Origin of the sequence: Aquitalea aquatilis, from assembly GCF_005155025.1 — a bacterium.
Taxonomy (GTDB): Bacteria; Pseudomonadota; Gammaproteobacteria; order Burkholderiales; family Chromobacteriaceae; genus Aquitalea; species Aquitalea aquatilis.
On sequence record NZ_CP039731.1, the window covers coordinates 2690484 to 2745778 of the forward strand.

A 55295-nucleotide genomic window follows, 5' to 3' on the forward strand; every position below is an offset into this window, starting at 1 on the left:
TGCGGCTGGGGCAGGCAGCGCGGCAGGCCGTGCCACCACCGCAAGCCAGCAAGCCGGCTAGCGTGGCCAGGCTGGTCATCCAGCCGCCACCAGCGCCTCGCCATCGGGCCCAGCTCTTGCTGGCAGCCGCCGCCAAGACGCGGCTGGCGCATGCGGCCAGCGCTGCCGTGGCCAGTCCAGCCACGCCACCGTCTGCCACGCCATCGCAGCTTGCAACACCTCAGCCACCCCTGTCAGACGCTAGCCCGATGCTGGCAGCCAGCCCTGCCAGCGCGTCCCTGGACGATGCTGCCGAGGCGCAGCAGCTGGGACTGGATTTTTACTATGCCGCGCGCCAGCTGGATGTGCTGGCGCTGGAGCAGCTGCCTATCCAGCTGGTCGAGCCTTATGGCCTGGGCATGGACGATGTCGAGGTAAGCTTGCGGGTGTATATCAACGAGCAAGGCGGGGTGGATGCGGTACAGCTGGTGTCGGCGCGGCCGGCCGGGGTCGAGGGGCCGTTGCTGGAAGTGTTCCGTCAGGCGAAGTTTTATCCGGCGATCCGCGATGGTCATCCGGTCAAGAGTTTCAAGGTGATCCGCATCGGCCCGCAAAGCGATGGTGCGATGCCGGGCGACTGAGGGCCTGCGCAGCTCAAGCAGCAGGGCCTGTTTCGTGCTAAATTCAGCCATCCCGGCACAGCCGGGAAGCGGGCCGGCAGCGCAAGGCAGCCGCCCGTGCCATGACAGCGGAACATACCGCTCTTGTTATCTGATCACGAAGTAATCACGAAGGAAGAAGCATGTCTGATCTGAATGCACTGTTCACCCAGGCCCAGGCCGACGTTACCTCGCTGTCCGAGCGTCCGGACAACCAGACCCTGCTGCAGCTGTATGCGCTGTACAAGCAGGCCAGCGAAGGCGATGTCAGCGGCGAGCGCCCGGGCATGATGGACTTCATCAACCGCGCCAAGCACGATGCCTGGGACAAGCTCAAGGGCATGTCCAGCGATGAAGCCAAGCAAGGCTATATCGACGTGGTACAAAAGCTGCTGGCTGAATAACAGCCGCTGCTGTCCGCACCGCCAGCCAGGCTGGCGTGTGATAGAAAAACCGCTGTAACCCTTACCGGGCAGCGGTTTTTCATGCGCTGCGCAGCCAGATGCGCTGCCATGACGGGCCACAGCCATTCCACTTGTTGCAACTGCCAGCCGCCATCCTTGGCGGCTTCATCCAGCCTGCGCAGCAGCAGGATGTCGTGCAGGTCCGGCTGCCGGGCGAATGCCTCCACCTCGGCGGCGCTCATCGGGCCGCCCTGATAAGCCAGGGTGGCGCTGCTGGCGCTGGACAGCTGTTGCAGATAGGTCGGGTCGATGGCGCACAGATAGCGCTTGGCCGCCACATGCATGCCCACCAGCCGGGCGACTCTGGCGGAGAAGCCCAGCTCCAGCAGGTAGTCTGCCCCCAGCCGGTCGTGTGCCTGCACGCCGTACTCACCCATGGCGGTGGCTCCGTCGTGTTCCAGCAGATGGCCGACATCGTGCAGCAAGGCAGCCAGTTGCATCTCCTCGTCACAGCCCCAGTCGCGCGCCAGCGTGGCGGCCTGGATGGCATGGTCGGCCTGGGTAATGGCCTCGCCATAGTGCTGCTGGCCGTGTTCTTGCAGCAGGCGGCGCAGGGTGGCGATGGTATCCGGCATCAGAATACCCTCCGTCCAGCATTCCACACCTGCTGTACCAGCGGTACTTCGGGGTGGCGGCGTACCTGTAGCAGGTCGGCACGCAAGCCGACGGCGATCCGGCCCCGGTCGCTCAGCCCCACGGCCTGCGCCGGATTGTGGCTGACGGTGGCAATGGCCTGCGGCAAGCTCCAGCCGGCCTGTGCCACCAGCAAATACGCGGCGTGCAGCAGGCTGGCCGGCACGTAGTCGGAGGACAGGATGTCCAGCAGGCCGTGTTGCGCCAGCTCCAGCGCGGCGACATTGCCGGAGTGCGAGCCGCCACGCACCACATTGGGTGCGCCCATCACCGTGTGCAAGCCATGCTGGCGCGCGGCCTGGGCGGCTTCGCGCGTGGTGGGGAATTCGGAAATCGCCACGCCGTCCAGCACGGCCTCGCTGATGTGGGACAGGTCGGTATCGTCGTGGCTGGCCAGTGGAATGCCATGCTGGCGCGCCAGTTGCACTACGGCCTGCTTGTGCTGGCCGGCATAGCGCTGCTGCATGCGCTGGCGCTCGCTGACTGCTTCCAGGAAGGTCTGTTCATTCCAGCCAACCTTTTTCTTGCCGTAGTACTTCTTGTATTGCTCGATATCGCGATACTGGCGCTGGCCCGGGGTGTGGTCCATCACCGACACCAGGCGCACGGCGGGATGGCTGATCAGCGGCGTCAATTCTTCCAGCAGGCCGGGGTAGGCCAGTTCGCAGCGCAGGTGGAACAGGTGGCTGGCGCGGAATACGCCTTGCTCCATGCCCAGGTTGATGGCGGCAAAGGCGGTGTGCAGGGTATCGAGCCGTACACTTTCGCCTTCGAGATCGCCCACCGCCAACGCGTCGAATACCGTGGTGATGCCGGCAGCCGCACACTGGGCATCGTGGGTGACCACCGCCGGCAGCATAGGCCAGAGCACGCCGTTGCGCGGCATCAGGTGTTTTTCCAGATTGTCGGTATGGATTTCCACCAGGCCGGGTAGCAGATCGTCGCCGTGGAGGTCTTCACAAGCAGGTGTCGCTGGCGGCAGTGGCTGTTCATGCACGGCGCTGATCAGGCCGTTGTCGATTTCCAGCGCGCCACGCTCGATGATGCGGTCGGCCAGGATCAGGCGGGCATTGTTGAGTATGTGTTTCATCGGGCTTCTTTCGCAATCGGGGCTCAGGCGCACAGGGCGGGGGCCAGCGGTACATCGAAAATGCGGCTGGCGACGGCGGCGCGGGTGTCTTCATCGTGGAAAATGCCCACCAGTGCCGCACCGCGCTGGCGTGCTTCCCGCATCAGCTCGACCACGACGGCGCGATTGGCCGCATCCAGCGAGGCGGTTGGTTCATCCAGCAGCAGGATGGGGCGGGGAGCGATCATGCCGCGGGCGATATTCACCCGCTGCTGCTCGCCGCCGGAAAAGGTGGCCGGTGGCAGCTGCCACAGCCGTTCGCCGATATTCAGCCGCGCCAGCCATTCGCCTGCCTGCTGCTGGGCTTGCTGCACCGAGTAGCCCCATTCCAGCAGCGGTTCGGCCACGATATCCAGTGCCGACACCCGCGGAATCACCCGCAGGAACTGGCTGACATAGCCCAGGGTGTGGCGGCGCACCGCGGCAATTTCATGCGGCCGGGCGGTGGTCATGTCTACCCAGCTGCCCTGGTGCTGGATGCGGATGCTGCCAGCCTGTACCAGGTAGTTGGCATAGAGCGCCTTGAGCAGGGTGCTTTTGCCGGCACCGGATGGGCCGGTCAGCGCCACGCATTCGCCCGCCGCCACTTGCAGCGAGACAGCGGCCAGCACCGGTAAGGCCAGCCCATCCTGCTGGTGCAGGACAAAGGTTTTGCTCAGCTGTTGAGCATCAATCAGTAGCTTCATGATTTCAGGCCTGCAAAATGGAAGACACCAGCAACTGGCTGTAGGGGTGTTGCGGATCATCCAGAATCTGGTCGGTCAGCCCGGCTTCCACCACCCGGCCCTGTTGCATCACCAGCGTGCGTTGGGCCAGCAGCCGCGCCACGCCCAGATCGTGCGTCACCATGATGACGGCGATGCCGGTATCGTGAACCAGCCGGCGCAGCAGGTCGAGAAAGCGCGCTTGTACCGAGACATCCAGTCCGCCGGTGGGTTCATCCATGAACACCAGGCGCGGCTGGGTGACCAGATTGCGGGCGATCTGCAGCCTTTGTTGCATGCCGCCGGAAAAGGCCGTGGGGCGGTCGTCCAGCCGCTCGCGGCTGATTTCCACTTTTTCCAGCCACTGGGCGGCGGTTTCGCGCAGCTGGCCGTAATGGCGCTGGCCCAGCGCCATCAGCCGTTCGCTGACATTGGCCCCGGCCGATACATTCATGCGCAGGCCATCGCGGGCGTGCTGGGTAACAAAGCCCCACTCGCTGCGTGCCAGCCGGCGGCGCTCGGCCTCAGCCAGGGTGGTCAGTTCATGGCTGCTGCCAGCGCGATCGTGAAAGCGCACGCTGCCGGCGTCCGCACTCAGGCGGCCGGCCAGGGTGGACAGCAGGGTGGATTTGCCCGAGCCGGATTCACCGACAATGCACAGCACCTCGCCCTCGTACAGTTCGAAATCAATATCAAAGCAGCCTTGCCCGTTGCCATAGTCCTTGGCCAGGCCGCTCACGCTCAGTACTGGCTGGCTCATGCCTTGCCCTCCTGCTGTTGCTGGCAGTAATCGGTATCGGAGCAGACAAACATCCTGGCTCCAGCATCGTCGGTGATGATTTCATCCAGATAGCTGTCATGGCTGCCGCACAGGGCGCAGGCCTGCTCCCAGCGCTGCACGGTGAAGGGATGGTCATCAAACGCCAGGCTTTCCACCCGGGTATGGGGCGGAATGGCATACAGCCGCTTTTCCCGGCCGGCACCAAACAGCATCAGGGCCGGGCTCAGGTGCAGCTTGGGGTTGTCGAATTTCGGAATGGGCGAAGGCGATGTCAGGTAACGCTCATTGACCATGACCGGGTAGTCGTAGCTGGTGGAAATATGGCCGAAGCGGGCGATGTCTTCGTACAGCTTGACGTGCATCAGCCCGTACTCCTGGTGGGCATGCAGCTTGCGGGTTTCCACCTCGCTGGCTTCCAACGTGCGCAGCGCTTCCGGCTCCGGCACCTGGAACACCATGATCTGCCCCGGCCGCAGCGGGGTTTCCGGTATGCGGTGACGGCTCTGGATCAGGCTGGCTGCCGCCGTGCTGCTGGTGGTGGCCACGCCGGTGACGCGGGCGAAGAAGCGGCGGATGTTGACGGCATTGGTGGTGTCATCCGCGCCCTGGTCGATCACCTTGAGCACATCATCCTGGCCGATGATGCTGGCGGTCAGCTGGATGCCGCCGGTACCCCAGCCATAGGGCAGCGGCATTTCCCGGCTGCCGAACGGCACCTGGTAGCCGGGAATGGCCACCGCCTTGAGCAAGGCACGGCGCAGCATGCGCTTGGTGTTTTCATCGAGAAAAGCAAAATTGTATTGCCATTGGCTATGACAGGCTTCAGTCATGGGCGGCCTCTTGAGGAGAGGATGGGGTGGCCTGGGCGCGCAGGGTGCGGATCAGCGACAGCTCGGCCTGGAAGTCGACGTAATGCGGCAGCTTGAGATGCTGGACAAAGCCGGAGGCTTCCACATTGTCGCTGTGATACAGCACGAATTCCTGCTGCTGGGCCGGGGCATGGGCAGCTTCTCCCAGTTCTTCCGCGCGCAGGCTGCGGTCCACCAGCGCCATGGCCATGGCCTTGCGTTCGGCCTCGCCAAAACTCAGGCCATAGCCACGGGTGAATTGCGGCGGGGCGGTCTTGCTGCCGGCAAACTGGTTGATCATCTGGCATTCGGTCAGGGTGATTTCGCCGATGTCGATGTCGAAGCCCAGCTCTTCCGGGCAAACACTGACACTGACTTCACCCATGCGGATTTCACCGGCAAAGGGGTGGCTTTCGGCATAGCCACGCTGGGTGGAGTAAGCCAGGCCCAGCAGCCAGCCCTCATCTCCACGCGCCAGGTTTTGCAGGCGGGTGGCGCGGTCGGCCGGGAACATCAGCGGCTGGCGGGTGAGGTCGGCCGGTTCCGGGTCGCCGGGCAAGGGTTGCTCGGCTTCGATCAGCCCTTCGGCTGCCAGCACCTCCAGCACGCTGGGCAGTGGCTGCGGTACGCCGCTATCGGCCAGGGCGCAGGGCGGCACATCGCTGCCATGGCCCAGCGAGAAGTCCAGCAGGCGCTGGGTGTAATCGGCGGTGGGGCCAAGTATCTGGCCGCCCGGCACATCCTTGAAGGTGCCGGACACGCGGCGGCGTACCCGCATGGCGGCGGTATCCAGCGGCTTGCTGCTGGCAAAGCGTGGCAGGGTGGTACGGAAGGCGCGCAGCAGGAAGACCGCTTCCACGGTGTCGCCGGCGGCCTGCTTCAGGGCCAGTGCGGCCAGTTCTTCGTCGTAGAGCGAACCTTCCTGCATCACCCTGGCCACGGCCAGGCGCAGCTGCTGGCGGATTTGCCCGAGGCTCAGTTCTGCCAGTGCGCTGTCACCGCGCCGTGCGGCGGCCAGCAAGTCCCAGGAGCGGGCAATGGCGGTTTCGCCACCTTTTACGGCTACATACATGTCAACCCTCCTGTACCACGGTGCTGTGCGGCAGGCCGGCCAGCTGGGTGGCGGAAAGCAGCAGTACATCCACGCCCAGCGGGAAACGGGCATGGTTGGCCTGCCATTGCGTCCAGAACGCTGGCGGCAATCCTGTTGCGCCAAAACGGCGCGGGCTGGCGAAGCCGGGGCCGCTGGCTTCCACCTGTTGCGGGGCAAAGTCGTCCACTTCCAGCAGTACGGTGGCGGAGCGGTCCGGGTATTCCGGGCTGCCGGCGCGCAGGCTGGACAAGGGCGGCAGTGCGCTGCCGGCTGGCAGCAGGATGAAATCGGCCTGTTCCGGCGTGTCCGCCAAGCGCAGTGCGCAATGAAAGCGCAGGCTGGCCAGCGTGGCCTCAGGCAGGGTTGGTGCCCATAGCGTCACATCCTGATCGATCAGGGTGTAGAGCAGCGCGCTGGTGGACGGCTTGAGCCCCGGCAGTGCCGGTGGCAGGCAGGGCAGGGTGCGCGGCAGCAGTGGCTCGGCCAGCGCCGACAGGGCGCAGCGGAATACCTGCTGGCAGTCCTGCACCATATTGTCGAAAGCTTGTTGCAGCATCATTCCCCCCTGACCATGGTAAAGAACTCGACCTTGCTGGCCGCTGCGGCACGGGCGCTCTGTTCGCGCCGCGCTGCCAGTTCCTGTTGCAGCGGCTGCAGCAGCTGTGCCTGCAGTGACGGGTAGTGTTGCGGGTTTTGCAGCAGCGCATCGGCCTGGGCAATCAGCTCGGCATGCTCGCCATCGCTGCCGCGTACCCAGCCATGCCCCAGCCAGCCGGCGATCTGGCAGCTGGCGCGGGTGATGCTGATTTCACCCAGATTGAAGCGGCTGCCGCTGCCACCGCTGCGGCCTTGCAACATCACCAGGCCGGTCTGGGCGCGCCGTAGCCAGCTGATGTCGCCAGCTGGCGGCAGATGCTGGTGCAGCAGTTCGGCCAGCCGTGGTGCCGGGCTGTGCGCCAGCAGGCTGAGCCAGTGTTGTCTTGTCTTGGTTTCCATGTGGGTGGTGAACCTGTGCTGGTTTCAAGAAAAATTCATATAAACGTATAGACGACTGCATGATAATAGCGGCAGTCGATAAGTGAACAGCACGCCAGCGTGAAGTTTTTGTGAAGCTTGGATTGCGCCGCTAGACCTGTTGCGGTGCCGGAGAAAAAAGATGATTGAACGCGGTTCGGGGGTGGCGGTATGGCGTCAGATCGAAAACAGTCTGGCCGAGGAAATTGCCTGCGGCCAGCTGCAGGCCGGTGAGCAACTACCCACCGAGCTGCAGCTGGCGGAGCGCTTTCGCGTCAACCGCCATACCATACGGCGGGCTGTGGCCACGCTGGTGGAGCGCGGCCTGCTGCGGGTGGAGCAGGGGCGCGGCACTTTTGTGCAGGACAATGCCATCGACTACGCCATCAGCAAGCGCACGCGCTTTTCACAGAATATGGCCAGGCAGAATCGCAGTTCGGACATCGACGTGGTGGCCAGTGACAACCTGCCAGCCAATGCCGAGCTTGCCGAGCTGCTGGGGGTGAATGTGGGCGACACGCTGTTTCGCATCAAGACGCTGAGCCGGGTGGAAAGCCGGGTGGTGGACTGCTCCACCATGTTCTTCCCAGCTGCGCGTTTTCCCGATCTGCCGGCCATCTACCAGCAGCAGCGCTCGGTCACCCTTACCCTGCAGCACTTCGGCATCCAGGACTACACCCGGCGCTTTACCCGGGTGACGGCGCGGCTGCCGGACAGCGAGGTGGTGGACTATCTGGGCATTCCCAAGAATCGCCCGGTGCTGCATGTCAAATCGCTGAATGTCGATCCCGATGGCCAGCCGGTGCAGTACGGCATCACCTGTTTCAATGGTGATCTGGTGCAGCTGGTGATGGAGGATCAGTGATGCGCTACGCCGTTTACCTGGCACCTGCCACCGACAGCCGCTGGTGGCAGGCAGGCTGCAGCTGGCTGGGCCATGATGCCGCGCGCGATGTGGCGGTGATGCAGCCGGCGCTCGCCGGCATCAGTGCCGAACGTCTGGCGCTGCTTACCCGCACGCCAGCACGCTATGGCTGGCATGCCACCCTGAAAGCGCCGTTTATACCGGCAACCCATGTCAGCGAAGCCATGCTGTTGCAGCAGTTGCTGGCGCTGGCACAGCGTTTCCAGCCTTTCAGCCTGCCCTTGCAACCGGTCATGCTGGGCGATTTTCTGGCCCTGCGCCCGTCTGCCCCCTGCGCCATGCTGGATGAGCTGGCCAGCAGCTGCGTGGTGGCACTGGATGGACTGGCCGACCGGCAGCAAGCACTGCGACCACGGCCGGGCCTGAGCGAGCGTCAGCAGCAGTTACAGCAACGCTGGGGCTATCCCTATGTGTTCGAGCAATATCGCTGCCACTTCACCCTGAGCGATACGCTGGCCGATGCCGCCGAGGCACAGCAGTTGTTGCACGCTGCCGAGCGCCATTTTGCCGGCCTGCCACCGCTGCTGGTGGACCGGCTGGCCTTGTTTGTCGAGCCGCAGCCGGCAAGTCCCCTGCGCTATCTGGCGAGCTGCACCTTTGCGGGAGAGCTGCTACATGTCGGCTGAACCGGGGAGGCTGTGGTATGTGATGGGGCCGTCGGCGGCAGGCAAGGACAGTGTGCTGGCCTATGTGCGGCAGCAGTTGCCAGCGACGGCCGGTGTGGTGTTCGCCCACCGCTATATCACGCGCGCGGCGGATGCCGGCGGCGAGAACCATATCGCGCTGAGTGGTGAGGAATTCCGTCAACGCCAGGCCAGTGGCTGCTTTGCCCTGTGCTGGCAACGCCATGGCCTGGATTATGCACTGGGGCTGGAGGTGCAAAGCTGGCTGGCGAGCGGGCTGGATGTGGTAGTCAATGGTTCGCGTGCCACCTTGCCCCAGGCGCGGGCGGTGTTTCCCTCGCTGCAGCCGCTGTGGATTACCGCCAGCGCGGCGGTCAGGGCTGCCCGGCTGGCCGCGCGCGGACGGGAGACGCCGCAGCAGATTGCCGCCCGCCTGCGCGAGGCCGATGCCTATCAGCCGCCACAGGACTGTATCGTATTGCAGAATGACGGCGCGCTTGCGCAGGCCGGCGCACGGCTGCTGTCCTTGCTGCAGGCTTGAAGAAGATGCGACAAGGCCGGCCTGCGCCATGATTCTGGCGTGGGCCGGCCTTGTCAGCAGCGAGCAGTCTGACGGGAATCAGGCTGTCTTGATGGCTTCCACCGGATCGACATAGTGGTAGCCCAGATCATCGGCCACCGCCTTGTAGGTGATCTTGCCATGGCACACATTCAGGCCATTGCGCAGATGGGCATTGTCCAGCAGGGCCTGCCGCCAGCCCTTGTTGGCCAGTTCCAGCGTGAAGGGCAGGGTGGCGTTGTTCAGCGCCTGGGTGGAGGTACGGGCCACGCCGCCCGGCATATTGGCCACGCAGTAGTGCACGATGCCATCCACCACGTAGATCGGGTCCTGATGGGTGGTGGCGCGGCTGGTTTCGAAACAGCCGCCCTGGTCGATGGCCACATCCACCAGCACCGCGCCCGGTTTCATATTGCCCAGCATGGCGCGGGTAACCAGCTTGGGTGCGGCGGCCCCCGGAATCAGTACCGCACCGACTACCATATCGGCTTCGCGGATGGATTCGTCGATATTGGCGGTATTGGACACCAGGGTCTTGATGCGGCCGCCAAACACCATGTCGATTTCTTTCAGGCGGGGTAAGGACTTGTCCAGAATGGTGACATCCGCGCCCAACCCGGCGGCCATGCGCGCCGCATTCAGGCCAACCACACCCCCACCGATCACCACCACGCGGGCCGGTGCCACGCCCGGCACGCCGCCCAGCAGCACGCCACGGCCGCCCTGGGCTTTTTCCAGGGCATGCGCGCCGGCCTGAATGGCCATGCGGCCGGCCACTTCCGACATCGGTGCCAGCAAGGGCAGGCCGCCGCGCTCGTCGGTGACGGTTTCGTAGGCAATGGCCACCGCGCCGGATTCGGTCAGCAGCTTGGTCTGCTCCGGGTCCGGTGCCAGATGCAGATAGGTAAACAGGATCTGGCCGGGGCGCAGCATGCGGCACTCCACCGGCTGCGGTTCTTTCACTTTCACCACCATCTCGGCCTTTGAAAATACTTCTTCTGCCGAAGAAGCTATCGAGGCCCCGGACTGGATGTACTGCTCGTCGGTAAAACCGATGGCCAGCCCGGCCTGGGTCTGCACCAGCACCTTGTGGCCGTGCGCAACCAGTTCGCGCACGCCGGCAGGGGTGAGACCCACACGATACTCGTGGTTTTTGATTTCCTTTGGAACACCGATCAACATTACCGTCTCCTTCTGTTATTGGATGGAAGCAACAGCAAACGTCTTGGGCAGGTAGCCGGGCGACCTGTTGGCGACAGGCGGCCTGCTCGGTCAAGCAGCGATGACAAGACTTGTCATCCGGACGGCAGCGCGCTGGCATTCTGCACGTGCAATGGCGTGGCCAGTGGCTGGCCGGCGTCCGATCCCGTGGCGGGATGATTTGTAGTATATGGAGGCGGCGACAGGGATATTCACTGTAGTTTTTCGCTACAACAGCGTTATTGGTCGGATATTTCTGATTGCTGGTGAGAAAACATCGAGAATGCAGGGCGGCCGGATTGGTTTGATCATGGTCAAATATCGGTGTGCCGGCCGCGCTGGCCCTAGTTGCGCATGAAGCAGTTGCCACCGGCATGTTTGGCCAGATACATCGCCTGGTCCGCCTCCTGCAGCAGTGAATCCGGTGTGCTCTCGGCGGTGGCCAGGGTCAGGCCAATGGAAATGCCCAGCTGGAATTCCTCAGCGCCAATGCGCAGCGGCGGCTGCATGGCGGCGAGGCATTTCTCCGCTACGATGCGGGCAACCTCCCTGGCCTGTCCATCCAGATCACACAGCAGCAAGACAAACTCGTCGCCGCCGATGCGCGCCAGGGTATCGGTTTCGCGCAGCACCGCTTGCAGCCTGCTGGTGACCATGCGCAAGGCTTCATCGCCGGCATCATGCCCCTGGCTGTCGTTGATGTGCTTGAAACCGTCCAGATCCATGAACAGCAGCGCCACGTGCTTGCCGTGGCGGCGTGACTGCGCCAGTGCCAGCTTCAGCCGGTCGGCCAGCAGCAGGCGATTGGGCAGCCCGGTCAGGGTGTCGTGGTGGGCGATGCGTTCCAGCTGGGCTTGCTGTTCGTGCAGCTTGCGCAGCAGCCGGTTAAAGGCGGCGATGAAGTGGCCCACTTCGTCATTGCGGCGGATGGTCAGCGGCACCAGCGGCAATTCGCCGCGTGTCATGCGTTCGGCGTCGGCGGCTGCATGAAACAGCGGCCGTAACACGTAATACATGCAGGCCGATGCCAGCAGGGCAAACAGGATGGTGGCGATGATGGCCCCGTGGATGGCGAAGGTTTGTACATGGCCCACGGTGGCGAAGGCTTCGCTGCTGGGCAGCCGTGCCACCACAAACCAGCCGCTGCTGGGCACCGAAACAATGGCGGCCACTTCTTCCTGGCCTGCGGCATTGGTGGTGATGCCGCTGCCGCGATAACCCGCCATGGCTCGGTCATGCAGCGGGTTGATGCCGCTGGCGGGCAGCTTTTGCAAGCTCATGCCCTTTTGCGAGGAGGCCACGTAGATATTGTCGCGTGGCGAAACCAGCAGAAAACCACCGCTGTCATGGCCTATCTGGGCTTTTTGCAGCAGATCGAGAAAGCCGGCGGATGCCAGCGGGGTGATGCCGGCCAGTACGCCCACCACCTGCATGTCGCGATTGAAAACCGGCGCTGCCATCGGCAACACCGGAACACCCAGGGCATGACCCATCACCGGGCGGCCGATATAGCTGTTGCCCTGCAAGGCGGCCCTGATGTAGTCGCGCTCGATATAGCTGCGCTGCATGCGGCCGGGTGCCACCGGGTAATCGGCCACGGCCCGGCCGTGCAGATCGGCCACGAACAGGCCGCCGGAAAACAGGCTCTGGTACTGGTATTGCTGGCGCAGCCACTGGCGCAGCTGTTCTGGCTGCTGCAGCAGCTGTTGCGGCAGGTCGCTGGCGAGGTGGGTCAGCACGCTCTGGCGCTGGCTGATCTTGTCATCGATATCGTGTGCCACATAGCTGGCCAGTGCCAGCTGCTGGTCTTGCACCACCATGCTGAGGTCCTGGCGCAGGAAATGGCTTAGTGCGTAGTAGCGTGCCAGCGAGCCGATACACACCAGGCAGACGACCAGTATCAGCAAGCGGGTGATGATGCTGTCAAAGATGCGACGCAGGGTCATTGGAGCAGCTTCGAGGTCCGTTGATTTTATGCTTGCAGTGTATACCGTGGGCATTGGCTACGGCCAAGAAAATCGGCATCGCCATGCTGGACGGGCTTGCTGTGGGAAAGGTCTAGCAGCGCAAGACAAGTTTCATGTCGGCTTAACTGCCTTGTCATTCAGGCTGAGCATGATGGCAGCCATTGACTGGCCGACCAGCCTTCGAGTGCCGGTAAATTTGTCTATACGTCTAAATCAATGGAGCAATGTCGATGAAAAAGCAGATGGCTGCATGTATTGGCCTGGTGTGCACCGGCCTGATGGCACCGCTGGCACAGGCTGCAAGCACGCTGACGGTTTATTCCGCACTGGAGGCCGATCAGGTGAAGGATTACAAGGAGGCTTTTGAAAAGGCCAATCCGGATATCGAGCTGCGCTTTGTGCGCGAATCCACCGGGGTGATTACCGCCAAACTGCTGTCGGAAAAGAACAATCCGCAGGCTGACGTGGTGTGGGGCCTGGCCGCCACCAGCCTGATGATTCTGGATCAGCAGGGCATGCTGCAAGGCTATGCGCCCAAGGGCGTGGAAAAGCTCAATCGCGAATTCGTCGACAAGGCGCATCCGCCCAAGTGGACGGGCATGGACGTGTGGGCCGCCACCATCTGTTTCAATACCGTGGAAGCGGCCAAGAAAGGCCTGCCCAAGCCGGAGAGCTGGGCCGACCTGACCAAACCGGTGTACAAGGGCCAGATCGTGATGCCGCACCCGGCCTCGTCCGGCACCGGCTATCTGGATGTGTCCGCCTGGCTGCAGATGATGGGCGAGAAACAAGGCTGGGACTACATGGACAAGCTGCACGTCAACATGGCCCAGTATGTGCACTCCGGCAGCAAGCCCTGCAAGATGGCCGCCGCCGGCGAATACCCCATCGGCATTTCCTTTGAATACCGTGGTGCCGAGCTGAAAGCAAAGGGCGCGCCGATCGATCTGGTCTATCCCAAGGAAGGTCTGGGCTGGGATCTGGAGGCCACGGCCATCCTCAAGGGTAGCAAGAACCTGGCCGCTGCCAAGAAACTGGCGGATTTCTCGGTCAGCCTGCCGGCCATGCAGCTGTATGAAAAGAACTACGCCGTGGTCGCCATGCCGGGCGTGGCCAAGCAGAACCCCTACATCCCCACCGACTATGCCAAGCGTCTGAGCAAGAACAATTTTGCCTGGGCGGCCAAAAACCGCGAAGCCATCCTGCAGGAATGGTCGCGTCGCTATGAAAGCAAGGCTGCTGCGAAGAACTGAGGCGGCGTGCTGAACGGCTAATGGTCCAATACCCGCGACACCAGCAGTCAGTCGACTGTTGGTGTCATTTGTTTGGTGCCTTTCGCAGCCAGTCACGGAGTCCTGCGAGGCTTGGCCGGGCTGGCTTAACGCAGCTTGGGCCATTTTCTCAATCACTTGGCCAGCAGTTTGTCATGTGTCGATTTATACCACGCATGCCGGTAGCGCTTGCCCGGCGGCGGCAGGAGGAGTGTGTCATGAAACCGGCCGAAAACGGCTTGAGCGATCACCTGACCATGCACGGGCTTTCCCGGCGCTTTGGCAGTTTTACCGCGCTGGATGCGGTATCGCTATCCATTCGCAAGGGCGAATTCGTCTGCCTGCTGGGGCCTTCCGGCTGCGGCAAGACCACCTTGCTGCGGCTGATTGCCGGGCTTGATCTGCCAGACGCCGGCAGCATCGCGCTGCAAGCGCGCGACATTACCCGTGCCGCACCGGCCCAGCGTGATTACGGCATTGTCTTCCAGAGCTATGCGCTGTTTCCCAACCTGAGCGTGGCCGACAATATCGCCTACGGGCTCAAGCCACGGCATGAGCGGCAACGCCACCGCCTGCGGGTGCGCGAGCTGCTGGACATGGTTGGCCTGCCCGGTGCCGAGGAAAAATACCCGGCGCAACTGTCCGGTGGCCAGCAGCAGCGCGTGGCCCTGGCGCGCGCGCTGGCTACCTCGCCCGGCATGCTGTTGCTGGATGAGCCGCTGTCGGCGCTGGACGCACGGGTGCGCGACAAGCTGCGCGAAGAGCTGAAAGGCCTGCAGCAACGGCTCGGGGTGACCACGCTGATGGTGACGCATGATCAGGAAGAGGCGCTGGCCATTGCCGACCGGGTGGTGGTGATGAATGCCGGCCGTATCGAGCAGATCGGCACGCCGGCGGAAATCTACCGCCAGCCCTGCAGCCGCTTTGTGGCGGAATTCGTCGGCGAGGCCAACTGGCTGCCGGCCACGGCCTGCGGCGCGCAACAGGTGCGCGTGGGCAACCATCTGCTGCAGCTGGAAGCAGCCTTGCCGCCAGGTCCGGCCTTGCAGCTGTTTTTGCGGCCGGAGGACGTCATCATCAAGCCGCGCTGGGAAAATGCCGCGAATACCGTGCTGGCCAGAGTCGACAATATCAGCTTTGGTGGTGCGCTGACCCGCATCCGCCTGCTACCCGAAGGCATGCCCGGCCAGGTGCTGTATGCCGAAGTGTGCCCCGGCATGCTGGATCGCCAGCCGCTGGTGCCGGGCGAGATTGTGCCGGTGGAATTGCCGGCATCCCGCCTGTTGGCCTTTGCCGGAGACCTGCCATGCTGAGCGCGGTATGGCGCTGGCTGCCGCGTGGCGAGCAGGCCGGCATCGCTGGCGAGGCGCGCATGGCCAGCCTGCTGCTGTGGGCGCTGGTGGCTGTTTTGCTGCTGGGCTTGGGCCTGCCCTTGTTGTTCATCTTTGCCAAGGCCGTGCAGGATGGCGACGGCGGCTTTGTCGGCCTCGCCAATTTTGCCCAGGTGTTGCAATCGCCCGGCCTGCTGCGCGCCAGCAGCAACAGCCTGCAACTGGGGCTGACCGTGACGGCGCTGGTGCTGCCGCTGGCTTTTGCCTTTGCCTGGGCCTTGCTGCGCAGCCGGCTGTGGGGCAGGGGGCTGTGGCGGCAGGTCGGCCTGTCGCCGTTGCTGGCCCCTTCGCTGATGCCGGCCATTTCGCTGGTTTACCTGTTCGGCAACCAGGGCCTGCTCAAGGACTGGCTGCATGGCGGCAATATTTACGGTTTCTGGGGCGTGGTGCTGGGCGAGTTGTTCTACACCTTTCCCCATGCCTTGCTGATCATCATGACGGCGCTGTCCGCCGCCGATGCCCGGCTGTACGAAGCTGGCCGTGTGCTGGGGGCCGGCCCCTTGCGCCAGTTCTTGACCATTACCCTGCCCGGTGTGCGTTACGGGCTGGTCTCGGCGGCGCTGGTGGTGTTCACCCTGGTGCTGACCGATTTTGGCGTGCCCAAGGTGGTGGGCGGTGATTTCAATGTGTTGGCGGTGGAGGCCTTCAAGCAGGTGATCGGCCAGCAGAATTTCCCGCGTGGGGCGGTGGTGGGCTTGTTGCTGTTGCTGCCGGCCATCCTGTCCTGCCTGGTGGAGCGGCGCATGGCCGGGCGACAGCAGGCGGCGCTCACCGCGCGGGCGCAGCCGTTTACGCCGGCGCCATCATGGCTGCGCGATGGCTGTGCCCTGTTGCTGTTGCTGGCCATCGGCCTGCTTTTGCTCGCGCTGCTGGGGGTGGGGGTGGCGGCCTCCTTCATCAAATACTGGCCGTACAATCTGGACTTTACCCTGGCCCACTATCAATTCGATGCGGTGGATGGTGGCGGCTGGTCGGCCTATGGCAACAGCCTGCAGTTGGCCACGGCTACGGCGCTGCTGGGCAGCCTGCTGGTGTTTGTCGGGGCTTATGTCTGCGAAAAACTGCCGGGCATGGCGCTGGGGCGGGGCCTGCTGCGCTTTCTGGCCATGCTGCCGATGGCGGTACCGGGGCTGGTGCTGGGGCTGGGCTATGTGTTCTTTTTCAATCACCCGGCCAATCCGCTGCATGGCTGGTATGGCAGCCTGGGCCTGATGGTGCTGTGCTGCATTGCCCATTTCTATACCACGGCGCACCTGACTGCCGCCACGGCGCTCAAGCAACTGGATGGTGAATTCGAAGCGGTGGCTGCCTCACTCAAAGTACCGTTCTGGGTGACCTGGTGGCGGGTGAGCCTGCCGGTCTGCCTGCCGGCGCTGGTGGATGTGGCGCGTTTTCTGTTTGTGTCGGCCATGACCACGCTGTCCGCGCTGATCTTCATCATGACGCCGGAACACAGCCTGGCGGCGGTGTCCATCATCACCATGGACGATGCCGGTGATACCGCTGCGGCAGCGGCCATGGCCACGCTGGTGGTATTGAGCTCGGCCGGGGTATCCCTGCTGCTCAGCCTGCTGGAGCGGGTACTGGGCCGGCGCAATCAGCGCTGGCGCAAGCCCGGCTGAAACCGGGCCTGGCCGTAGCGTGAGGGCTGCTCAGGAGCCAGCCGGCTTGTCCCCGGCTGCCTCGTCGGCCGCCGGGCGCGGTGCGGCGGGCGGGATGAAGAACTGCAGCGGCTGGCGGATGAAGCGTTTGAGCAGCAGCGGCAGCAGCGGCAGCACCTGACGGCCGCTCAGTTTGCGCGAACGCAGCGCCACCCACAGCGCCATGCTGAAGCTGACGGCCAGATTGGTGAAGCCGATCAGCGCCACGCCGCCGCAGTACAGGGCCATCATCCCCAAGGGCAGCTGGAAGTCCAGCGCCACCAGGCCGAATGCCAGATTGGCGGCGGAGAAGGTGATGTGACGAATGTCCAGCGGCAGGCCGAGAATGATGCCGATGGTGCCGGTCAGCCCCAGGAACAGGCCGAAATAGAAGTTGCCGGCCAAGGCCCCCAGATTGTGCTCGACGTAATGCCCCAGCTGCCAGGCGCGATGTTTGCCCAACAGCTTGTTCAGCAGCGGGTGGGCAGCCAGCCGTTCCGGGATGCGGCGATAGATGGCCTTGTTGTCGTAATAGCCGGCAATCAGCCCGGACAGGAAGAGATACACCCCGGCGATGCCGGCATGCACCAGCGCCAGGCTGCCCAGCGGGTCCAGATCATGCAGCAGATGTTGTGCCTTGGCCGTGCCAACCACCGGCTGGCCGAACAGTGCCTGCCAGCCAAGGGCAATGATGGCGGCGGTGGGGATGGCCAGCAGTACATTGCCCAGAATGGCGACGAACTGCGTGCGCATCACCTTGACCACCAGCTCGGCCAGCTCATCCAGTGGCACTCGCGGGCCGCTTTTTTCCTGCTGGTGCAGGGCGGCGGCAATGCGGGCGGCGGTCATCGCCGGCTGTTTGGTGGCAATGGTGAAGTGCAGCAATTGCACGATGATGAAGCCGACGGCGTAGTTGAGACCATACGACAGCCCCTCCCACAGCAGCGGCAGGTGGGCCTGGGCCAGCAGCAGCTTGATCAGCGCCATCACCCCGACGATCAGCCCGGCACCCATGGCGGCCTTGGCCATGCTGCCCCATTCCCGGCGCGATTCGGCAATATAGTGTTCGCCATGGCGGCCGGCATGCTCGGTCACCTGCAGTGCCAGCAGTTCGGTATTGGACTTGAACACATCGCTGACGCTGTATTTGCGGTTTTCCGCGCGGGCAAAATCCAGAATCAGGTGAAACAGCGCCGGGTTGTGGCCCGGATCGTGACCCGGCTCCAGCAGCGACAACAGGGCGCGCAGGCGGTTCAGGCTTTGCAGCAGGCGCAGTGCCTGATAGGTGAGGTTGACCGAGATGCCGTTGCGCGAGGCATTCTTGCGGATTTTGCCCAGTATTTCCTCGCACTGATCCAGCAGCACCAGCACGTGCTTGTCGTCTTCTGCCAGGGCCGTGTCATCGGCCAGTGCCCGGCGATAGCTGTCGGCATAGCTCAGCACGGCAGCATTCAGGTGCAGGAAAGGCGACTCGAAGCGCTCGATGTCCGGATACACCCGCACCAGCTCCGGTTCCAGACCGATGGCGGTCACCCGTGCCGACAGGATCTGTACTGCCTCCACCATTTGCAGCCGGGTTTGTACCCAGCCCGCACGATTCTCCTCTTCCGGCCAGGCCATGGCCTGCCATAGCTGCTGCCAGGTTTCATCCGGTATGCCAGCCAGCCAGATGTGGTCCTGCTTCCAGCGGAAGAGGCGGCCGAAGCGGTCCTGCAAGGAGTCTTCGCGGATGGGCATGGGCAGCAGCCGTTCTCCCACGCGCTTGGACAGCGTGGAGAAGAAGCCGGTATTGGCCAGGATGCCTGATTCGGTATAGAGCGGTATCTGCCGGGTCTGGGTCAGCAGTTCCAGCAGGGCAGAGCGCAGTGCCTGGCGATAGGTGGGGTTGTGCTCCAGCAGCCAGGCCAGCGCGCGCAGGTTCATCACCGCCTGTTCATGATCGGTGGCACTGGATGGGCGCAGGCTGCGCACCAGCTCGGCCAGCGCGGCTCCGCTGCTGCATTCGCCTGCGCTCAGGCTTTGAAAGATGGAATCGAGAGTCGGATTGGGCAAATTGGTCATTCGGTCAGATAGTGTCAGGCCAGTGTATGCCGGCTGCTGGTAGCCGGCTTGTCATGCAGTATGGGTAATTTGCAAGCAGAACAACAGTATCGGCCAGCTGCTTTTGGCAGCAGCCTGTGTAAGTCAGTCAAATCAGACCATGCTGATTTACGGCTGGTTCAGTCGTGCCGGGAAAAATCGTACAGCGGAACTGAGCTTTTCCGTGTGGTGATTATTCCGACTCGGCATGCTGAATGATCGCCTGTACCGCCGTATGCTGCAATTTGCGGCGGTTGGCGATGGCGTAATACTGCTCTTCCACGCCCTCCACCAGACCCAGCAGGCAGAGCTTGCCGCTGCTGGCGATATCGCTGGCGGCAAAGGCCGGTGCCGGAAACAGGCCGGCGCCCTGTTCGCCAAAGGTATGCAGCAATGCGCCATCCTTGAATTCCCCCACGATGTCCGGGCGGATGCCGCGCTCGTCCAGCCAGTGTTCCAGCTGGCCGCGCAGCACATTGTCGCGGCTGGGCAGCAACAGCGGTGCCCGCTGCAGGCTGTGCGGAAAGCCCGGCTGGTAGCGCTCGGCCAGTGCTGGTGTGGCGAAAATCATCACCGGACAGCGGGCAAGCAAATAGGATTGCAGCGTCTGCTGTGCTGCCGCCGGTGCCGGGCGGTCGGCCAGCACCAGATCCAGGCTGTGGCTGCTCAGCTCGTGCAGTAGCTGGTCAAACGTCCCCTCGGTGCAATGCAGCCTGACACGTTGTGGCAAGGCCAGGGCTGGTTGCAGCAGGCGGTAGGCAATGCTCTTGGGCAGCACATCGCTGATGCCGCTGCTCAGCCGCAGGGTGTGGTCCAGTTGCTCGTCGGCCAGCATTTCCTGCAACTCTTCGCCCAGCTGGAAAATACGGTCGGCATAGCCCAGTGCCATGCGGCCGGCCTCGGTCAGCACCAGGCCACGACCTTGCTGGGTAAACAGTGCGCGGCCGATGTGCTGTTCCAGCCGGGAGATCTGGCCGCTGACGGTCTGGGCCGTCATGCCCAGCTGGCGTGCCGCTGCCGTGACGCTGCCGGCACGGGCGACCGCCCAGAAATAGTGCAGATGCTTGTAATTGAGATCGCTGAGCATGATTGTTCGAAAAATTCTGATGAATATTACCAGTTTATTTGATTTTTTCGTGGGCTGGAAACATCTATCATGCAGCGTCTGATTCATACGGGCCGGCGGTCAGCGCCGGTCTGTCATCAACCACCACTGAGAGGATTGATCATGAAACGTGTGATCTTGCTGATCGCCACCAATATCGCGGTGATGCTGGTGCTGAGCATCGCCGCCCAGTTGCTGGGCATCAACCGTTTTATCACCGCTGGCGGCCTGAATATGGGCAGCCTGCTGGCCTTTGCCGGCCTGATGGGTTTTGGCGGTGCCTTCATTTCGCTGTGGATGTCCAAGACCATGGCCAAGTGGAGTACCGGCGCACGGGTGATCGAGCAGCCGAGCAATGAAACCGAACGCTGGTTGCTGTTTACCGTGCGCAAGCTGGCGGACCGCGCCGGCCTGCCGATGCCGGAAGTTGCCGTGTACGAAGGTGAGCCGAATGCCTTTGCCACCGGTGCCAGCAAGTCCAATTCGCTGGTGGCGGTTTCTACTGGCCTGCTGTCCTCGATGACCGAGCAGGAAGTCGAAGCCGTGCTGGCCCATGAAATCGCCCACATCCAGAACGGCGACATGGTGACGCTGACGCTGATTCAGGGCGTGGTGAATACCTTTGTGTTTTTCCTGGCGCGCGTGGTGGGCTATCTGGTGGACAACTTCCTGCGCCGCAACGACGAGGAGTCGTCCAGCGGCACCGGTATCGGCTACTTCATTACCGTGATTGTGTGTGAAATCGTGTTCGGCATTCTGGCATCCTTTATCGTGATGTACTTCTCGCGTCAGCGGGAGTACCGCGCCGATGCCGGTGCGGCCAAGCTGCTGGGCAGCCCGCAGCCGATGATTGCCGCACTGCACCGTCTGGGTGGCGTGCATGCCGGTGAGCTGCCGCAGAACATGGCGGCCTCGGGCATCTCCGGTGGTGCTGGGCTGATGGGGCTGATGTCCAGTCACCCGTCGCTGGAGTCCCGTATCGCGGCCTTGCAGGCAGTACGCTGAGTTTCCGGTCTGATATTGCTGTTAACAATGAGCAGGCCTGTCCTGCTCATTGTTGTTTTATCCGGTCTGTTGCCATGTGGCAGTCAGACGCAGAGCGAAAGACAAGAAAATGGAATGGTTGAATGTGTTGTTTGCCGGCACCCCGCTGTGGATGTGGCTGATGTTCATGGCCATCGTGGCGGCCCTGCTGTTGTTTGATCTGGGTGTGCTCAACAAGGACGACCACGAGATTGGCGTCAAGGAAAGCCTGAAGCTGTCGGCGTTTTACATCGCCATGGGTCTGGCCTTTGGTGGCTGGGTATGGTGGTACCGGGGTGGCGATGCCGGCATGCAGTATCTCACCGGCTATCTGGTGGAAAAATCGCTGTCGATGGACAACATCTTTGTGATGTCGCTGATTTTCAGCGGCATGGCCGTGCCACGGCTGTACCAGCACCGGGTGCTGTTCTGGGGCATTCTGGGGGTGATCGTGCTGCGCGCGGTGATGATTGGTCTGGGTGCGGTGCTGGTGGCTGAATTCAAGTGGGTGCTGGTGCTGTTTGGCCTGTTCCTGCTGCTGACCGGTATCAAGATGCTGCTGGGCAAGGATGAGGGCCATCCCTCGCTGGATGACAACAAGCTCTACCAGTGGCTGCGCCGTCATCTGCGCCTCACGCCCACGCTGCATGGCCATCATTTCCTGGTGCGCGGCGAGCAGCATGGTTTGTCCCGTGGCTGGTGGGCCACGCCCTTGCTGTTGACGCTGATGCTGGTGGAAAGCGCCGACCTGGTGTTTGCGGTGGACAGCATTCCGGCGATTTTCGCCATCACCCAGGACCCTTTCCTGATCTACACCTCCAACATTTTCGCCATCCTGGGCCTGCGTGCGCTGTTCTTTGCGCTGTCGGCCATGGTGCACCGCTTCGAATACCTCAAGTATTCGCTGGCCATCGTGCTGGTATTCATCGGGGTGAAAGTGGGGCTGGTGTATCTCAACGACATTCAGCTGGTGAGTTTCCACATTCCCACCGGCGTGTCGCTGGTGGTGACGCTGGGTCTGCTGATCAGCGGCGTGCTGTATTCGCTGTACAAGACCCGCGACGACAAAGGCGACAGCCTGTCCTGAAGCTGATCTGCCGGTTTTGTCGCTGTCCTGCTGCTGGTCTGGCCGGGCTGTCCCTCTGGGGCGGCCCGGCTTTTTGCTTGTCGCGCCCAGGCTTTGCCGCTAGCATGGCTTTTCTTTGAGGGAGATGGCATTCCTCCCGCCTGTTTGCCGCAGCCAGCACGGATGCAGCAACTGCAAACCGCCCATCCGGGCTGATGATGCCTGCAGGCTTCCCCTTGCCGGGAGCTGCAGGTGCGTCTGTGTTTTCCGGCCGGGGGTGATTATGTGTTGTCATTCAGAAGAACCCCATGTCTGCCATTTCCCGTTCCGAAACCCTTGCCATGCTGCCGCGCATGAGCAAGCTGCTGTTACTGGCCTGCCTGGTTGCCTTGCTGGCCGGCTCTGCCTCGGCCTTTTTCCTGCACAGCCTGGTGTGGGCGACGGCCATGCGTGACAGCCACCGTTATCTGCTGTGTTTGTTGCCGCTGGCCGGCTTTGTGGTTGGCTGGGTCTATCTGCGCTATGGTAGCCGGGTGGAGGCAGGCAATAATCTGTTGATCGACGAGATTCACGATCCCACCCGCATCGTGCCCTTGCGCATGGTGCCGCTGGTGTTGTGGGGCACGGTGATGTCGCATCTGTTCGGTGCCTCGGTCGGCCGTGAAGGCACTGCCGTACAGATGGGCGGAGCGCTGGCCGACCAGCTCACCCACCTGCTCAAGCTTGGTAATGCCGACCGGCGCATCTTGCTGATGTGCGGCATTGCCGCCGGTTTTGCCTCGGTATTCGGCACGCCGCTGGCTGGCGCAGTGTTTGCACTGGAGGTGCTGGCCATTGGCCGCATGCGTTACGACGCCTTGTTTCCCTGCCTGCTGGCGGCCATTGTGGCCGACCAGGTGGGCCTCGCCTGGGGTGTGCTGCACACTCACTACGCCATTCAACTTATCCCGGCCATCAGCGGCTGGACCCTGCTGGCTACGCTGGTGGCCGGCGCGCTGTTCGGCCTCACCGGCAAGCTGTTTGCCGACAGCACCCATGCCTTGTCGGCACGCATCAAGCATTATGTGAAGTACCCGCCGCTGCGCCCCTTGCTGGGCGGCCTGCTATTGTTGGCCATCGTCTGGCCGACGGGGGCGGATCGCTATATCGGCCTGGGTATTCCGGTGATTGTGGACGCCTTCCAGCAGCCGCTGGCCCCTTATGATTTTGCCGCCAAGCTGGGCCTGACCGTGCTGTCGCTGGCCAGCGGTTTCAAGGGTGGGGAAGTGACCCCGCTGTTTTACATCGGTGCCACGCTGGGCAATGCCCTGTCTCCCTTGCTGCATCTGCCGTTTTCCCTGCTGGCCGGGCTGGGTTTTGTCGCCGTGTTTGCCGGAGCGGCCAATACGCCGCTGGCCTCCACCATCATGGCGATGGAGCTGTTTGGCAGCGAAGTGGGCATCTACGCCGCACTGGCGTGCGTGGCCAGCTATTATTTTTCTGGTCATAGCGGCATTTACCGCTCACAGCGCATCGCCCACGGCAAGCACCGGCCGTTTCCGCGCGGGCTGAAACTGAGCGAGCTGGCCGCCTGGCGGCAGCGGCAGGACAAGTAGCCTGAGGGCAGGGTGTGGACGGTTTCTACCCCTGATGCAGTCGTTTGCTGGCATGGCCGATGACAGCGGATCAGCCATAATGATATTTAAATGGAATGCGTCGGGGGAGTAGTCAGTTCATGCACAGCGTGACGGTGGTGGAGCATAGTTGGCGCAGCATGCTGCGGGCGGTGGCCAGCCTGTTGCTGGCCTATGCCTTGCTGGTGGTGGGTAATGCGCTGGGCAGCACCGAAACCTCGCTCAGCCTGCTGGCCAATGGCGTGCCGGTGGCGGTGGCCGGCATGGTGCAGTCGGCCTATTACGCCGGTTTTTTTCTGGGTGGATTTTTCTGCAGCGGCATGATCCGCCAGTACGGCCACCACCGCACCTTTGCCACCCTGACCGCCATCATCTGCGTGCTGACCTTGTGCCAGGCGCTGTTTACCACACCGTGGCTGTGGCTGCTGGCGCGGCTGGGTAATGGTCTGGCCATGGTGGGCATCTATATGGTGGTGGAAAGCTGGCTGAACGGCTGTGTCAGTAACAGCCAGCGCGGCCAGCTGTTTTCCCTATACCTGATCATCAGCTATCTGGGCGCCAGTGCCGGCCAGTGGCTGCTCAAACTGCCGTTCAGCCAGACTGGCTGGCCTTTCATCATCGTCGCCATGTTGTTTGCCCTGGCCATCATTCCCGTCACCCTGACCCAGCAGCGCCCGCAAGTGCTGGCCGCGCCGCCGCCTGGCAATGTGCTGGCGCGGGCCATGCGCACCCTGCGTCTGCTGGGCCGGCGCGCTCCGCTCAGCCTGGCCGGTGCGGTGCTGGCCGGCTGTTTCAACAGTGCCTTCTACACCATGCTGCCGGCCATGCTCAGCCAGTCCGGCCGCACCGCGCCGGATATTGCCAGCTTCATGGGCCTGGCCTTGCTGGCTGCGCCGCTATTGCAGTGGCCGATGGGCAAATGGGCGGACAGCAGCGACCGTGCCACCTTGCTGGCGCGTTGTGCGCTGGTGGTGGCGGTGCTGTCGCTGATGCTGACCCAGTTGCTGAACACCGGCTGGATGCTGCCACTGGTGATGGTGTATGTGTCGGTGGCCTTTACCTTTTACGGCACGCTCAGCGGCATCGCCAACGACGCCATGCCATCGCGCCATAGGGTGGAGGTGAGTGCCTCGCTGCTGATGGTGTATGCGCTGGGCGGCACGCTGGGGCCGCTGTTGTGTTCTTCGGTGATGGCAGCCATCGGCCCGGCTGGTTATTTCGTGGTGTCGCTGGGCTTGTCGGCCACGCTGGGCGGCTATGCCTGGTGGACGGTCAAGCGCTGGCCGCTGCCCAGCCTGCTGCCGCCGCGCTGAGCGACAGTTTGTCACCTGGCTGATTCATCATGCGGTTTTTCCTCTGGCGAAAGCATCATTCCATGACGGTGAAAATCATCCGTGGCGGCAGTGTGCTGGCCGCGCTGCTGCTATTGGTATCCTGGGCGGTGCATGCCGCCAATGCCGATGCCTTGTGGAATATCGTGCACGAGCAGTGTGTGCCGCACTGGCAGCAGGCAGAGGACCCGGCACCCTGTGCCCGGGTGGAGACCGGGCAGGGCGAAGCGCAGGGTTTTGCCATGCTCAAGGACATCCACGGTGTGCTGCAATACTTGCTGATTCCCACAGCCCGCGTCAGCGGCATCGAAAGCCCGCTACTGCTACAGGAAGATGCTCCCGATTACTGGGCTGCAGCCTGGGACGCCCACCAGTGGCTGGACCGTCTGCACGGCAGCCCCTTGCCACGCGAGGCGCTGGCGCTGACGGTGAACTCGCCATGGGGCCGCAGCCAGAACCAGTTGCACATTCATGTTTCCTGTGTGCAGCCGGCATTGCGTCAGCAGTTGCAACAGGCAGCCATCGAGCTGCAGTGGCATGAGCTGCCTGGCGGCATCAACGGCCATGCCTACCTGGCAAGGGCCATCATGGGCGAGACGCTGGCCGGTGTGCAGCCCTTCCGCCTGCTGGCGGAGGGGATTCCTGCTGCCCGCGAGGACATGGGCCGCTACACCTTGGCAGTAATTGCCACCCGTTTCGACAGCGGGCCGGGCTTCTGGCTGCTGGCCAGCAAGGCCGACCTGCTGGCCGGCAACTTTGCCTCGGCCGAAGGCGATGTGCAGGATCATGACTGCCAGATACTGCAGCCGGCAGTAGCGCCATGAACAATCATCCATCGTTCAGCGCTGTGTTCTGGACAGCTCCCAGGCGCTAAGGCCAGTCAGGCTGCAAGCCGCGCCCACCACCACCACGCCTGCCCAGCCCCAGTGGCCATATGCCCAGGCCGAGGCCAGCGAACCAACGGCCCCGCCGATGAAGTAACTGGTCATATAGGCCGAGGTCAGCCGGTTACGCGCTTCCGGGCGGATGCGGTAGATCGCCCCCTGATTACTGACGTGGCAGCCTGCCACACCCAGATCCAGCAGCAGAATGCCCACCAGCAAGGCGGCAATGGAGTGCGGTGCCAGCGCCAGCGGCAGCCACGCCAGCAACATCAGACCCAGGCTCAGCCGGGTAGCCAGCGGGCCATGGCCCCGGTCGCTCAGCCGGCCAACGATATTGGCGGACATGGCCCCGGCCGCACCGGCCAGCCCGAACAGGCCGATGGTGCTGTTGGAGAAGGAAAATGGCGGCGCTGACAGCAAGAAGGCCAGCGAGGTCCACATCACGCTGAAGGTGGCAAAAGCCATCGCCCCCAGCAGGCCGCGCAGGCGCAGGCTGGCTTCCTCCTTGAACAAGCTCAAGACCGAGCGCAGTAGCTGCGGATAGGACAGGCCGTTGCCCACGCGGCTGACTGGCAGCTGGCGCGCCAGCACCACCGTCATCAGCAGCATGCCTGCCGCGCCGCACCAGTAAACCGTGTGCCAGCTGCCCAGGTCGGCCAGTGTGCCGGCCACGGTGCGGGCCAGCAGGATGCCGGTGAGCAGGCCGCTCATGATGGTGCCCACCACGCGGCCGCGTTCGGCCTCGGCGGCCAGGCTGGCACCCAGCGGCAGCAGGACTTGTGCCACGACCGAGCACACGCCGGCCAGTGCCGTGCCAAGCAGCAGCTGGCTCATGCTGTTGGCGCTGGCGCTGATCAGCAGGCCGGCAGTGGCCAGCAACATCATGCTGATGATCAGCCGTCGCCGTTCCAGCATGTCGCCCAGTGGCACGATCAATAGCAAGCCCAGGGCGTAACCGAGCTGGGCGGTGGTGACGATGCTGCCGGCGCTGGCAGCGGAAATACCCAGGCTGCGGGAAATTTCCGGCAATAGCGGCTGGGCATAGTAGTTGCCGGCGACGGCGAGGCCGGTGGCCACGGTCATCAGCCACACCAGCAAGGGATTGAGGCTGGTGGTGCGGCTGGCCGGAGAGAGCAGGGTGTCTGCAGCGTTCATGTTCAGGCTTTCGGTGGGTGGCTGCGCTAGCCGGTGGGAAACTGCATGCCCCTGCAGTATTGGCTGGCCTAAGCAATGACACCAATGTATTGTTTTCATGTTTTTAATCGTGAAACGAGATTGATTGCATGAATCTGCGCCAGATCGACTATGTGCTGGCGGTGGCCGAAGAAGAGAACTTCACCCGCGCCGCCGAGCGTTGCCACACCGTGCAGTCTGCGCTCAGCCACCAGATATCGCGGCTGGAGCAGGAGTTTGGCACCCGCCTGTTCGAACGTACTTCACGCCAGGTCACCCTGACGCCGGCCGGTCATACCTTCGTCAACCATGCCCGCCAGGTACGCGATGCTGCGCGCCGGTTGGAAGACGAAATGGCGGCGGCCACCGGTGAAATTCGCGGCTGTCTGCGCCTAGGCTGTATTTCCACGCTCAGCAGGCTGGATCTGCCCGGCTTGCTGGCGGAATACCACCGCCGCCATCCGCAGGTGGATGTACAGCTGGCCTTGCGCATGAGTGATGTGCTGATGGAAGAGCTGCGGCAGCAGCAGACCGATATCGCCTTCATCGGCGTGTGGCCGGGCGAACCGGTGTTGGGGCTGGATGCTCGCCTGCTGTGGGAGGAGCCGCTGCTGGCCTTGCTGCATCCCCAGCACCCGCTGGCCGGCTGTCAGGAATTGACCTTGCAGCAGCTGGCGCAGCAAACCCTGGTGGACTGGCCGGCCGGCACCGGCCCGCGTCAGCAGACCGATATGGCGTTTGCCGCCCAGGGCATCCGGCGGCGGGTGACCTTCGAGGTGAATCATGCCGAAACACTGGTCAGCCTGGTGCGTAGTGGCTGTGCCGTTGGCATGGTGCCGGCACTGGGGGCAGGCCAGCATGCCGACCTGCTGGCCTTGCCGGTGGTGGATGGCCCGCGCCGGCGCGTCTATCTGGCCTGTCACGATAGCCCCACACCAGCGGCCGCTGCCTTGCTGGCACTGGTGGATGGCTATCTGCAGGCTGCGTCATGATATTGACCGGGCCTGCCGCTGCGTCACACGAGTTTGCCTGGCGGAGGAGGGGCTAGGCTGGCGGTGCTGGCAGGCTTCTTGCGTCTGTGACGGGTGTCATCGCCAACAGGATTGCCCCGTGTCCGCAGAGCCGCCATCACCCCCGCAACAAGTCATCCAGCTGCGGCGCGATTACAACAGTTGGGTAGCGCGCGAATCACTGGAAGACTACGCCTTGCGCTTTACCCCGCGCCGCTTTCGCCAGTGGTCGCTGTGGCGGGTGGCCAATACCGCGCTGGGCGGGGCGGCCTCGTTCCTGGTGCTGGAGGCGGTGGGTGCCACCATGCTGGTGCAGGCGGGCTTCTTCAACGCCTTGCTGGCCATCCTGCTGACCGGGCTGGTGATCTTGCTGGCCGGCCTGCCGATTTCGGTGTATGCCGCCCGCTACGGCGTGGACATGGATCTGCTGACCCGTGGTGCCGGTTTCGGCTATATCGGTTCCACCGTCACCTCGCTGATCTACGCCTCCTTCACCTTCATCTTCTTCGCGCTGGAAGCGGCCATCATGGCCTATGCACTGGAGCTGGGCTTCGGCATTCCGCCAGTGGCGGGTTACCTGTTGTGCGCCTTGTTGGTGCTGCCGCTGGTCACCCACGGTGTCACCGCCATCAGCCGCCTGCAAAGCTGGACCCAGCCCTTGTGGCTGCTGCTCTTGCTGCTGCCCTATGGCTTTGTGCTGTGGCAGGAGCCATCTGCCGTGCAGGGCCTGTGGCATTACCCTGGTGCACAGGGTGCGGGCACGCACTTCGACCTGCGCAGTTTTGGTGCGGCGTTTGCGGTGGGCATTGCGCTGATTACCCAGATGGGCGAGCAGGCCGACTACTTGCGCTTCATGCCGCCGCGCACTGCCGGCAATGCGCGCAGCTGGTGGCTGGCCTGCCTGCTGGGCGGGCCGGGCTGGGTGCTGCCGGGCGTGGCCAAGATGCTGGGTGGGGCGCTACTGGCCTGGCTGGCGCTGCGCAATGCCGTGCCGCTGGCCAAGGCGGTGGACCCGAACCAGATGTATCTGATCGGCTATTCCCATGTATTCAGCGATGGCCGGCTGGCGATTGCCGCCACCACGCTGTTTGTCATCGTGTCGCAGCTGAAGATCAACGTTACCAATGCCTATGCCGGCAGCCTGGCCTGGTCCAATTTCTTTTCCCGCCTCACCCACAGCCATCCGGGCCGGGTGGTATGGGTGGTGTTCAATACGCTGATTGCCCTGCTGTTGATGGAGCTGGAAGTATTCCAGGCGCTGGGACAGGTGCTGGCGCTGTACAGCAATATCGCCATTTCCTGGATCATGGCGGTGGTGGCGGATTTGCTGATCAACAAGCCGCTGGGGCTGAGTCCGCCCGGCATCGAGTTCCGGCGCGGCTATCTGTACGACATCAATCCGGTGGGCCTGGGCGCGATGGCGCTCTCATCCCTGCTGGCGGTGGCCGCCCATCTGGGCGCGCTGGGCGAGACGGCACAGGCGCTGTCACCACTGGTGGCCATGTGTGCAGCGCTGTTGCTGTCGCCGCTGTTCGCCTGGCTCAGTGGCGGGCGCTATTATCTGGCGCGCCGCCCCTCCGGCATGCAGCAGGCGCACTATCGTTGTGTGCTGTGCCAGCGCGAATACGAGGCTGAAGACATCGTCGGCTGCCCGGCTTATCAAGGCCATATCTGTTCGCTGTGCTGCACGCTGGATGTGCGCTGCGGCGACCTGTGCAAGCCGCAGGCCACGCTGGCGGCGCAATGGCAGGGGCTGTTGCAGCGCCTGCTACCGCGTGGCCTGCAACCTTATCTGCAGCGCGGGCTGGGGCATTACCTGCTGCTGATGACCGGCATCACGGCTTTCTTGCTATTGCTGCTGGGCCTGTTGTATTTCATCGCCCGGCAGGAGGGGGCGGTGGCCGGCCTGTCCGGCCTGCTGTTCCGCCTGTTTGCCGTGCTGCTGCTGGCCAGCAGCGTGCTGGCCTGGTGGATGGTGCTGACCCGCAATAGCCGGCAGGTGGCACAGGAGGAATCGCGCCGCCAGACCGGCCTGCTGTGGCAGGAGATCGACTCGCACCGCCAGACCGACCTGCTGCTGCAACAGGCGCGTGAAGCCGCCGAACAGGCCAATCAGGCCAAGAGCCGCTATGTCACTACCATCAGCCATGAATTGCGCACGCCGCTCAACAGCATGCTGGGTTATGCGCAGATTCTGCATGCGGATGCCAGCCTGCCAGCAGCGGCGCGCCAGGCGGTGGAGGTGGTGTACAAGAGTGGCGACCATCTGTTGTCGGTGATCGAAGGCACCATGGACATTGCCCGCATCGAAAGCGGCAAGCTGACGCTGGACATGCGGCCGCTGGACTTTACCGCCTTCATCAAGCAGCTGGTGGCCATGTTCAGCCTGCAGGCGCAGCAAAAGGGGCTGGATTTCCGCTTCGAACCGCTAGGCGAGCTGCCGGCGGTGGTGCGCGCCGATGAAAAGCGGCTGCGGCAGATCCTGATCAACCTGCTGGGCAATGCGGTCAAGTTCACCCTGCGCGGCGAGGTCAGCCTGGGGCTGCGCTATCAGCGCGAAATGGCCACCTTTACCATCCGCGACAGCGGGCCGGGTATGGCGGCCGAGGATCAGGCGCGGCTGTTCGAGCCCTTCGAACGTGGCCGCCAGTCGCAACAGGGTGGCAGTGGGCTGGGGCTGACCATCAGCAAGATGCTGACCGACCTGATGGGCGGCGAAATCCGCCTGGACAGCACGCCGGGGCAGGGCGCGCTGTTTACCGTGCGGCTGTTCCTGCCGGCGCTGCACGGCCAGCAGGCCGAACAGGCGGTGCCACGGCTGCAGCGCACCGGCTATGCCGGGCCGCGCCGCCGCTTGCTGCTGGTGGATAACGAGGCGGTGGACCGCGCCATGCTGGGACGCATGCTGCAGCCGCTGGGCTTTGAGCTGGCCGAGGCCAGTAGCGGCGCAGCTTGTCTGGCGCAGCTGGCCAGCTTTCGCCCGCATGCAGTGTTCATGGACCTGGCCATGCCCGGCATGGACGGCTGGCAAACGCTGCGGGCTATCCGCCAGCAGCAGTCCGGCCAGCCCGGTGCGGCACAGCTGGCGGTCATCTCGGCCAATGCCTTTGAAAAAGGCCAGGACAATGATGTCGGCATCGGCATGGCCGATTTCTTCGTCAAGCCGATCCGGCTGGAAGAAATACTCGACTGGCTGGGGCAGCGGCTGGCGCTGCAATGGCACACCGACAGCCAGCCAGCCGAGGCCGCTGCCCTGCAAGCACTGCACGCCAGCGCGGCGGCATTGAGCCTGCCACCTGCCGATTTGCTGCAACCCTTGCTGCAAGCGCTGGAGCTGGGCTACCCCAAGGGGGTGAAAGCGGCCTTGCAGACCTTGGCCAACCAGACCGTCCAGCATGGTGAATTCCTGCGCCGCGCCGAGGCGCTGGCGGCAAACTTTCAATTTGATGCGCTGCGCAGCCTGGTGCAGCCGGATGAGGACCAAGCCTGATGGACAAGGCCGCACAACGCAGCGCACTGGTGCTGATCGTGGATGATGTGCCGGACAATCTGCAGTTGCTGCACGATGCGCTGGATGCCGCCGGCCACACCGTGCTGGTGGCCACCCATGGCGAGGCCGCCCTGCAACGCGCCCGGCTCAGCCTGCCGGATGTGATCCTGCTGGACGCGGTCATGCCGGGGATGGACGGTTTCGAAGTAGCACGGCGGCTGAAGGCGGATTTTGTCACCCGGCCCATTCCCATCGTATTCATGACCGGCCTGACCGAGAGCGAACACGTGGTGGCGGCTTTTGCCGCCGGCGGGGCCGACTATGTCACCAAACCGCTGCGTCCGCCGGAAGTGCTGGCGCGCATTGCCGCACATACTGCCAGCGCCCGCCAGATGCAGCAGGCGCGCAGCGCGCTGGATGCCTTTGGCCAGGCCACACTGGCGCTGGACCCGCACAACGGCCGCCTGCTATGGCAGACCGCGCTGGCCCGCCAGCTGTTGCAGCGCTATTTTGCGGTGGCAGGTGAACAGGCACCGGAGGCGCTGCTGCGCTGGGCCTTCAACGCCCAGCAGGCCAGACAGGCCGGGCAGGAGCTGCCGGGGCAGTGGCCGGGTGAGGCCGGCCAGCGGCTGTTGGCCAGTTTTCATCTGGCCCCCGGCGAGCCGGAGTGGCTGGTGGTATTGCGCGAAGATGGTGTGCAATCCAGCGTGGCCGCGCTGGTGGCGGCGTTCCGCCTGACCCAGCGCGAGGCCGAGGTGTTGCACTGGCTGAGCCTGGGCAAGACCAATCGCGATATTGCCGACATCCTTGGCATGAGCCCGCGCACCGTCAACAAGCATCTGGAGCATGTATTCGCCAAGCTGGGTGTGGAAACCCGTACCTCGGCGGCAGCACTGGCGCTGGGGCGCGGGCATGCTTAGACCCGATAACAAAACCCCCGCTCCAGCATTGCGCCGCCTTGCCGTACGCCATGTACTGTCTGCGGCGGCGCGCCTTGGCCCGGGTTCTCTACGCGCTTAGCGGCTCTTGGCCCGAAGCTGTTGCTGCAGGCCCGTCGTGCTCGGCAAACACCTCTTTTGCTGCAAACATGCCGTTGAGCGCTGCCGGAAAACCGGCATACACCGCCATCTGCAGGATGGTTTCGTGGATTTCCTGCTGGCTCAGGCCCACATTCAGCCCGGCGGCAATATGTACCTTGAGCTGCGGTGTGGCATGGCCCAGCGCGGTGAGGGCGGCGATGGTGGCCAGTTCGCGCTGTTGCAGGCTGAGGCCGGGGCGGCAATACACTTCGCCAAAGGCGAATTCGATGATGTAGCTGGCCAGATCGGGGCTGATGTCCTGCAGGCTGGCGATGACGCGCTCGCCGGCCGCAGCGTCAACCTGACGCAGGCGGTTCCAGCCCTGTTGGTATAGTGGGGTGTGCATGAGTGACTCCTGTCGCGGTGCGGTGGCTGGCGGCCTGCAGTTCTGTCGCCATGCCGGCATAGATGGCGACCTTGTCGCGCATCAGTGCCAGATTTTCCTGCAGGGTGGCCAGCCGGGTTTCCAGTGTCAACACATGCTGTTGCAGCATCTGCTGACGCGCGACCACACTGTCCAGCTGATTGCCACTGCGCCGCAGTGCGGCGTAGTGCAGCATGTCGCGTATCGGCATGCCGGTAGCGCGCAGGCGCAGCAGGAAGTCTATCCAGCGCTGTTCCTGTTCGCCGTAGCAGCGGTGGCCGCTGGCGCTGCGCGCCACCGGGTCGATCAGCCCGATATCCTCGTAATAGCGCAGGGTGTGGGCTGACAGTCCGCTGTGGCGGGCCATCTGGCGGATGCTCAGTGTGGTCATGGGGGCAGTCTGCTAGTTGGAGTGCACTCGAAGTCAAGCGCCATCATACCCGGCCTGCCGCCGGCCAGGGTCGCGGCGGCGGGGCTGCCGTGGTAGATTGCGGCGGTCCGGCCATGCCACCTGTTGCGCTGGCCGGCCCCAGTCAGGAGTCTTGCCTTGTTCTCTCCCCGAAGCCTGTTTCCCCGCCTTGCCGGCCGGCTGACGGCCTTGTTTGGCCGTGGCCTGGTGCTGTCGATGGTGATGATTGTGCTGGCCGGCGTGCTCATCATGCTGTTGGCGTTGGTGCTGACCAATGCGGCGGCACCAACCAGCCTCACCATCGTCAGCGGCCCGCCGGGCAGCGTGTTCCAGAAAACCGCCTTGCGTTACCAGAAGATCCTGGCGCGCGAGGGGGTGACGGTGAAAATCCTGCCTAGCGGCGGCTCGCTGGATAATCTGCACAAGCTGAGCAACCCCCGGCTGGATGTGGATGTCGGCTTCGTACTGGGCGGCGAGGCGGGCAGTGCCGATACCAGCCGGCTGATGTCGCTGGGCAGCATTTCCTATCAGCCGCTGATGGTGTTCTATCGCGGTGCACCCAAGGCATTGCTGTCCGATTTCAAAGGCATGCGGCTGGCTATCGGCGAAGAGGGCAGCGGTACTCACAGCCTGGCGCTGGCGCTGCTCAAGCTCAATGGCATCACGCCGGGGGCTGAAACCACGCTGCTGAATGCGCTGCCGAGCGATGCCGTCAAGTCCCTGCTGGAGCAGCAGGTGGATGCGCTGTTCGTGATGGGTGACTCCAGCTCCACCGATCTGCTACGCCAGTTGCTGCACACGCCGGACATTCATCTTTTCAGCTTCATCCAGGCTGATGGCTACGCGCGGCGGGTCAGCTATCTGAACAAGCTGGAGCTGCCGCGTGGCGCGCTGGACCTGGGGCGGGATCTCCCGCCGGAAAACACCAATCTGGTCGGCCCCACGGTGGAACTGGTAGCACGCGAGGGCTTGCATCCGGCCTTGTCCGATCTGCTGCTGGAGGCCGCGCGCGAAGTCCACGGCAAGCCCGGTCTGTTCAAGAAGGCTGGCGAGTTTCCGGTGCTGGCCGAGCATGAAATCCGCCTGAGCCCGGATGCGCAGCGCTATTACGCCTCCGGCAAGAGCTTTTTCTATCGCACCTTCCCCTTCTGGCTGGCCGGTCTGGTGGCGCGCGGGCTGGCGGTGATGCTGCCGCTGGCGCTGTTGCTGATTCCGGCGCTGAAAATGGCCCCGGCCATTTACCGCTGGCGCATCCAGTCCGGCATCAATCGCTGGTATCGGGTGCTGTTCGATATTGAGCGCGAGGCGGTGGCACAGCGCAGCGTGCCGGGCAAGCAGGAGGAATTGCTGCACCGCCTGCAGCATGTCGATGCCACGGTAAGCAAGATCGTGGTGCCGGCTGCCTTTGGCGATTTGCTGTATGAATTGCGCGGCCATATCGACTTTGTCCGCAGCCGGCTGCAGGCCGATGCCGATGCCGACGCCGAGCACCGCCAGCGCTGAGTCAGCTGTTGTCCTTGTGCGGCAGTACCCGCCGTATCAGCCGGCTGATGCCCTGGCGCAGCGGTGGCCGGTGCAGGCTCAGCCCACCCAGCAAGCCGACCAGGCCGCCGGCCAGGGTGTCGTAGAAGCGCGCCTCGATCAGGCTGGAAGCAGAGCCCTGGCCCAGGTGCGCGGCTTCGGCCAGCAAAATGGCCATGGGGGTGATGAACACCGCCGCCATGCCGTAGTGGCGCACCACCAGGGTTTCCACCACCCCGCTCAGCAACATCACCAGCAGCGCGACCGACCACGCATTCAAGGGCAGGCTCAGCACCGCCCAGGTCAGCAGCAGCCCCAGCGCCGTGCCCAGCAGCCGCTGGAACTGGCGGTTCCATACCGCCCGCAGGCTGGCCCCTTGCAGCACGGCCAGACAGCTCACCGGCACCCAGTAGGGACGCTCCAGTTGCAGCAGTTCGGCCAGCAGCAGCGACAGGCCGACAGTCAGCCCGATGATCAGCGCAGCCACCACCACGAAGTCGAAATCGGCAGCCGGCAGGGCTTGTATCGGTCTGGGTGTGCGCTGGCTCAGCACATGCAGGCTGTAGCCGAAGGCCAGCACACAGGCCAGCAGGCTGCCCATGGCCAGCAGGCCCACCCGCAGTGGTATCTGCAGCACCGGCACCGGGGTATAAGCGGCCAGCGCGGCCACCATCACGAAGAAATAGCTGCCGGGCGGCGGCAGGCGGTAAAAGCGGCAGATCATCGTTACCAGAATGGTGATGACGGTCAGTACCGGGGCTGCGGCCAGCGGTAGCAGCTGGCTTAACAGGCCCAGGGTGAAGCTGGCGATCAGCCCAAAGCTGCAGGCCATGATGGTGACCATGCGGTGGTGCATGGGCGTGGCCGGCAGGTAGAGAAAAGCCATGCCGCCCAGGGAGGACAGCAGGCCGTAGCCAAGCTGGCCGGTCCAGGCGGCAATCAGCAGCGGCAGACCGGTGGCCAGCGCTGCTGTCAGCGGCATCTGCCACGGCCGGTCACTGGCCTGAAAACTGCGTAACTGCTGCCATTCCCGCGCAATCAGAGCGCGTATCTCCTGGGGCCATCTGGCTGATTGCATGCTTGGCTTCCATCGAACATTTGTTAAGAGCGGCTAACAAGAGCGTAGCACCCCTGGGGCAAGGCGCGCCGACGCAGACAGTACAAGCAGTACGGCAAGGAGGCGCAACGCAGCGGCAGGGTTTTGTTAGCGGCTCTAGCCTGCGAAAAAGTCAGTGTGCTGGCAAGCGCTCAGTGTAGGGCGACGGCCTACCTTGCCGCGCGCTGCCGCCAGCCGCAGAGGACAAACAGCAGGGCCATGCCCCACAGTACCGCCACCATCCAGCTGCCGCCGGCATGCTGCATCACCAGCCCGGTGGCCGCCGGCCCCAGGCTGCTGGAGGCATTCCAGCTCAGCGAAATCAGCCCGGAAATACGCAATAGCGCCGCGCCGCTGAACAGCTCGCCGCTGGCCACCATGGATAAGGTATAGATGGCACCGGCGCAGCCGCCCAGCACAAACAGATAGACTTCCCACAGCCCCGGCAGCTGCATCAGCCACGGCAACAAGGGCAGCAGCAGGCAGACCAGCATGCCGCACAACAGCTGCACCCGGCGGCGGCCAAAGTGGTCGGCTAACCAGCCGATGGCGAATTGCAGCGCGGCATCGCCGGCCAGCAGGATGGAGGCCGAAGCCAGTGCGCGGCTCTGGCTCATGCCGGCGTCCATGGCCACCAGCGGCAGAAAGCTGAGCATGACGGTATCGAATGAGGCAAAGAAAGCGGTGCCCAGCAGGATGGCCGGCGCGCTGCGGATGATGCCCAGCCAGGAGGTGGCGCTCTGTTTGCCCAGCGTACCGGGTGCAGACGGCGCAGGGTGGGCCGCCTGCTGGCCGGCCGGCTGTTCGGGCCGCGCCAGCATCACGCCCGGCACCCCCAGCAAGAACAGCCCGCCGCACAGCAGGAAGGATTGCTCCGGCCAGCGCGCCAGCAGGTCAGTCAGCAGCGGTCCCAGCACCTGACAGGCGGTGAAGCAGGTGGAGTAAATGGCCACGATGCGGCCACGCGCATGGTCGCCGGCCAGGGTGTTGATCCAGCTTTCCCCCAGCACGAACAGCGGGGCCATGGCCGCGCCAAACAGGAAGCGCGCCAGCATCCAGCCGGGAATCGACTGCAGGTATTGCAGCGGCATCACCGATAGTGTCGCCAGCAGCAGGCAGCCCAGCATCACATTGCGCCGCCCCAGCCGCAGCGCCAGCGCCGGCGCGGCCACGGTGGCCAGCACCCCGCCCAGTGCGCCGGCGGCTACGGTCCAGCCGATTACCTCCGGGCTGAAACCGCGTGCGGTCAGGGTAAGGGCGGTCAGCGGCATGGTGCTGCCCAGCCCCAGGCCAAGCAGGGCCACGCTGAAAATGACGGCGGTGAAATCACGCCAGGCGCTGCGTGGCAGCATAAACAGACTCCATCGACGGGGAGACACAGCCTAGCACAAGGGCATGGCACAGCGGCAAGCATGCGCCCGGTCTGGCCTGCGCAGGCTTGTACGTCATGTAACGTATTTTGCAGGCCCGGCGCGGATCGTACTCTGATGACGCAGCGCAACATCCATAGCAATCATCAGGGGAATCTCATGGCATCTACTCGTCGCATGTTTCTGAAGTCCGCTCCGCTGGTCCTGGCCGCCGCCGGCCTCGTGTCCATGCCAGCCTTTGCCGCCGACACCATCAAGGTAGGGGTGTTGCACTCCCTGTCTGGCACCATGGCCATTTCGGAAACCTCGCTCAAGGACATGGCGCTGTTTGCCATCGACCAGATCAATGCCAAGGGCGGCGTGCTGGGCAAGAAGCTGGAACCGGTGGTGGTGGACCCGGCCTCCAACTGGCCGCTGTTTGCCGAAAAGGCGCGTCAGCTGCTGAGCAAGGACAAGGTGGCGGTGACCTTCGGCTGTTGGACTTCGGTCTCGCGCAAGTCGGTGCTGCCGGTGTTCGAGGAGTTGAACGGCCTGCTGTTCTACCCGGTGCAGTACGAGGGTGAGGAAATGTCACCCAATGTGTTCTACACCGGTGCTGCGCCCAACCAGCAGGCCATTCCGGCGGTGGAGTACCTGATGAGCAAGGAGGGCGGCAGTGCCAAGCGCTTCTTCCTGCTGGGGACCGACTATGTCTACCCGCGCACCACCAACAAGATCCTGCGGGCCTTCCTGCACTCCAAGGGGGTGAAGGACGAAAACATCCAGGAGATGTACACCCCCTTCGGCCACAGCGATTACCAGACCATCGTCGGCAACATCAAGAAGTTTGCCGCCGGCGGCAAGACTGCCGTCATCTCCACCATTAATGGCGACTCCAACGTGCCTTTCTACAAGGAACTGGGCAATCAGGGCCTGAAGGCGACCGACGTGCCGGTGGTGGCCTTCTCGGTGGGTGAGGAAGAACTCAAGGGCATCGATGCCAAGCCGCTGGTGGGCCATCTGGCCGCCTGGAACTACTTCATGAGCGTGAAGAACCCGGTCAACAGCAAGTGGATTGCCGACTACCGCGCCTGGGCCAAGAAGAAGGGCCTGGCCAATGCCGACAAGCTGGTCACCAACGACCCGATGGAAGCCACTTATGTGGGTATCAATATGTGGGCCGAAGCGGTGAAGAAAGCCGGCACCACCGATGTGGCCGCCGTGACCAAGGCCATGGCCGGTATCAAGCTGGCCGCGCCGTCCGGCTTCACCCTGGAAATGGACCCGAAAAACCATCACCTGCACAAGCCGGTGATGATTGGCGAGATTCAGTCCAATGGCCAGTTCTCGGTGGTGTGGAAGACCAAGACCCCGATCCGCGCCCAGCCGTGGAGCCCCTTTATCCCGGGGAATGACAAGAAGCCCGACACCCCGGTCAAGAGCAAGTAACAGCGGCTGACAACATCGCTGCTGCGCCTGTTTCTCAGCCGCTTTGATTGATTGTTCCAAGTGCAGTACGGGACGACTCGCGCCCTTGACCGCCAGGCCGCCCTGCCCGCAACAGGCAGGGCGGCCTGGCGGTCCATTCAGTAAGGAATGCACCATGCAATTGTTCAAACCCTTGCTCCTGCTGCTGTTGCTGTACAGCGGCCTGACGGCGGCCGGCCCGCTGGCCGAGCTAGCCCATGCCGACCCGGCCGACCGTGCCGGCCTGATCGAGGGCTGGACCATCCAGCCCGATGCCGCCCGCCGTCAGGCGGTGGCCGCACTGGAAGAGGGCAGGCTGTTCGCCAGCAGCGACGGCAAGCACATGCTGTTGCAAGCCGAGGACGGCAAGCTGAGCGATGTCGATACTGCCCAGGCTGTCGCCGGCGATGCCAGCAGTCTGGACGCGCAGCCAGTCAACAACAGCGTGCGCAGCGCGCTGCAAGCCTTTCATGCCGCCAGCGATCTGGCCGACCCGGAGTGCAGCAAACGGCTGGCGGCCATCCAGTCCTTGCAGGACAGTGCCAACCCGGCCCTGCTGCCCTTGCTACTGAGTCGGCAACAACAGGAACAAGACAGCCAGGTGCAACAGGCCCTGCATATGGCCAGCGCCCGTCTGCAACTGGCCAGCCCGGATGCCACCCAGCGCCTGAAGGCCATCCTTACCCTGGCGGATAGTGCCGACCCGGCCACGCAGACGCTGCTGGCGCCGCTGGCCGACAGTGCCAGTGAACCAGACTCCCGCGTGCGGGTGGCAGCGGCCCAAGCTTTGCTTGATCTGAAAAACAGCCAGTGGCGTTACAACATGCTGGGCTATGCCTTCAGCGGCGTCAGCCTGGGCTCGGTGCTGTTGCTGGCCGCCCTGGGGCTGGCCATTACCTATGGCCTGTTGGGCGTCATCAATATGGCGCATGGCGAGATGCTGATGATTGGTGCCTACGCCAGCTATGTGGTGCAGAACCTGTTCCGCAGCTGGTGGCCGGGCGCTTTCGATGCCTATCTGCTGGCTGCGCTGCCGGTGGCCTTTGCCGTCACCTTTGTCATCGGCATGGCGCTGGAGCGGCTGATCATCCGCCACCTGTATGGCCGTCCGCTGGAAACCCTGCTCGCCACCTGGGGCATCAGCCTGATGCTGATCCAGGCGGTGCGCATGCTGTTTGGCGCGCAGAACGTGGAGGTGGCCAATCCGTCCTGGCTGTCCGGTGGCTGGGCGATCACCCCGGCGCTGACATTGCCGTACAACCGGCTGGCCATCATCGGCTTCGTGGCTGCCGTACTGGTGCTGACCTGGCTGGCGCTGAACAAGACGCGGCTGGGCCTGTTCGTGCGTGCGGTCACGCAAAACCGCCGCATGGCCGACAGCGTGGGCGTGCCCACCGGCAAGGTGGACATGCTGGCCTTCGGCCTGGGCTCGGGCATTGCCGGGCTGGGCGGGGTGGCGCTGAGCCAGATCGGTAACGTCGGGCCGGAGCTGGGCCAGGGCTATATCGTGGACAGCTTCATGGTGGTGGTGCTGGGCGGGGTGGGCCAACTGGCCGGTACCGTGACCGGGGCCATGGGCCTGGGCATCGTCAACAAGATTCTGGAGCCGTCGCTGGGGGCGGTGCTGGGCAAGATCCTCATCCTCGGCTTCATCATCCTGTTCATCCAGAAGCGTCCGCAAGGCCTGTTTGCCCTCAAGGGCCGGGTACTGGACTAGGAGAGACCATCATGCAAACCGCACTTTCCCTGCGGCTGGCCGCCCGTGTGGGGCCGCAGCCGCTCAAGCTGGCCGGCGCGGCAGTCCTCGCCGTGCTGCTGGCCATGCCGGCGCTTTATCTGTGGACCGCACCGTCCAGCAGCCTGCATGTGTCGGCCTATGCGCTGATGCTGACCGGCAAGATCCTGTGCTATGCCATCGTGGCGCTGGCCATGGACCTGGTATGGGGCTATACCGGCCTGCTCAGCCTGGGCCACGGCCTGTTCTTTGCCCTGGGTGGCTACGGCATGGGCATGTATCTGATGCGTGCCATCGGCCATGACGGCAATTACCAGAGCGATCTGCCCGACTTCATGGTGTTTCTCGACTGGAAAACCCTGCCCTGGTTCTGGCAGGGCAGCGAGCATCTGGCCTGGGCGCTGTGTCTGGCGGTGGGTGTGCCCGGCCTGCTGGCGCTGGTGTTTGGCTGGCTGGCTTTCCGATCGCGCATCAAGGGCGTGTATTTTTCCATCATGACCCAGGCGCTCACCTATGCCGCCATGTTGCTGTTTTTCCGCAATGAAACCGGCTTTGGCGGCAATAACGGCTTTACCGACTTCAAGCGCATCCTTGGCTATGGTATTGCCGAGCCGGCCACCCGCGCCACCTTGTTCCTGCTGACCGTGCTGTTGCTCTTGGCCGCGCTGGCGGCCGGTTTCTGGCTGGTGCACAGCAAGTTCGGGCGCATCCTCACTGCCATTCGCGATGCCGAGTCGCGGCTGATGTTCTGCGGCTACAACCCGCTGTATTACAAGCTGTTCATCTGGGTGGCTTCGGCCATGTTGTGCGGCCTGGCCGGGGCGCTGTACGTGCCGCAGGTGGGCATTATCAATCCGGGGGAAATGTCGCCGGCCAACTCCATTGAAATCGCCATCTGGGTGGCGGTGGGTGGGCGCGGCAGCCTGATTGGCCCGGTGCTGGGCGCGGGCTTCATCAATGTGGCCAAGAGCTGGTTTACCGTGGCCTTTCCCGAATACTGGCTGTTCTTCCTGGGTGGGCTGTTCATTGCCACCACGCTGTTCCTGCCGCGCGGCCTGTTGGGCCTGATGCGTGGCCACAAGGAGAATGCATGATGCCTGCCACCACCTCGCAAACGGTGCAGCGTGAAAGCTGGGATGGCGATACCGCTGCCAGTGGCCGCTTGCTGCAGCCGGGACTGGATGTGACCCACGGCCAGATTCTCTATCTGGATGACATCAGTGTCAGCTTTGATGGCTTCCGTGCGCTCAACCGCCTGTCGCTGTCCATCGCCGTGGGCGAGCTGCGCTGCATCATCGGCCCCAACGGCGCGGGCAAGACCACCATGATGGACGTGATTACCGGCAAGACCCGCGCCGACAGCGGCTCGGCCTTTTTCGGCCAGACCATCAATCTGGCCCAGCATTCCGAGGCGGAAATCGTCCAACTGGGCATAGGGCGCAAATTCCAGAAACCCACGGTGTTCGAGGCGATGACGGTGCAGGAAAACCTGGAACTGGCGCTGGCCGGGCCGCGTTCGGTGTGGGCCAGCCTGCGCGCCCGTCTCTCCGGGCAGCAGCGTGACCGTATCGACGAATTGCTGACGCTGATCCGCCTGGGCGAGCAGCGGGCGCGGCTGGCCGGGCTGCTGTCGCATGGCCAGAAGCAGTGGCTGGAAATCGGCATGTTGCTGGCGCAGGAGCCACAGCTATTGCTGCTGGACGAACCGGTGGCCGGCATGACCGATGCCGAAACCGAAAAGACCGCCGAGCTGCTGCTCACCCTCAAGGGCCGGCATTCGCTGATGGTGGTGGAACACGATATGGATTTCATCGCCAGCATTGCCGGCAAGGTGACGGTGCTGGCCGAGGGCGCGGTACTGGCCGAGGGCAGCCTGCAGCAAGTGCAGGCGGATGAACGGGTGATCGAAGTCTATCTGGGGCGCTGACATGCTGGACATACAAGAACTGGACCAATACTACGGCGGCAGCCACATTCTGCGCCGCGTCAGCCTGCAGGCCGAAATCGGCCAGGTGACCTGCCTGCTCGGCCGTAACGGCGTGGGCAAATCCACCTTGCTGCGCTGCCTGATGGGGCAGCTGCCGGCCAAAAGCGGCAGCATACGCTGGCAGGGAGAGGACATCAGCCGCTGTGCACCGCACCAGCGCGTGGCGCGTGGCATTGCTTATGTGCCGCAGGGGCGGGAGATTTTTGGCCGGCTGACGGTGGAAGAAAACCTGCGCATGGGGCTGGCGCGCTTTGGCGGCAAGGCCGGGCGCGAGATTCCGGCCTCGGTGTACGAGATGTTCCCGGTGCTGTACGACATGCGCCAGCGCCGTGGCGGCGACCTGTCCGGCGGCCAGCAGCAACAACTGGCCATCGGCCGGGCGCTGGTCAGCCAGCCTTCGCTGCTGGTGCTGGACGAACCCACCGAGGGCATCCAGCCCTCCATCATCAAGCAGATCGGCGAAGTCATCCGCAGCCTGGCGGCGCGGCGCGACATGGCCATCCTGTTGGTGGAGCAGTACTACGATTTTGCCGAAGCACTGGCCGACCGCTATCTGGTGATGTCGCGCGGCGAAGTGATCCGCAGCGGGCAGGGCAGCCAGATGGCCAGCGATGGCGTGCGCGAACTGTTGGCCATCTGATGATGGCCCCGGCATGGTAATTGCTGATTCAAGTGCATTCGCCTTGCTGGTTGACTGCTGATGAACATGAACGAGCTGCCCTCTGCCAGCCCCTTGCCGAGCGGGCTGCTGGCCGGCTGGCCGGCTGCACTGGAATTGGGCTATGCCGTGGTGCAGGGCCGCACCGTGCCGGTGCATCGCCGCCATCAGGGGCCGCTGCGGGTGCAGAAACACTTTATCGATGGCCACGGCCAGTGCCAGCACATCGTGGTGCATCCGCCCGGCGGCATGGCCGGTGGCGACCGGCTGACGCTGGACATTCATCTGGCCGAGGGGGCTGCCGTGCTGCTGACCAGCCCCGGTGCGGCCAAGTGGTATGACGGTTTTGGCCGGGCCTCCTCCCAGCAGCTGCGGGTGGAGCAGCAGCCGGGCAGCCTGCTGGAATGGCTGCCACAGGAAACCATTCTGTATGCCGGCAGCGTGGTGGCACTCGACAACCGCTTCCAGCTGCAGGGCGATGCCTGTCTGCTGGCCGGCGAGGTCATGTGCCTGGGGCGACCGGCCAGTGCCGAGCGCTTTGATCGCGGCTGCTGGCAGCAAAGCGGTGAAGTGTGGCGGGATGAGCAGCTGCTGTGGTGCGAGCACAGCCATGTGCCGGGTGACTGCCCCTTGCTGGCCTCGCCGGTGGGCATGGGCGGCCACAGCGTGCTGGCCACCCTGCTGTGGGCCGGGCCGGACTTGCCGCCCGAACTGCATCAGGCCTGCCTGGAACTGCCCTGTGCCGGGCGTGCCGCAGCCAGCCAGTTGCCTGGCGTCTGGCTGGCCCGTTTCATCGGCGACAGTGCCGAAGCAGCCCATCACTGGCTGCGTGGCTGTCGCGACCTGATCTATCCCTTCAGCCACGGACGTGCGGCCAGCCAGCCGCGCATCTGGGCGAGCTGACAAGAAAGCATTCCATGGAACTGACCCCCCGCGAAAAAGACAAGCTGCTGATCTTCACCGCCGGACTGGTGGCGGAGCGCCGGCTGGCGCGTGGCCTGCAACTGAATTACCCCGAGGCCGTGGCCTATATCAGCGCGGCCATTCTGGAAGGCGCGCGCGATGGCCGTAGCGTGGCCGAACTGATGCATTACGGCACCACGCTGCTATCACGTGTACAGGTGATGGCGGGCGTGCCGGAGATGATTCCGGACATCCAGGTGGAAGCCACTTTCCCGGACGGCACCAAGCTGGTCACCGTGCACCAGCCCATTGTCTGAACCACAGTCTGCCCACAGGAGATACAGATGATTCCAGGAGAACTGCGCGTGCAGGATGGCGAGATCGCCCTCAATGCCGGCCGCGACACCATCAGCCTGGTGGTGGCCAATAGTGGCGACCGGCCAATACAGGTGGGCTCGCATTATCACTTTGCCGAAACCAATGACGCGCTGCTGTTTGACCGCGCCGCGGCACGCGGCTTCCGGCTGAATATTGCCGCCGGCACCGCCGTGCGTTTCGAGCCGGGGCAGACACGCACGGTGGAGCTGGTGGCGCTGGCTGGTGCGCGCCGGGTATTCGGCTTTCAGGGCCGGGTGATGGGGGACTTATGAAAATCAGCAGACAGGCCTATGCCGAAATGTTCGGCCCCACTGTGGGCGATGCGGTGCGACTGGCCGATACCGGGCTGTGGGCGCAGGTGGAGCGTGACTACACCGTTTACGGTGAAGAGGTGAAGTTCGGCGGCGGCAAGGTGATCCGCGACGGCATGGGGCAAGGCCAGGCGCTGGCGGCCGCGGTGGCCGATACCGTGATTACCAATGCGCTGATCATCGACCACTGGGGTGTGGTCAAGGCCGATATCGGCCTGAAAGCCGGCCGTATCGCTGCCATCGGCAAGGCCGGCAACCCGGACATCCAGCCCGGCGTGGACATCGTCATCGGCGCGGCAACGGAAATCATCGCCGGTGAAGGTATGATCGTGACCGCCGGCGGCATCGACACCCACATCCACTTCATCTGCCCGCAGCAGATCGAAGAAGCGCTGGCTTCCGGCATCACCAGCATGATAGGCGGCGGCACCGGCCCGGCCACCGGCACCAATGCCACCACCTGCACGCCGGGGCCGTGGCATATGGCCAGCATGCTCAAGGCGGCGGAAGGCTTTGCCATGAACCTGGGCTTTACCGGCAAGGGCAATGCCAGCCTGCCGGAAGCGCTGCGCGAACAGGTACGCGCCGGGGCCATCGGCCTGAAGCTGCATGAAGACTGGGGCAGCACCCCGGCGGCCATCGACAACTGTCTGAGCGTGGCCGACGAGATGGACGTGCAGGTGGCGATTCACACCGATACGCTGAACGAATCCGGCTTTGTCGAAGCCACGCTGGCGGCGCTCAAGGGCCGCACCATCCACACCTATCACACGGAGGGTGCCGGCGGCGGCCATGCGCCGGACATCATCAAGGCCTGCGGCTTTGCCAATGTGCTGCCCAGCTCCACCAATCCCACACGGCCGTTTACCGTCAACACCATCGACGAGCATCTGGACATGCTGATGGTGTGCCACCACCTGGACCCGGCCATTGCCGAGGATGTGGCCTTTGCCGAAAGCCGTATCCGCCGCGAGACGATTGCTGCCGAGGACATCCTGCATGATCTGGGCGCCTTCGCCATGATGTCCTCCGACAGCCAGGCCATGGGCCGGGTGGGAGAAACCATCCTGCGTTGCTGGCAGACCGCCGACAAGATGAAGCAGCAGCGCGGCCCGCTGGCAGGCGATGACGAGGGCTGCGACAACGCCCGCATCAAGCGCTATATCGCCAAATACACCATCAACCCGGCCATTACCCATGGCATCAGCCACGAGGTGGGCAGCATCGAGGCGGGCAAGCTGGCCGACCTGGTGTTGTGGAAGCCGATGTTCTTTGGCGTCAAACCCAGCCTGATTATCAAGGGCGGCATCATCGCCATGGCGGCCATGGGCGATGCCAATGCCAGCATTCCCACACCGCAGCCGGTGCATAGCCGGCCGATGTTCGGCAGCTTCGGCAAGGCCATTGCCGATGGCAGCGTCACCTTTGTGTCGCAGGCTGCGCTGGATGCCGGGATAGGCCAGGCGCTGGGCCTGAGCAAGCGGCTGGTGGCGGTGCAGAACTGCCGCAGCGTGCAAAAGACCGACCTGATCCACAACGACTACCTGCCGCAGATCGAGGTGGACCCGCAAAACTATCAGGTGAAGGCCGATGGCCAGTTGCTGTGGTGCGAACCGGCTACCAGCCTGCCCATGGCGCAGCGCTATTTCCTGTTCTGATAATGAAAAATCCGGACACGGCAAATGGTGTTTCCCCACCAGGAAAACAAGAAAGCGAGACAGGAAAATGCTGATCATCAATCAACGGCTGGAACAGGCTGCTGGCTGGGATGCCGAGCTGCGGCTGACCTTCGAGCTGCGCAGCAAGACCCGCTTGCGTACCCGCGCCAGCAATGGCGAAGAAGTCGGCCTGTTCCTGTCGGCAGGCGCGCCACTGGCCGATGGTCAGCTGCTGCAGGCCGAAGACGGGCGGGTGCTGCGGGTGCTGGCGGCGGACGAGGCTCTACTGCATGTGCGCTGTGCCAATGCACAGGAGCTGTGCCGCGCTGCCTACCATCTGGGCAATCGCCATGTGCATCTGCAGGTGGGCGATGGCTGGCTGCGGCTGCTGGACGACAGCGTGCTGGAACAGATGCTGCAACAACTGGGGGTCGAAGTGAGCCGCCTGCAGGCACCGTTCCATCCGGAAAGCGGTGCCTACGGTGGCGGCCATCATCATTCGCACGGCAAGGATGCCGCCTTCCAGTACGCGCCCAAGCTGCATCTGTTCGGCCAGCCGGCATGACGACGCTGCTGTCTCTGCTGCAACTGTTGCGTCTGGCCAGCCCCGGCCTGCCAATTGGCGGCTTCAGCTATTCGCAAGGGCTGGAAAGTGCGCTGGAGCTGGGCCTGGTACACGATGCCGCCAGTGCCCGCCTGTGGCTGGCGGATGTCTTGCAAGGCCCGGCCTGCCAGTTTGACGCGGCCATGCTGGTGCAGATGATGCAGGCCATCGCGGCTGACGATGAGCATTGCCTGTACCGGCTCAACCAGCGCTATCTGGCCAGCCGTGACAGCCGCGAACAGCGGCAGGAAACCGTGCAGATGGGCTATTCGCTGCGCCAGCTGCTGGTCAGCCTGCCGGAAAGCCAGGCCATGTGCTGGCCAGCCGGGGTGGCAGACGAGGAAATCTGCCTGCCCACAGCCTGGGCCATGGCGGCGCAGGCACTGGGTATTGCCGAGCGCGAAGCGGTTACCGCCCTCTTGTGGAGCTGGCTGGAAAATCAGGTGATGGTACTGCTCAAGGCCATGCCCATGGGGCAGACTGCCGGCCAGCAACTGCTGTCTGCGCTGTTGCCGGTACTGGCCCGTGTGGTGGAGCGCGCCATCAGCCTGCCTGCAACACAATGCAGCAACTTCGCCCCCGGCCTGATGTGGGCGGCGATGAAACACGAAAGCCAATACAGCAGGCTGTTCCGATCATGAGGCAGCAGATAGCCCGTGCGCCGGTCGGGCTGGCGCGACAAGGCAGCAAGCCTTCGTTTTAACGTTTCAACAAGCGTAACACTATGCAAATCATCATCGATCACCTGACTGACCCGCGCGTGCACGCGCTGTTGCAAGAGCATCTGGCCGGCATGTATGCCAACTCCCCGCCGGAAAGCGTACACGCGCTGGACCTGACCGGCTTGAAGGCCGCTGCGGTCACCTTCTGGACCGCGTGGGAGGGCGAGGAAGTGCTGGGTTGCGGCGCGCTCAAACAGCTTGACCCCACGCATGGCGAAATCAAATCCATGCGCACTGCTGCCGCCCATCTGCGCCAGGGGGTGGCGCAGCGCATTCTGGCGCACATTCTGCAGACAGCGCAGCAACGCGGCTATCAGCGGCTCAGCCTGGAAACCGGCAGCACTGCGGCATTCCAGCCCGCCCTGGCCTTGTATGAAAGCTTTGGCTTTAGCCGCTGTGGGCCGTTTGCCGATTACCGTGAAGATCCCTTCAGCATTTTCATGAGCCTGGAAATCCAGGCTAAGCCCTTATCTGCCACCGCATTACCTCAGCACAAAGGACATCCGGCATGAAACAGAGCGCACTTCGCGTGGGTATTGGCGGGCCGGTCGGCTCGGGCAAGACCCACCTCACCTGGGCACTGTGCAGCGCCCTGCGCGACAGCTACAACGTGGCCGTGGTTACCAACGACATCTACACCCAGGAAGACGCGCAGTTCCTGGTGAAGAACGAAGCCCTGTCACCAGACCGCATCATCGGCGTGGAAACCGGCGGTTGTCCGCACACCGCCATCCGCGAGGATGCGTCGATCAATCTGGAGGCCGTGGCACGGCTGAATGCCCGCCATCCGGGGCTGGACGTGATCTTCATCGAAAGTGGTGGCGACAATCTGGCGGCCACCTTCAGCCCGGAGCTGTCCGACTTCACCATCTACGTGATCGATGTGTCCGCCGGCGACAAGATTCCGCGCAAGGGCGGGCCGGGCATTTGCAAGTCGGACCTCTTGGTGATCAACAAGATCGACCTGGCCCCGCTGGTGGGGGCTTCGCTGGAAGTGATGGAGCGGGATGCGCGCAAGATGCGTGGCGAACGGCCGTTTGTGTTCAGTAATCTGAAAAGCGGGCAGGGGCTGGCCGACATCATCGCCATCATCGAAGAGAAGGGCATGCTCAAGCTGTAAGCATGGCGCAGCGGCCAGAGCGGCTATTGGTAAACGAGACAAGGCCGGGCAATGCCCGGCCTTGTTACGTTTACAGGGAACTCACTCTGTCGGGTGCGGCGCGTCTTGCGGCGGCGCGGGCGGCACCAGCGGGCGCAGCGGTTTGGCCAGTAGCATGCCATCGTAGGGCTGGCAGACGGCGGGAATGCTGTCGCCATGCCAATACACGGTGGTTTTGGCGCCCACCTTTTTGCCAAGGCAGGCTTTTACTGCAGCCAGCGGTGCTTCGTGCGGCGGCGGGGGCGGCTGGTGGCCGTGTTCATCAGCGGCATGCGGATCGCGGCTAGCGCAGTGCTGGTGTTCGGCGGCCGAGGCATCATGGTGTTCGGCCTGGCAGTGATGAGGAGAGGCAGCATCGAACGGTGCGGATGACTCTGCAGCATGGCTGGTGCTGCTCAGCAGCAGGGCCAGGCTGGTGCTGGCAAACAGAAAGAGGGTGGGGCGCATGATGGGCCTGCATTCATGGTGAACAATGCGCTCACCTTAGTCAGGCCGGCACAGCGCGACAAGCCAGCTGCGGCCGGCTTTACACCGCTTTGAGTGAAGTGAAGCCAATTAGCCCCGTTTTACATGCTTTACATGCTGCGGCCGTGGCTGGCGGCCGCCTCATCACTGCCTGCGCTTCCCTGTGCTAGAAGTTGTAATGCGCAAAGGTGAACAGCACATTGCCATTGCCCTGGCCGCCGGGGATGTAGGTGCTGTTGATGGTGAACTTGCCATAGCTGATGCCGACCAGCGGCAGCACGCCGGGGAAGGGGAAGGAGTGCAGGGTGTCGGTACGCGAGGTGATGAAGGCGGTATAGCCGATTTCCGCCCGCCATTCGCCGGCGCGGGCAAAGGGGTGGGTGTAGGCGTAGCCGACGATGGGCTCTACTTTCTTGTGCGAGTCCAGAAAGGCCATGGCATACAGCGCATGCCAGTTGTCCTTGTCGTCACGCAGGCTGCGGCCCAGGCCAAAGCCCCAGGGGTTTTCGTTGAACTCGGCAATTTTCTCTTGGGTATAGGCCCAGCGCATGTGATAGGTGTTCAGCGGCAGGTAGGCATCCAGCGTGCCGTCATCCCAGACATGCTGTACTTCGTTGCGGGCAGACTCCCACAGCGATTCGGCGTGTGCCGGGGTGGACAGGCTACAGGACAGTACGGTGCCAAGGGCAAGTGCGGTGGTCAGGCGGGTGTGTGAAAGCATGTGATTCGGCTAGCAGCAGGGCGCACAGGGCGACATGGCGGTTTCAGAAATGGGAGGGAGTGGATATTACCTGTCCGATAGTACGGGTCAAGTCAGGACGGCAGACTGGCAGATCAAGCGAGAAGTTCCCGTGCCACGCGGTCAGCCGCGCGCATGTCGCTAGTGAGCCGCATCAGTCTGGCGGCTGCGCTGGGTGAATGGCCATGCAGCCGCAGGGCGGCCGCTTCCAGCAGGGCCAGCGCCTTCTGCCATTGGCCAAACTCCAGATACAGGCAGGCGCGTTCGTAAAGATTCATGCTGTCTTCGTTGCGCGGTGACGGCATGTTTGCCAGCTTGCCCTGCCATGCATCCAGCCGCTGGCGGCACAGGGTCTGCACCACCGGCAGAAACTGCGCGCACAGGCGGCTTTCGCTGGCGCTATCCAGTTCGGCAGGGGCCTGACGACGGGAGAGGAGGCGGACAATCAGCTGGCGCATGAAACAGGAATTCCTTGCCGGTGCTGCCGCCGGGTATTCGGCAGCTGTGGGCGGCAGAATACCCCGGCGGGCTGTCAACTTGCGGCAAGAAACATCAATTCCTGTAATGGCCCGTTGCGGGCGGCGACGGTAGCCGATGGCTTGTTGAGTACCCGGCGCGGTGGATCGGAAATCCTGTTCGTGGCCGGCCTTAGTCCTGCATGGCCGGGCTGAGCGCGCTGCGCACCGTGCTTTCATCCAGTGCCGCCGAGCACAGCTCGATAAAGCGGTAGGCATAGCTGCGCAGGTAGTGGCCACGGCGGATGGCAATGCGGGTGGTCTGCTGGCCGAACAGCGGTTCGCCGGCCACCACTTTTACCGCCTGGTCACGCACGGGGTCCACCGCCATCGACGCCACGATGCCTACCGCCAGCTCCAGCTCGACATAGGTCTTGATCACGTCGGCATCCAGCGCCGACATCACGATGTCCGGCACCAGCCCGGCGCGGGCAAAGGCCCGGTCGATCTGGGCGCGGCCGGTAAAGCCCTGGTGATAGGTGACGATGGGGTATTCCGCCAGCGTTTCCAGCGACAGCGTCTGCTGATGCAAGGGGTGGTGCGGCGGGGCGATCACGCTGTGATACCAGCCGTAGTAGGGAAAGGACACCAGTTCCGGCACTTCGGCCACGGCCTCGGTGGCGATGCCGATGTCAGCGTCACCCGATTGCAGCAGGCGTACCAGCTCTTCCGGGCTGGCCTGATGCAACACCAGATGCACCTTGGGGAAGGCCTTCTTGAAGGCGGTGACCACCTGCGGCAGTGCATAGCGCGCCTGGGTATGGGTGGTGGCAATGGTGAGCTGGCCTTCGTCACGCTGGCTGAATTGTTCGGCCAGCCGCTTGATGTTGCCGGCGTCCAGCAACATGCGTTCCACGATGGTGAGCAATTCCTTGCCCGGATCGGTCAGGCCGAGAAAACGCTTGCCCTTGCGCACGAACAGCTCCACGCCCAGTTCGTCTTCCAGGTCCTTGATGTGTTTGCTGACGCCGGATTGCGAGGTGTACAGCGCATTGGCCACTTCAGTCAGGTTGAAGTTCTGCCGCACGGTTTCACGGATGATGCGCAGTTGCTGGAAGTTCATGCCACGGCCCCCCTGCGGGACAGCGACAGAAGGGGCTGCGGCGGCGTGCTCGCGGCACGAAGGAAGAAACTGGCCATGACGCTATCCTGATTTATATAACTTAAAACAGGATATTTCTGTTTTTAATATAACAAAAATAACGTTTTCTTGTTTGCATATGCCATCTTGATCTCAGCGCGGCGCTGGCTGTCACACCAGCCAGACTTCTCCTGCCTGTGCTGTCAGCGCCTGGCAGGCCGGCATGTCGGCGGCCTTGCGGTTGCTGATCAGCAAATCGATATCGTTGGCCGCGCAGGTGCTGATGCGGCTGCTGATGCCCAGCTTGCTGAAATCGGCCAGCATGTATACCTGATCCGCCTGGGCGCACATGGCGCGCGCCACTTCCGCCTCGCGCGGGTCGTAATTGCTGGCGCCCATGGCGGTGCTGACGCCGACTGGCGACAACAGGGCGATGTCGGCGTGGTAACGGCCGATTTCCGCCACGGTGCTACCCCCCACCGTGGCCGGGGCGCGTTCGCCCAGCTCCCCGCCCAGCATGATGAGCTGATGGCCGCCGCCCTGCGCGGGCCGGCGTAGCGCGAGTGCCACGTCGAAGGCATTGGTGATGATGGTCAGGCCGCTGAGCGTGGCCAGTTCGCGCGCCAGCAGTGCGGTGGTGGTGCCGGCATCGATAAACAGGGTCTGCCCCTGGCGCAGCCGGCTGCAGGCGGCGCGGGCAATGTCCTGCTTGTAGCGCACCTGCTGCAGGGCGCGCTCGGCAATCGGTGCTTCCTCGCCGCTGCGGGCAATCACGCCACCGTGGATGCGGCGCAGCTCGCCCATGGCTTCCAGTGCCGCCACATCGCGGCGCACGGTTTCACGCGACACCTGCAAGGCACTGACCAGTTGCTCGGTGCTCAGGCGTTGTTGCGCGGACAGCAAGGCGCGGATGCGCTGGTAACGCTCCTGTTGCCACATGGGCTTCTCCTGCGGGAGTGCGGTGGAAGAAAGGCAGTGCACATTGCGAGAGAGGGCGGGGCGCTGTCAAGCCGTTTGCCACGGGAGTGGGCGGCGTCGCATTTCGGCATTTTGTGTACTTTTGTGGCAAAGTTGTAATATTGGGTGTTTATTATGCTGGGCATGCTGACGGGCAGACTGCCTGCCCGTCTACCCCTACACCGCCCCGGGAGAGACCATGCAGCGTCGCCAGTTCATCCATGCCCTTGCCGCCGTATCCGCCAGCAGCCCCCTGTTGCTGGCTTCCGCCACCGCCCGTGCCGCTAGCGGCAAAGTCACCGTACCGTTGCATAGTGCGCGCTGGTCGCCGCGCAATGCACAGCGGCTGCAATTGCTGCTGAGCCAGCATGGCAGTGCCAGCGCCAGCTATCGGGCAGATCGCAAGCCGTATGCGGTGTTCGACTGGGACAACACCTGCATCATGAACGACTGCGAAGAAGCGCTGCTGATGTACCAGATCAACCATCTGCAATACAAGCTGACGCCGGATGAGTTCGCCCGGGTGTTGTGGCGCGATGTGCCGGATGCCACCTTCATGGCCGACTACAAGACGGTGGACGGCAAGCCGGTGCGGATGGCAGATATCGCGGCGGACGTGGAGTCCGACTACCGCTGGCTGCATGCCAATTACCAGGGCCTGGCCGGCAGCCGCAGCCTGGAGGAAATCCAGGCCAGCGACCAGTTCAAGGATTTCCGCGCCAAGCTCTATTTCATGTATGACGCCATCTGCGACAGCTTCCCGCTGGAGATCGGCTACAAGTGGATCATCTATTTCTACAAGAACATGAGCCCGGCGGAATTGCAGGCGATGGCGCTGGCCTCCAACAAGGCCGCGCTGGGCGATGCCTTGCGCAAGGTGCGCTACGAAAGCCCGCACAGCTTGCCGGGCAAGGCTGGCGTGGTGGCCGATACCCATTTTCACGGCATCCGCGTGCACGAGGAAATCCGTGGCCTGATGCATACCCTGCGCGCCAACGGCATTGATGTGTATGTCAGCACCGCCTCCATCGACGATGTGGTGCGGGTATTTGCCGGTCATGAAGATTTTGGCTACGGCGTGCCGGCGGAAAATGTCATCGGCCTGCGGCTGGAGATGGCGGATGGCAAATACACCGACCGCTATCAGCCGGGCTGGCATTTCAACTGGGGGCCGGGCAAGACCGTGGGCATTCGCCAGCAGCTGCAGGCGAAAAAGGGTTATGGCCCTATCCTGGTCGCCGGTGACAGCGATGGCGATGCCTGGATGCTGCGTGACTTTGCCGATACTTCGGTGGGGCTGATTGTGAACCGCATGAAAAAAGGCGAGATCGGGGCCGACAGCAAGCTGGCTGCCGAGCAGCTGGGGCAGCCGCAGGCACGCTTCATTCTGCAGGGACGGGATGAAAGCACCGGCCTGATGTTGCCGGATGAGAAGTCGCTGAAATACGGCAAGAGCGAACGCAAGCTACTGGCCTGAGCCGCCGGCTGCCTGCTCAGCGGGGGAACCAGATGGCCCGGTAAGCCTGCTGGTAGGGCAGGCTGGCGTCGATATCCTGATTGCCCAGCTGTTGCAGCAAGTCGCGGGTCACCAGTATCGGCTTGCTGATATAGCCACTGGGCTTGGCACCGGCAAAGGCCCGGTTCATTTCATCCGCCAGCTGCCAGCCCTGTGCACCCAGCGGTTCGGCCACGGTTGCCAGTTGCTGTGACAGCCCGGCGCGGATGCGGTTGATGGCCTTGCTGGAGCCGTCGCCGGCTGACACATTGCGCACGTCGCCACGGCCGGCATGCAGCAAGGGGTAGTTCATCTCGTCGAAATAGACATCGTTGATGGCCAGGGTGTGGGTCCAGCGCCGGCCATGACGCTGGTTCAGCTCCTTCACCACGGCATCCATGCGCTGGTCGGCATGGTTGAGCGGCAGGTTTTGCACTTCCAGCATCTGGCAGCCGCTGCAGTGCTGGATCAGCTCTTGCATGAAGCGGGTTTTGGCGTTGGCAATGTCAAAGCGTTCGTCATTGAAAATCACCACGCCAGCCTTGCCACGACTGTCCTGGATGACATGCTCGGCGGCGCGGCGCGCCACGGCCAGCGGGTCGCTGCTGACATTGAAAAACAGCCCCGGCACCACGCCGGGCTGGGCGGCGGCATGCCAGCCCACCAGCACGATGCGGGCACGCTGCGCGGCGGCGACTTCGGCTGCCAGATCACTGGCCTGAAAACCTCCCAGAATGATGCCGTCGCTGCGCGAGGCCATCGCTTCGGCAAATCCCTTGCGCAGCAAAATAGTGCTGCCCTGCGCATCCAGCACCTGTATTTGCCAGCCCAGCAGCCGGGCGGCACTGGCAAAACCGCGATAACTGCCGCCTATGCCACCATTGCGCAAATCCTGGGCGATGAAGGTGACCTTGTGCACGCCACTCTGGCGGGCCGGGCCATCACGCGGGCCATCCCAGCTCAGCGCCTGCGGCGGGGCCGCTTGTGCC

General features: G+C 63.7%; 54 protein-coding genes and 1 riboswitch (2 of these 55 cut by a window edge). Of the genes, 31 read left to right on the forward strand and 23 right to left on the reverse strand.

All coding sequences use genetic code 11. The features are described 5' to 3' along the window. Both FAZ30_RS12580 and FAZ30_RS12585 read left to right on the forward strand, forming a co-directional pair. Window positions 1-620 carry the 3' portion of an energy transducer TonB gene (locus FAZ30_RS12580; protein ID WP_124644314.1) on the forward strand. 172 nt of this gene lie to the left of the window's left edge, so 620 of the gene's 792 nt are visible here — the last part of the coding sequence; the start codon falls outside the window, past its left edge; the stop codon is at window positions 618-620. A 161-nt stretch (window positions 621-781) separates the two neighbouring features. Further along, entirely contained in the window at window positions 782-1042 is a 261-nt protein-coding gene (locus FAZ30_RS12585; protein WP_124644313.1) for an acyl-CoA-binding protein, read from the forward strand. Here FAZ30_RS12585 and FAZ30_RS12590 read toward each other — a convergent pair. Genes FAZ30_RS12590 through phnG form a run of 8 tightly spaced genes read right to left on the reverse strand, consistent with a single transcriptional unit; the run spans window position 1006 to window position 7286 of the window. Further along, a complete protein-coding gene (locus FAZ30_RS12590) occupies window positions 1006-1677 on the reverse strand; it encodes a phosphonate degradation HD-domain oxygenase (protein ID WP_124644312.1) in 672 nt (223 codons plus the stop codon). The genes FAZ30_RS12585 and FAZ30_RS12590 overlap by 37 nt on opposite strands. Next, entirely contained in the window at window positions 1677-2825 is a 1149-nt protein-coding gene (locus FAZ30_RS12595) for an alpha-D-ribose 1-methylphosphonate 5-triphosphate diphosphatase (protein ID WP_124644311.1), read from the reverse strand. Before FAZ30_RS12595 ends, FAZ30_RS12590 begins: the two co-directional genes overlap by 1 nt. A 23-nt stretch (window positions 2826-2848) precedes the next feature. Next, a complete protein-coding gene (phnL, locus tag FAZ30_RS12600) occupies window positions 2849-3550 on the reverse strand; it encodes a phosphonate C-P lyase system protein PhnL (RefSeq protein WP_124644310.1) in 702 nt (233 codons plus the stop codon). A gap of 4 nt (window positions 3551-3554) precedes the next feature. Continuing rightward, the gene (gene phnK / locus FAZ30_RS12605; RefSeq protein WP_124644309.1) at window positions 3555-4328 is read right to left on the reverse strand and encodes a phosphonate C-P lyase system protein PhnK; all 774 of its coding nucleotides are present in this window, start codon (window positions 4326-4328) and stop codon (window positions 3555-3557) included. Then, complete coding sequence (locus FAZ30_RS12610; RefSeq protein WP_137009544.1) at window positions 4325-5179, reverse strand: alpha-D-ribose 1-methylphosphonate 5-phosphate C-P-lyase PhnJ; 855 nt, start codon at window positions 5177-5179, stop codon at window positions 4325-4327. Before FAZ30_RS12610 ends, phnK begins: the two co-directional genes overlap by 4 nt. Then, window positions 5172-6269: a carbon-phosphorus lyase complex subunit gene (locus FAZ30_RS12615; protein ID WP_124644307.1), complete on the reverse strand. Its 1098-nt coding sequence runs from the start codon at window positions 6267-6269 to the stop codon at window positions 5172-5174. Before FAZ30_RS12615 ends, FAZ30_RS12610 begins: the two co-directional genes overlap by 8 nt. A gap of 1 nt (window position 6270) precedes the next feature. Then, entirely contained in the window at window positions 6271-6849 is a 579-nt protein-coding gene (gene phnH / locus FAZ30_RS12620; protein ID WP_199731038.1) for a phosphonate C-P lyase system protein PhnH, read from the reverse strand. Beyond that, window positions 6846-7286 (reverse strand): phosphonate C-P lyase system protein PhnG, encoded by a 441-nt coding sequence (phnG, locus tag FAZ30_RS12625; RefSeq protein WP_137009545.1) that lies wholly within the window; start codon window positions 7284-7286, stop codon window positions 6846-6848. Before phnG ends, phnH begins: the two co-directional genes overlap by 4 nt. A gap of 160 nt (window positions 7287-7446) precedes the next feature. Between phnG and phnF the strand changes: the two genes are divergently transcribed. The 3 genes from phnF to phnN are packed head-to-tail and all read left to right on the forward strand — an operon-like array spanning window position 7447 to window position 9393. Next, entirely contained in the window at window positions 7447-8169 is a 723-nt protein-coding gene (gene phnF, locus FAZ30_RS12630) for a phosphonate metabolism transcriptional regulator PhnF (protein WP_124644305.1), read from the forward strand. Further along, window positions 8169-8855 carry a DUF1045 domain-containing protein gene (locus FAZ30_RS12635; RefSeq protein WP_124644304.1) on the forward strand — a complete coding sequence of 229 codons (687 nt, stop codon included), beginning with the start codon at window positions 8169-8171 and terminating at the stop codon, window positions 8853-8855. The genes phnF and FAZ30_RS12635 overlap by 1 nt, the downstream gene beginning before the upstream one ends. After that, window positions 8845-9393 (forward strand): phosphonate metabolism protein/1,5-bisphosphokinase (PRPP-forming) PhnN, encoded by a 549-nt coding sequence (gene phnN / locus FAZ30_RS12640; protein ID WP_124644303.1) that lies wholly within the window; start codon window positions 8845-8847, stop codon window positions 9391-9393. Before FAZ30_RS12635 ends, phnN begins: the two co-directional genes overlap by 11 nt. Window positions 9394-9471: 78 nt before the next feature. Here phnN and ald read toward each other — a convergent pair whose 3' ends face one another. After that, a complete protein-coding gene (gene ald, locus FAZ30_RS12645; protein ID WP_124644302.1) occupies window positions 9472-10593 on the reverse strand; it encodes an alanine dehydrogenase in 1122 nt (373 codons plus the stop codon). Window positions 10594-10955: 362 nt separating this feature from the next. Then, entirely contained in the window at window positions 10956-12557 is a 1602-nt protein-coding gene (locus FAZ30_RS12650) for a sensor domain-containing diguanylate cyclase (protein ID WP_124644301.1), read from the reverse strand. A gap of 251 nt (window positions 12558-12808) precedes the next feature. Here FAZ30_RS12650 and FAZ30_RS12655 point away from each other — a divergent pair, with 251 nt between their 5' ends. The 3 genes from FAZ30_RS12655 (at window position 12809) to FAZ30_RS12665 (ending at window position 16862) form a co-directional block, all read left to right on the forward strand. Further along, window positions 12809-13831 (forward strand): putative 2-aminoethylphosphonate ABC transporter substrate-binding protein, encoded by a 1023-nt coding sequence (locus FAZ30_RS12655; protein ID WP_124644300.1) that lies wholly within the window; start codon window positions 12809-12811, stop codon window positions 13829-13831. A 236-nt stretch (window positions 13832-14067) separates the two neighbouring features. Beyond that, window positions 14068-15162 carry a putative 2-aminoethylphosphonate ABC transporter ATP-binding protein gene (locus FAZ30_RS12660; RefSeq protein ID WP_124644299.1) on the forward strand — a complete coding sequence of 365 codons (1095 nt, stop codon included), beginning with the start codon at window positions 14068-14070 and terminating at the stop codon, window positions 15160-15162. After that, window positions 15156-16862: a putative 2-aminoethylphosphonate ABC transporter permease subunit gene (locus tag FAZ30_RS12665; RefSeq protein WP_124644298.1), complete on the forward strand. Its 1707-nt coding sequence runs from the start codon at window positions 15156-15158 to the stop codon at window positions 16860-16862. Before FAZ30_RS12660 ends, FAZ30_RS12665 begins: the two co-directional genes overlap by 7 nt. Window positions 16863-16892: 30 nt before the next feature. Here FAZ30_RS12665 and FAZ30_RS12670 read toward each other — a convergent pair whose 3' ends face one another. Both FAZ30_RS12670 and nhaR read right to left on the reverse strand, forming a co-directional pair. Beyond that, window positions 16893-18941, reverse strand: coding sequence for a site-specific recombinase (locus FAZ30_RS12670; RefSeq protein WP_124644297.1), 2049 nt, complete (start codon window positions 18939-18941; stop codon window positions 16893-16895). Between the two features lie 211 nt (window positions 18942-19152). After that, window positions 19153-20046 (reverse strand): transcriptional activator NhaR, encoded by an 894-nt coding sequence (gene nhaR, locus FAZ30_RS12675; RefSeq protein ID WP_124644296.1) that lies wholly within the window; start codon window positions 20044-20046, stop codon window positions 19153-19155. Between the two features lie 141 nt (window positions 20047-20187). Between nhaR and htpX the strand changes: the two genes are divergently transcribed. The 5 genes from htpX (at window position 20188) to FAZ30_RS12700 (ending at window position 25921) form a co-directional block, all read left to right on the forward strand. Beyond that, the gene (gene htpX / locus FAZ30_RS12680; protein ID WP_124644295.1) at window positions 20188-21069 is read left to right on the forward strand and encodes a protease HtpX; all 882 of its coding nucleotides are present in this window, start codon (window positions 20188-20190) and stop codon (window positions 21067-21069) included. Between the two features lie 109 nt (window positions 21070-21178). Next, entirely contained in the window at window positions 21179-22174 is a 996-nt protein-coding gene (locus tag FAZ30_RS12685; RefSeq protein ID WP_124644294.1) for a TerC family protein, read from the forward strand. Window positions 22175-22285: 111 nt separating this feature from the next. Further along, window positions 22286-22385: riboswitch (Fluoride riboswitch) on the forward strand. A 76-nt stretch (window positions 22386-22461) separates the two neighbouring features. Then, on the forward strand, window positions 22462-23748 hold the full coding sequence (locus FAZ30_RS12690; protein WP_124644293.1) for a voltage-gated chloride channel family protein: 1287 nt from the start codon (window positions 22462-22464) through the stop codon (window positions 23746-23748). A 119-nt stretch (window positions 23749-23867) separates the two neighbouring features. Then, window positions 23868-25079 carry an MFS transporter gene (locus FAZ30_RS12695; RefSeq protein WP_168190839.1) on the forward strand — a complete coding sequence of 404 codons (1212 nt, stop codon included), beginning with the start codon at window positions 23868-23870 and terminating at the stop codon, window positions 25077-25079. A gap of 62 nt (window positions 25080-25141) precedes the next feature. After that, on the forward strand, window positions 25142-25921 hold the full coding sequence (locus FAZ30_RS12700; RefSeq protein ID WP_124644291.1) for a CDP-diacylglycerol diphosphatase: 780 nt from the start codon (window positions 25142-25144) through the stop codon (window positions 25919-25921). 15 nt (window positions 25922-25936) lie between these two features. Here FAZ30_RS12700 and FAZ30_RS12705 read toward each other — a convergent pair whose 3' ends face one another. Beyond that, a complete protein-coding gene (locus FAZ30_RS12705) occupies window positions 25937-27136 on the reverse strand; it encodes an MFS transporter (protein WP_137009547.1) in 1200 nt (399 codons plus the stop codon). A gap of 128 nt (window positions 27137-27264) precedes the next feature. Between FAZ30_RS12705 and FAZ30_RS12710 the strand changes: the two genes are divergently transcribed. From FAZ30_RS12710 to FAZ30_RS12720, 3 genes are all read left to right on the forward strand, one after another. Continuing rightward, complete coding sequence (locus tag FAZ30_RS12710) at window positions 27265-28146, forward strand: LysR family transcriptional regulator (RefSeq protein ID WP_124644289.1); 882 nt, start codon at window positions 27265-27267, stop codon at window positions 28144-28146. A gap of 118 nt (window positions 28147-28264) precedes the next feature. Further along, window positions 28265-31654, forward strand: coding sequence for a hybrid sensor histidine kinase/response regulator (locus tag FAZ30_RS12715; RefSeq protein WP_199731035.1), 3390 nt, complete (start codon window positions 28265-28267; stop codon window positions 31652-31654). Continuing rightward, window positions 31654-32574, forward strand: coding sequence for a response regulator transcription factor (locus FAZ30_RS12720; RefSeq protein ID WP_124644287.1), 921 nt, complete (start codon window positions 31654-31656; stop codon window positions 32572-32574). The genes FAZ30_RS12715 and FAZ30_RS12720 overlap by 1 nt, the downstream gene beginning before the upstream one ends. 88 nt (window positions 32575-32662) lie before the next feature. On the opposite strand, the gene FAZ30_RS12725 is transcribed toward FAZ30_RS12720, so the two are convergent. Both FAZ30_RS12725 and FAZ30_RS12730 read right to left on the reverse strand, forming a co-directional pair. Then, window positions 32663-33079: a carboxymuconolactone decarboxylase family protein gene (locus FAZ30_RS12725; RefSeq protein WP_124644286.1), complete on the reverse strand. Its 417-nt coding sequence runs from the start codon at window positions 33077-33079 to the stop codon at window positions 32663-32665. Continuing rightward, the gene (locus FAZ30_RS12730) at window positions 33030-33488 is read right to left on the reverse strand and encodes a MerR family transcriptional regulator (RefSeq protein WP_124644285.1); all 459 of its coding nucleotides are present in this window, start codon (window positions 33486-33488) and stop codon (window positions 33030-33032) included. The genes FAZ30_RS12725 and FAZ30_RS12730 overlap by 50 nt, the downstream gene beginning before the upstream one ends. A 156-nt stretch (window positions 33489-33644) precedes the next feature. Between FAZ30_RS12730 and FAZ30_RS12735 the strand changes: the two genes are divergently transcribed. Next, window positions 33645-35009 (forward strand): TAXI family TRAP transporter solute-binding subunit, encoded by a 1365-nt coding sequence (locus tag FAZ30_RS12735; RefSeq protein WP_205676596.1) that lies wholly within the window; start codon window positions 33645-33647, stop codon window positions 35007-35009. 1 nt (window position 35010) lies between these two features. Here the strand turns inward: FAZ30_RS12735 and FAZ30_RS12740 are convergent, their stop codons facing one another. Further along, window positions 35011-36105: an FUSC family protein gene (locus FAZ30_RS12740; protein WP_137009548.1), complete on the reverse strand. Its 1095-nt coding sequence runs from the start codon at window positions 36103-36105 to the stop codon at window positions 35011-35013. Between the two features lie 188 nt (window positions 36106-36293). Beyond that, on the reverse strand, window positions 36294-37475 hold the full coding sequence (locus FAZ30_RS12745; RefSeq protein ID WP_124644283.1) for an MFS transporter: 1182 nt from the start codon (window positions 37473-37475) through the stop codon (window positions 36294-36296). 177 nt (window positions 37476-37652) lie between these two features. Between FAZ30_RS12745 and urtA the strand changes: the two genes are divergently transcribed. From urtA to ureG, 13 genes are all read left to right on the forward strand, one after another. Next, window positions 37653-38921 (forward strand): urea ABC transporter substrate-binding protein, encoded by a 1269-nt coding sequence (gene urtA / locus FAZ30_RS12750; RefSeq protein WP_210235713.1) that lies wholly within the window; start codon window positions 37653-37655, stop codon window positions 38919-38921. A gap of 154 nt (window positions 38922-39075) precedes the next feature. Continuing rightward, a complete protein-coding gene (urtB, locus tag FAZ30_RS12755) occupies window positions 39076-40656 on the forward strand; it encodes an urea ABC transporter permease subunit UrtB (protein WP_124644282.1) in 1581 nt (526 codons plus the stop codon). Window positions 40657-40667: 11 nt separating this feature from the next. Further along, the gene (urtC, locus tag FAZ30_RS12760) at window positions 40668-41768 is read left to right on the forward strand and encodes an urea ABC transporter permease subunit UrtC (protein ID WP_124644281.1); all 1101 of its coding nucleotides are present in this window, start codon (window positions 40668-40670) and stop codon (window positions 41766-41768) included. Continuing rightward, complete coding sequence (urtD, locus tag FAZ30_RS12765; RefSeq protein ID WP_124644280.1) at window positions 41765-42601, forward strand: urea ABC transporter ATP-binding protein UrtD; 837 nt, start codon at window positions 41765-41767, stop codon at window positions 42599-42601. The genes urtC and urtD overlap by 4 nt, the downstream gene beginning before the upstream one ends. Before the next feature lies 1 nt (window position 42602). Further along, entirely contained in the window at window positions 42603-43301 is a 699-nt protein-coding gene (gene urtE / locus FAZ30_RS12770; protein WP_124644279.1) for an urea ABC transporter ATP-binding subunit UrtE, read from the forward strand. 66 nt (window positions 43302-43367) lie between these two features. Further along, a complete protein-coding gene (locus FAZ30_RS12775; RefSeq protein ID WP_124644278.1) occupies window positions 43368-44222 on the forward strand; it encodes an urease accessory protein UreD in 855 nt (284 codons plus the stop codon). 14 nt (window positions 44223-44236) lie between these two features. Next, a complete protein-coding gene (gene ureA, locus FAZ30_RS12780; RefSeq protein WP_124644277.1) occupies window positions 44237-44539 on the forward strand; it encodes an urease subunit gamma in 303 nt (100 codons plus the stop codon). Window positions 44540-44566: 27 nt separating this feature from the next. Beyond that, window positions 44567-44872 (forward strand): urease subunit beta, encoded by a 306-nt coding sequence (locus FAZ30_RS12785; protein ID WP_124644276.1) that lies wholly within the window; start codon window positions 44567-44569, stop codon window positions 44870-44872. Further along, a complete protein-coding gene (gene ureC, locus FAZ30_RS12790; protein WP_124644275.1) occupies window positions 44869-46569 on the forward strand; it encodes an urease subunit alpha in 1701 nt (566 codons plus the stop codon). Before FAZ30_RS12785 ends, ureC begins: the two co-directional genes overlap by 4 nt. Window positions 46570-46636: 67 nt before the next feature. Next, window positions 46637-47134, forward strand: coding sequence for an urease accessory protein UreE (gene ureE, locus FAZ30_RS12795; RefSeq protein WP_137009549.1), 498 nt, complete (start codon window positions 46637-46639; stop codon window positions 47132-47134). Then, window positions 47131-47814, forward strand: coding sequence for an urease accessory protein UreF (locus FAZ30_RS12800; RefSeq protein WP_124644273.1), 684 nt, complete (start codon window positions 47131-47133; stop codon window positions 47812-47814). Before ureE ends, FAZ30_RS12800 begins: the two co-directional genes overlap by 4 nt. A gap of 83 nt (window positions 47815-47897) precedes the next feature. After that, complete coding sequence (locus tag FAZ30_RS12805; protein ID WP_124644272.1) at window positions 47898-48407, forward strand: GNAT family N-acetyltransferase; 510 nt, start codon at window positions 47898-47900, stop codon at window positions 48405-48407. Further along, window positions 48404-49015 (forward strand): urease accessory protein UreG, encoded by a 612-nt coding sequence (ureG, locus tag FAZ30_RS12810; RefSeq protein WP_124644271.1) that lies wholly within the window; start codon window positions 48404-48406, stop codon window positions 49013-49015. Before FAZ30_RS12805 ends, ureG begins: the two co-directional genes overlap by 4 nt. A gap of 81 nt (window positions 49016-49096) precedes the next feature. On the opposite strand, the gene FAZ30_RS12815 is transcribed toward ureG, so the two are convergent. The 5 genes from FAZ30_RS12815 to FAZ30_RS12835 form a co-directional block, all read right to left on the reverse strand. Beyond that, window positions 49097-49501, reverse strand: coding sequence for a hypothetical protein (locus tag FAZ30_RS12815; protein WP_124644270.1), 405 nt, complete (start codon window positions 49499-49501; stop codon window positions 49097-49099). Window positions 49502-49685: 184 nt separating this feature from the next. Next, entirely contained in the window at window positions 49686-50240 is a 555-nt protein-coding gene (pagP, locus tag FAZ30_RS12820) for a lipid IV(A) palmitoyltransferase PagP (RefSeq protein WP_124644269.1), read from the reverse strand. Window positions 50241-50353: 113 nt separating this feature from the next. Further along, window positions 50354-50716 carry a hypothetical protein gene (locus FAZ30_RS12825; protein ID WP_124644268.1) on the reverse strand — a complete coding sequence of 121 codons (363 nt, stop codon included), beginning with the start codon at window positions 50714-50716 and terminating at the stop codon, window positions 50354-50356. Between the two features lie 190 nt (window positions 50717-50906). Beyond that, the gene (locus FAZ30_RS12830; protein WP_124644267.1) at window positions 50907-51836 is read right to left on the reverse strand and encodes a CysB family HTH-type transcriptional regulator; all 930 of its coding nucleotides are present in this window, start codon (window positions 51834-51836) and stop codon (window positions 50907-50909) included. Between the two features lie 189 nt (window positions 51837-52025). Further along, window positions 52026-52793 (reverse strand): DeoR/GlpR family DNA-binding transcription regulator, encoded by a 768-nt coding sequence (locus tag FAZ30_RS12835; protein ID WP_124644266.1) that lies wholly within the window; start codon window positions 52791-52793, stop codon window positions 52026-52028. Between the two features lie 217 nt (window positions 52794-53010). Here FAZ30_RS12835 and FAZ30_RS12840 point away from each other — a divergent pair, with 217 nt between their 5' ends. After that, entirely contained in the window at window positions 53011-54288 is a 1278-nt protein-coding gene (locus FAZ30_RS12840) for a haloacid dehalogenase-like hydrolase (protein WP_124644265.1), read from the forward strand. Between the two features lie 16 nt (window positions 54289-54304). On the opposite strand, the gene FAZ30_RS12845 is transcribed toward FAZ30_RS12840, so the two are convergent. Beyond that, window positions 54305-55295: the 3' portion of a substrate-binding domain-containing protein gene (locus FAZ30_RS12845; RefSeq protein WP_199731033.1), read on the reverse strand. 53 nt of this gene lie beyond the right edge of the window; 991 of the gene's 1044 nt are visible here — the last part of the coding sequence; its start codon lies beyond the right edge, outside the window; the stop codon is at window positions 54305-54307.

Coding starts and splice junctions, on each gene's coding strand:
- FAZ30_RS12585 (WP_124644313.1), top strand. CDS start 782: ATGTCTGATCTGAATGCACTGTTCACCCAGGCCCAGGCCGACGTTACC.
- FAZ30_RS12590 (WP_124644312.1), bottom strand. CDS start 1,677: ATGCCGGATACCATCGCCACCCTGCGCCGCCTGCTGCAAGAACACGGC.
- FAZ30_RS12595 (WP_124644311.1), bottom strand. CDS start 2,825: ATGAAACACATACTCAACAATGCCCGCCTGATCCTGGCCGACCGCATC.
- phnL (WP_124644310.1), bottom strand. CDS start 3,550: ATGAAGCTACTGATTGATGCTCAACAGCTGAGCAAAACCTTTGTCCTG.
- phnK (WP_124644309.1), bottom strand. CDS start 4,328: ATGAGCCAGCCAGTACTGAGCGTGAGCGGCCTGGCCAAGGACTATGGC.
- FAZ30_RS12610 (WP_137009544.1), bottom strand. CDS start 5,179: ATGACTGAAGCCTGTCATAGCCAATGGCAATACAATTTTGCTTTTCTC.
- FAZ30_RS12615 (WP_124644307.1), bottom strand. CDS start 6,269: ATGTATGTAGCCGTAAAAGGTGGCGAAACCGCCATTGCCCGCTCCTGG.
- phnH (WP_199731038.1), bottom strand. CDS start 6,849: ATGATGCTGCAACAAGCTTTCGACAATATGGTGCAGGACTGCCAGCAG.
- phnG (WP_137009545.1), bottom strand. CDS start 7,286: ATGGAAACCAAGACAAGACAACACTGGCTCAGCCTGCTGGCGCACAGC.
- phnF (WP_124644305.1), top strand. CDS start 7,447: ATGATTGAACGCGGTTCGGGGGTGGCGGTATGGCGTCAGATCGAAAAC.
- FAZ30_RS12635 (WP_124644304.1), top strand. CDS start 8,169: ATGCGCTACGCCGTTTACCTGGCACCTGCCACCGACAGCCGCTGGTGG.
- phnN (WP_124644303.1), top strand. CDS start 8,845: ATGTCGGCTGAACCGGGGAGGCTGTGGTATGTGATGGGGCCGTCGGCG.
- ald (WP_124644302.1), bottom strand. CDS start 10,593: ATGTTGATCGGTGTTCCAAAGGAAATCAAAAACCACGAGTATCGTGTG.
- FAZ30_RS12650 (WP_124644301.1), bottom strand. CDS start 12,557: ATGACCCTGCGTCGCATCTTTGACAGCATCATCACCCGCTTGCTGATA.
- FAZ30_RS12655 (WP_124644300.1), top strand. CDS start 12,809: ATGAAAAAGCAGATGGCTGCATGTATTGGCCTGGTGTGCACCGGCCTG.
- FAZ30_RS12660 (WP_124644299.1), top strand. CDS start 14,068: ATGAAACCGGCCGAAAACGGCTTGAGCGATCACCTGACCATGCACGGG.
- FAZ30_RS12665 (WP_124644298.1), top strand. CDS start 15,156: ATGCTGAGCGCGGTATGGCGCTGGCTGCCGCGTGGCGAGCAGGCCGGC.
- FAZ30_RS12670 (WP_124644297.1), bottom strand. CDS start 18,941: ATGACCAATTTGCCCAATCCGACTCTCGATTCCATCTTTCAAAGCCTG.
- nhaR (WP_124644296.1), bottom strand. CDS start 20,046: ATGCTCAGCGATCTCAATTACAAGCATCTGCACTATTTCTGGGCGGTC.
- htpX (WP_124644295.1), top strand. CDS start 20,188: ATGAAACGTGTGATCTTGCTGATCGCCACCAATATCGCGGTGATGCTG.
- FAZ30_RS12685 (WP_124644294.1), top strand. CDS start 21,179: ATGGAATGGTTGAATGTGTTGTTTGCCGGCACCCCGCTGTGGATGTGG.
- FAZ30_RS12690 (WP_124644293.1), top strand. CDS start 22,462: ATGTCTGCCATTTCCCGTTCCGAAACCCTTGCCATGCTGCCGCGCATG.
- FAZ30_RS12695 (WP_168190839.1), top strand. CDS start 23,868: ATGCACAGCGTGACGGTGGTGGAGCATAGTTGGCGCAGCATGCTGCGG.
- FAZ30_RS12700 (WP_124644291.1), top strand. CDS start 25,142: ATGACGGTGAAAATCATCCGTGGCGGCAGTGTGCTGGCCGCGCTGCTG.
- FAZ30_RS12705 (WP_137009547.1), bottom strand. CDS start 27,136: ATGAACGCTGCAGACACCCTGCTCTCTCCGGCCAGCCGCACCACCAGC.
- FAZ30_RS12710 (WP_124644289.1), top strand. CDS start 27,265: ATGAATCTGCGCCAGATCGACTATGTGCTGGCGGTGGCCGAAGAAGAG.
- FAZ30_RS12720 (WP_124644287.1), top strand. CDS start 31,654: ATGGACAAGGCCGCACAACGCAGCGCACTGGTGCTGATCGTGGATGAT.
- FAZ30_RS12725 (WP_124644286.1), bottom strand. CDS start 33,079: ATGCACACCCCACTATACCAACAGGGCTGGAACCGCCTGCGTCAGGTT.
- FAZ30_RS12730 (WP_124644285.1), bottom strand. CDS start 33,488: ATGACCACACTGAGCATCCGCCAGATGGCCCGCCACAGCGGACTGTCA.
- FAZ30_RS12740 (WP_137009548.1), bottom strand. CDS start 36,105: ATGCAATCAGCCAGATGGCCCCAGGAGATACGCGCTCTGATTGCGCGG.
- FAZ30_RS12745 (WP_124644283.1), bottom strand. CDS start 37,475: ATGCTGCCACGCAGCGCCTGGCGTGATTTCACCGCCGTCATTTTCAGC.
- urtA (WP_210235713.1), top strand. CDS start 37,653: ATGGCATCTACTCGTCGCATGTTTCTGAAGTCCGCTCCGCTGGTCCTG.
- urtB (WP_124644282.1), top strand. CDS start 39,076: ATGCAATTGTTCAAACCCTTGCTCCTGCTGCTGTTGCTGTACAGCGGC.
- urtC (WP_124644281.1), top strand. CDS start 40,668: ATGCAAACCGCACTTTCCCTGCGGCTGGCCGCCCGTGTGGGGCCGCAG.
- urtD (WP_124644280.1), top strand. CDS start 41,765: ATGATGCCTGCCACCACCTCGCAAACGGTGCAGCGTGAAAGCTGGGAT.
- urtE (WP_124644279.1), top strand. CDS start 42,603: ATGCTGGACATACAAGAACTGGACCAATACTACGGCGGCAGCCACATT.
- FAZ30_RS12775 (WP_124644278.1), top strand. CDS start 43,368: ATGAACGAGCTGCCCTCTGCCAGCCCCTTGCCGAGCGGGCTGCTGGCC.
- ureA (WP_124644277.1), top strand. CDS start 44,237: ATGGAACTGACCCCCCGCGAAAAAGACAAGCTGCTGATCTTCACCGCC.
- FAZ30_RS12785 (WP_124644276.1), top strand. CDS start 44,567: ATGATTCCAGGAGAACTGCGCGTGCAGGATGGCGAGATCGCCCTCAAT.
- ureC (WP_124644275.1), top strand. CDS start 44,869: ATGAAAATCAGCAGACAGGCCTATGCCGAAATGTTCGGCCCCACTGTG.
- ureE (WP_137009549.1), top strand. CDS start 46,637: ATGCTGATCATCAATCAACGGCTGGAACAGGCTGCTGGCTGGGATGCC.
- FAZ30_RS12800 (WP_124644273.1), top strand. CDS start 47,131: ATGACGACGCTGCTGTCTCTGCTGCAACTGTTGCGTCTGGCCAGCCCC.
- FAZ30_RS12805 (WP_124644272.1), top strand. CDS start 47,898: ATGCAAATCATCATCGATCACCTGACTGACCCGCGCGTGCACGCGCTG.
- ureG (WP_124644271.1), top strand. CDS start 48,404: ATGAAACAGAGCGCACTTCGCGTGGGTATTGGCGGGCCGGTCGGCTCG.
- FAZ30_RS12815 (WP_124644270.1), bottom strand. CDS start 49,501: ATGCGCCCCACCCTCTTTCTGTTTGCCAGCACCAGCCTGGCCCTGCTG.
- pagP (WP_124644269.1), bottom strand. CDS start 50,240: ATGCTTTCACACACCCGCCTGACCACCGCACTTGCCCTTGGCACCGTA.
- FAZ30_RS12825 (WP_124644268.1), bottom strand. CDS start 50,716: ATGCGCCAGCTGATTGTCCGCCTCCTCTCCCGTCGTCAGGCCCCTGCC.
- FAZ30_RS12830 (WP_124644267.1), bottom strand. CDS start 51,836: ATGAACTTCCAGCAACTGCGCATCATCCGTGAAACCGTGCGGCAGAAC.
- FAZ30_RS12835 (WP_124644266.1), bottom strand. CDS start 52,793: ATGTGGCAACAGGAGCGTTACCAGCGCATCCGCGCCTTGCTGTCCGCG.
- FAZ30_RS12840 (WP_124644265.1), top strand. CDS start 53,011: ATGCAGCGTCGCCAGTTCATCCATGCCCTTGCCGCCGTATCCGCCAGC.